Genomic DNA, 57,671 nt, shown 5'->3' on the forward strand with positions numbered 1-57,671 from the left:
CCGTGACTGGCTCGGAGAAAACCAGCTGGTAATCGAGACTGGTTTGATTCGTCGGGTCAACGTCCAGTTTTGCCGATGACACCAAGGTAGGTGCCAACCGGTCGACGTCGATCGTGTCGAAAACGGTCGAGCCGTCACCGCCCAGCGGCGTACCTTCGTTGTCGACAATGCCGCCGCTGAAACTGACTCGCGGTGACAACGTGCCTTGCGATCCGTCGGCTAAGTTGACGGTCAGCGTGTAAGTGTCACCGCTTCCGTTGACCGAGGCCACCGTTGCTCCTGAATACGATCCCAAGAACAGGAAGTCCGACGCATCGACGCCGGAGACCGGTTCGCTGAACAAGATGTCAAAATCGACCGTGCTGCCGGTGACGATTCCGGTTCCCGAATACGCGATCGAGTCGACCATCGGGACCAGATTGGAGATACCAAAAGCACCCAAAGTCGTCGTTTCGCCGACGCTGACTGATGTGGAAATTGCAGTCGGGACCCAATCGCCCATATCGCGGCTAAAGGCGTACACCGCGTCGTCGTAGGCCGCCACGACATACAGCGACTCACCATCATTGGAAAATTCGACGTCCCAAGCACCAAAGAGGTGATCGAATCCGCCGACGTTGTTTTTAAATGATTCCACCAGCGTCAGCGCGCCAGTGGTTTGATCTCGAGCGTAGATCGCCAAACCGCCAGCCGTTTGATAGGTCACCGCGACATGATGCCCATCGGGGCTGACCAAAACCGAAACCGGGTCAGGGTTGCTGGTCGTGTAGGGATCGGGGACGAACTGGTTGTACGAAACGTGACCAGTTGCGCTGTCTCGGTCCAGCACAATCACACCTTGGCTCAATCTAGTCGCCACATAGATATTCTGCCCGTCTGGACTGACCGAAACGCCCCAAGGTTGGTTCAGCGATGCATAGCCGGGTGTCGACTGCGTGACCGTTTGCGACAGAGTCAATAAACCCGTCGTCAGGTCACGGTCGTAGACGTGGAATGCGTTGGAGTTACCCGAGGTCAGGTAGACATGCCTTTGATCGGGGCTGAGGTCGACCGAGAACGAACCGCCGGTGGAGCCGGTCAATTTCTGAGCGAATGTGACTAGGCCAGTCGCTGGATCGCGATCAAACACTGCAAGCGACCCACTAGTAACTGCGGCAACATACAAATGCTTGCCGTCGGCACTTTCGCGAATCGCCGTTGCTTCATTCAGGCCGTCGACGCCACCGACACCTTGTTTCAGATGCCCCAGATACGTCAACAATCCAGTGGCCTGGTCACGCGAGAACATTACCAGCGCGTCGTCGAGAGCCGAAGCGACGTACAAGTGGGCTCCGTCGGGCGAGATCGCGATCGATTGAGCACCGATAAGCCCATCGACTCCGCCGCTACCATCCAGGACGGTTTGAATGCGAGTCAGTTGCCCGGTGGTCGAATTGCGAGCGTAAGCGGTGATCGCGTTGTCGGTGTATGCCGCGATGTAAACGAATTCCCCATCGGGACTTTCGGTCACGCCCGCGACTTCTTCAAGTGCGTTGTTGCCATCGATGTTATCGCGTAGCAACTGCACCTCAGTAAGCAGGCCGGTGCCGGCGGCGCGAGTCGCTGGATTAGTCGCCAGCCAACCAACCGGCGGGATCACTCGAACGGCGTGGTCCGATCCCGGGTCCACGTCCAAGATCAGGTAATTGCCTGATTCATCGACTCCGACCGTGCCCGTGTCATCGGCGATCGTAACCGCCGAAGGCTCTCCGATGTCCCACACCGCGTTATCGTTCGCGTCGACATAGACGGTGACGCCGACGACTCCGGTTTCGCCTGCGTCCGCAAATCCGTCGCGGTCCAAGTCGTCGATCACGCGTCCAGCGATTCGGCCCGTCGTTCCGACGCCATATGTCGGCGAATCAAAATCGCCGTTGTTGTTGCCGGTTCCACCGAGCGGGTTCAACAGAGCGTCCTGGATCGAGTCATCGTCGATCAGTGACAATTGCACTGCGCCCGTGTCACCGGTATTGGTCACGGTCACTGTGTAGGTATCTCCGTCGCCAGTGACCGAATCGATCTGTGGGACGACTGCGCCGCTGGCACTAAGCGCAAATGCACTGGACGTCACGCCCGTTACTGGTTCGCTAAAGACGACATCAAAACTGAATGTTGCCGTTGTGATCGGATCGGCATCTGCAAGCGTGATCGACTGAACTTGCGGAGCCACGTTGTCAATCGAGTAATCGGGGTGGTTGCCCGAATCAACCGCAATGTACTGGTTCGCTAAGTCGCGAATGGTTTGGTTGGCCAAGATGACGATCGACAGCGTCCCCTGTCCCGGACCAGTGTAGACGTTGACGCGGCGTTGGGTGCTGTTGACATAGTCGACCGACGACACGGTGGCACTGGGGAAACCGACTTGATCGATCTCAACGTCCGACGGATGGTATCCGTTGACAAGCTCGCTGAAGGTCACCAGGAACGATACGTTCGTCAGCGAATTCGTGACCGATTGCTCCAGCAGCACGCTGGAAACCGTCGGCGGCGTGCGGTCAACATAGAACTGCTGCGACGACACGACTTGACTCGCCATCGAGTTGCCCGCTGCGTCGGTCAGGTCATTGCTGGATGCGTACATATAGACCCCACCCTCGTAGCTGCTGACGTCAACGGTGATTGTGGCCATATTGCCCGTCACAACGAGGGAACTGATTGGCGGCGGCGGTGACGAGGCGGGAGAGGTGAAGACAGTAAAATCACTGGCGTCAATGTTCAGCACCGGCTCGCTGTAAGTGACTTGATATTGAATCGAGTCGCCGGTCGTTACCGTCGGATGAACGCGATCAACCGAAACAATGGTCGGCGCTGTCTTGTCGATCAGGTAAATCTCTGCGTTTGCAGCAGACGTATTGAGCGAGTTGCCAGCCAAGTCATCAATCGATGCCGTTGGCGAAACCTCCAATTGCAAGGTTCCGTCACCCGTTCCCGTCGCCACATCAATCGTGTAGTCGGTTGATGTTCCCGAGATACCAGTGATCGAATGCCCCGATAATCCACCGGTCGCCAACAGTTCAAAATCGGCGCTGTCGACGTTCATCACAGGTTCATCGAACGTGACGGCATACTGCACGGTCGCCAGGTTGCTTTGTGTTGGATCCAGGCGTGACATAGAAACGATCGAAGGCATCTCTCGATCGATCGTGACTGCTGGATTGCCGGTCAGTCCACTAGCCAAAAGATTGCCCGCCGCGTCTTGCACCCCTTGGCCTGAATTGACGTCAATCGAAACGGTTCCTGATCCCGTTCCTGTATTGACCGCAACACGCCGCACGTTGGTGGATTGGTAGGCGACCCAGGCAATCGACGTGCCAGTCAATCCGCTGGAAACAATGGAGAAGTCAGCAGACGTGTAGCTATTGGTGGACTCGGAAAAGAGCACATCAAAGTAAACGGTCGATGAATTCACAGGGTCTGAATCGACGGGCGTAACGCTGGTCACGGTCGGAGCAGTCTTGTCGACGGTCAACGGCCCAAATCCGGCTCCGGTGACTCGTTCGTTTCCAGCGAGATCAAAGATACCCTGATCCGATTCGATGGTCATGCCGATCGTGCCATCGCCTGTTCCCGTGCTAATTTCGACCTGGTAGGACGCTCCGGCGCCGGTCACTTGAGTGATCAAGACGTCGGATAGGCCAGCGGTGGAAAGCGTTAGGTCGCCCGCATCAAATCCAACCACAGCTTCAGTAAACAGCACATCAAAAACGGCCGTCGCGGCATTGGTAATGCTAGGAGTAACCGTGATCGAACTGACCGTTGGCCGCGTCCTATCGATGACAGTGACGCCGGAGGTTGCGCTGGAGGCCGCCATGGGATTCCCGGCCGTATCATCAATTGTGGCGGTCGGTGATACCGCAAGCTCAACACTGCCATCGCCTGTCCCCGTGTTGACGCTCAGCACATAGGACATCCCAGAGCCCGAGATGTTGGAAAGCATGGCACCAGTAACGCCCGAGGCTGTCAGCGCGAAATCGCTCAAGCCAACATTGACCACGGGTTCGTCAAACGTGACTGTGTAGTCAACCAGCGACGCATTCGTTGGACTTGTTGGATCCCCCACAAAGGACACAATCGTCGGGGCAACATGATCGACGCTGTGCGATTGTCCCGTAATTGTCTGATTGCCGACTCCGTCAATGGCATTGCCCGCAACGTCAACGATCGTATCGTCGTCGATAAAGTCGACTCGCAAATCTCCTTGGCCACTGCCAGTGTTGACGCTGATCACATAAGACGAATTCGATCCGCTGACGCTTTGAATCGATGCGGTCGCCGAGGCAGTACCGGCAAGGACGAAGTCGGACGCATCAATCGTTCCGACGGATTCGCTGAAGGTGATATTGAAATCCACCACAGCGTCCAGCGCCGACGGAGTCCCCACCAGCGTCGCGCCGGATGTCGTCGGAACGGTTTTGTCGATCGTGTAGGACTCGCCCGTCGTGAACGATCCATCCTGGTTTCCCGTCGTCCCGTTTCCACCGAGCGACTTGTTTTGACCATTCACGATCGAATCGTTGTCGATCAGATCCAACCGTACCGAACCATCGCCGGAGCCAGTGCTGACGACAATTTGATAAGTCGAACCGCTCCCCGAAACACCGCTAACGGTTGCTCCGGTAGGTCCGCTGGCGGCGATTGCAAAATCCGTCGCATCGACACCGGAGACACTCTCATCAAATGTCACATCAAAGGCCACTTGGGCATCGTTGGTGGGATTCGCGTCAGCGCGAACGATCGACAATGCATCGGGTCCAGGCCCCGCCAACACGCGACGCGATTCCAATAGCTCGCAACGCAGATTCCGCCGGCGCGTTTGAGCGTTCTGATCTCTACGTCTGCGTTCAGAATGCTTTGGACGCAAGTTTTCTCGCCGCGACACTTTAGAAGATTGGTCCCCTTGGTTTAGAGGGACCCCGAAGTGTCGATTACCATTAGCCATCAGATCATCTCATGGGCAGGGAGCTTGGGCATGATCACCAGTCCAGGCGAGGGACCACTATAACAACCCGAATGGGCCGCTGCCCGCCCTTGAGTTGATCCAATCCAAGTTTCCTATCCCGATTTGCATCCAGAACGCACTATCCGGCTCTGAGCTTTGGTCCGGGCAGTACTGGCATCATTCATTAGCCTCCCCTCCGTAGAACTAGTGTCTGCTTTGGTTCGAAACTAAAGAATCCTGTTTACGTCTTCTTCGGGCAGGTCGGGCGCACAAACGGCCGGTTGAGAAAACAGCATGGAGGCGATTGGGAAGAGCCTGATAGATGCAATGTCGAGTTGCGACTGGCGCGAGGCCCGGGTGTCAGAAAGCGATCTAGGAAAAGCTGAATGCATCAACGAACAACTTCACTAGGCGCACTAATTGGACGCACTTCAATTGTAGCCAACATACTTCAAACATCGTTTCCGCAGTTGTGACGCTGCAAGATGCCGAGTTGATCACAACGACCAATGACGCGGCTTATTTATAGCCATGAAGTTGACGTGGATGCTAATGCGACTTCCGAAGTGGTGACTTTTAGTTAAGACGCATATGGCTCGAATTCGCGAAGTGTCGAGTCAACAAGCGGGACAAAAACTGTCGTGCAGGCTGTTCAAGCCAAACTTCAGTTTGGACGGAAGCAAAACAACGTTCGTCCGGCGTTATGCGGCCGACGGACCGTGCTGTGGAAGCTGGCTATCTTCTGTCTGTGTGATGAATGCCGACGGCAGCCGTTTGTATGAAATCATCACTGGCGAGGACAGCTTGAACACTGAACCTGCTTGGTCGCGAGACGGATGGAATCGGATCAGCTTCAACCGCATGAACGGGAAGGATCATAGGCCTCACTGTAATGACGCAAATGGGCAGCCTGGTGTGGAACAAAGGATCGGCCAGCGGGGTTGGATTAATCCACACTTGGTGGACGATCGCGTTTTTATTCAACAACATGGCGGCAAAAGTTTTCTGCTGTTCGCAAAAGGCGGAGCGACCATGCAGTACGACGTGTGGACTTGCCCACGAAAAGTTGACGGTGGTTCGGTCTTAACGGGAAGAAAAAAGGCGAGTTCTGACGATCAGGATTCGCCGACGAGTAAGGCTTCTTTTATGGATTGCTCAAAGTCGTTTGGACTTCGGTAGCCCAGTGACGAGTGTAATCGGCGGGATAGGCGGGCCTGTAGGATCACTGAATTTAGATCGATGCGACAACAGTATCGTGTTCGTGTGTGTCATAGATCTGCTGGGCTTCTGCGGCATTGTAGCTCTTAGAGAACGGCTCCATGGGTGCTCATAGCAGCTGCCACGACGACTCATGCTCCAAATTGCCTCATTTTTCTTGAGCCGATTTCGGAAGCCCCAGTGCCGCATATACAGTCCAACGTGGAGCGGCCCGCAATAATTTGCCGCTTTACTTCGACGCGTGGGTGACGCACACCTCACGCAGTTTGGGCAATTCGCATGCAGGCTCGTAGTATCGGCTGTGGAGACTTTACTCGACCGAGTTCTCGCAGCGGTCGCCTCCGGCTTGACGCTCCGGTGGCCGACGCCGGATGTTACGGTTTCATTGACCGGAGCGGCGAATCGAAAATCAAATACACCGAAGTTGGACGAGCCGACCTCAATCGCACATCTCGGCAACCTACAGAGATGCAACAGACCGAGGCCCTTTCGGAGACCTGGCTGCGATGCGTTGGAGTGCAACAGGCTAACGCGACCGAGCAATTCTAAGGTTCGCAGCGATCAGCCGCAAAGTTAGATTGGTAGTCGTCTTGATCGTCAGCAATAGCAACACGTAAGAAACCCCTCTTGTTCTCGCGATGACTCACTCTCATTCTTCGCGCCAATTTCGATGGACATGCCGAGAGCCGAGTTGCGGTCACGCATCGCTGATATCGACGCCCAGTTCTTCTTCGCTTGGCGGCGGAAGAAATGGCGCGGTGGGAAGGGCTGTCGGATGACTTTGCGGGTTAGCTAAATTCGAGAGGTCCGAACTATTGAAGATGGTTCGTTTGGTTCTGTTGTGTGGTCTCTTGGGTCGTTAGAATGCCGTCACAGGAGGACGAGGCTATGAAAGACATATTGTTGAAGAGTGTTCACGAGTCGCCGGAGAGCGGCTTGTGTGCGTTGGTGAGTGGAGAGCTGGCGACGCTCGTTGTTTCCAGATGCGTTGTATCGACGCTTGGGACTGGCTAGCGATTGGTCCCACTGAGACAAACCGTGGCGTATTCAAGTTCCGGCTGCTTCGTCACGAGAAGCTGGTTGAGCGCTATTCCAGTGGTCGACCGAAAGGCGACACGGAAGTCGTGGCCGACGACTTGTTTGTTTTTGACGGCGTTGCCGCAAAGTGACGCCGTGGTCAGTCATGTGAGCCAGAGTTGTCCGCTTGGGCAAGAGTCTCAAGCAAGTCGAGAAAGGCGGCGAATGCTTCGCTTTCTGCTTTGCCTAGTTGCAGATTTGACGCAAAAGCCCGTAAATCTGACAAACCAAGCACCCCCGGCAGGACTCGAACCTGCAACCTGCGCATTAGAAGTGCGCTGCTCTATCCAGTTGAGCTACAAGGGCGTGGTGCGGGGGCGATCGAAGGCAACTGGCGATCTTGCTGGTGACGCTTGCCAGGCTTGGATTCGACGCCTTTGCTAGATGACATGGTATCGATGCGGTTTCAGATCGTAAACGATGGCAATTTGTTCGCGCCGCGGAACTGTTCATTCCGGACCATTCATTCTCAAGTCCGAGCGTGAACTTGAATTTCAGCCGGCTCTGGGCGGAGAGTTTGGACTCGCTGCCTGGCGGCGCCTCAGCGCCCCATTCGTGTCTCCAAGGTTTCGCTGTAGGTAAGCGACGTCACACGTGATCTTGCCAGCCGATCGGGCTTTCTGAGGGCACATGAATGCCGGATGTTGGAATGATCCTGAGAATTGATTGGGAAACGCAGGGGTTGTGAAACTGACATCGAATTGCGAAACCGCTGTGTTTTACGGGGCCGGCATCGGTGGCGAACTTTAACGGTTAGGCAGAGTTTGCTGATTTTAAGGATTTTTAGGATTTAGGTTTCATCCTGTGAGGTTTCCTGGACGATATCGCTGGTGAACAGATCTTTCTGGGCCGACGGACGTTGGTTTTGCGAAAGATTGATCCCGGGGGGGATTACCAGTTTTTGAGAGAGTCAACGACAAAGGTTACGGTCGCAAAGGATGCGGTCAAACGATGTCAGTGACGATCCACTCCAGCCACACATTGGTGAATCCAGTGCCTAATTTGAAAACCTCCCTATGTCTCGCGATGACCATCGCGACGTTGGTTGCCTCGCAAGCTCCGGCTCAACAAAACACACGCAGCACGTCGGTTCGCAATACCGAACAAGCTGCCCGAGCCAGCTGGACACCGACACGCGGTCGTTCGACGGCTCCTGTCAATTCATCCGATCAACGTGTGGTTGCCAACACAGCCGCCAACCAGCAAGCCGCTGGCTTGGTACCGGCTCCGGTTCGCCGCGTTGCAACCAACCAACGTGTCGTCAAAACACAAACAGGTGTTCGCCAAGCTTCGCATCACAGCCGGACCGCGAACCACAATGGTGCGGTTCGTCAGACCAGCCACGCAGTTCGTGGTCGCTTACCAGCATCAGCGATGCCGGTTGGCACGGTGATCAGCCACGGACCTGTGATGGACGCCCCACTAGTTGACGGCGGTGTTTACGAAACGGACGCTTATCCCCTGGACGGCCAAATCAGCATGGCTCCGGTTCACGGCGGCGGCATTGCTTGTGACTGCGGTGCTCCATCATGCGGGCTGGAAGCAGCTTGTGGTGTCGAAGCGATCGGTTGCGGATGCGGTGCAGGTGGCTGCGACGGCGGATGCGATTCGATGGGCTGCGGCAGCGGCGGATGCACGACTGGTTGCGGTGGAAACTGTTCGATGTGTGGTGAACTGACCAGCGACCGAGCTTGGCGACCCGCTATCACGTTGCGGCTTCCACAAGACGGCTGGGCTTCGTTTGAAGCACTTCACTGGTACCAAGACGGCATGCGATTGCCGGCTTTGGTCACGACCAGCGGTGAAAACACAGCTCGTGCCGATGCGGGCGTCCTGGGTCAATCGGGAACACGCACTCTGTTTGGTGGCGAAGACGTTTTGGATCACCGATTCGACGGCTTCCGCACTCGATTCGGATTCTGGTTTGATCGTTGTCACACTTGGGGTCTGGGAGCCGAGTACTTCAACATCGGTCAAGAATCAGAGACTTTCTCGCACACGAGTTCAGGCACGCCGATCTTGGCTCGTCCGTTCTTCAACACGACCACTGGCTTAGAAGATTCCGAATTGGTTGCTTTCCCGGGAATCGTATCGGGTAACGTTACCGCACGAGCTTCAAGTGAACTGTTCGGTGGTGGCTTTCACTTGCGACACCTGCGTTGCTGCCAAGAAGGCTGCAAGAGCTGGTTGTTCTGTGGATGCAAATCTCACTACTGCAGTCGCAGCGAAACGATGATCGGCTACCGTTACTTGCAACTGGACGAAGACGTTTCGATCACCGAGAACCTGGTAGGAATCAACCCGACCGGCAACTTCGCGATTCGCGATAGCTTTGACACTCGCAATCAATTCAACGGCGTTGATCTGGGTTGGAAGTACCGTGTCACTCGCGGCTACTGGACTTACGACGCCATGCTACGACTGGCTGTGGGTAACACTCGCCAGACCGTTCGCATCGACGGACAGACCACGATTACCGATCCTAACAACCCACCTGCGACAACATCCGAAGGCGGCTTGCTGGCTCAGTCATCGAACATCGGCTTGCACAAACAAGATGAGTTCTCGGTGGTTCCCGAATTCAATGCCAACATTGGCTATCAACTGACGGACCACTTGCGAGCAACCTTCGGTTACACGTTCATCTACTGGTCCAACGTGGTTCGCCCCGGCGATCACATCTCGACGGATTTGAACACCGGGTTGTTGCCACCCGCAGTGACTCCGCTAACAGGTGTCTCACGACCGGCATTCGCCTTTGACACCACGGACTACTGGGCTCAAGGCCTGAGCTACGGATTTGAATATCGCTGGTAGAGAATTTGGCACCCTCGCTGAATTTTCAGACGTAAACATCCGATAATAACGATCGTGCAGAGTCCGAACGAACACTCGGACGATCGCTTCTGTGCCGGCTACACCGGTTGAATCGAACATCCCAAGTGACCGCTAAGTCGCTTGCTGCAAAGACGTTAGACGGACGCCCGCGATAAAAACATACCGCCTCAGACGATTGGGGCGCGACCTATACAAGCTGGATTCTTGCCCTGGCCCACCGGCGGCAGGATTCAACAACTACACAGGAATGTGATCATGGTTTGGCAACGATTGACTCGCCGCTGGAAAAATGACGACCAACCAAACGCCAGCAAGAAGAAGCGTCGTCGCCGGCTATCGATGGAGTCGTTGGCCAAACGCGAATTGCTGGCATCTGACTTTGGTGCGATCACAGGAACCGCTTACAACGACGCCAACGACAATGGAATCTTTGATGCCGGTGAAGTCGCTCTGGCCAATGTAAACATTTCCATCACCGGTCCGGTCGCTGCTTCGACGACGACCAACGCATCGGGTGAATACCGCTTTGACGATCTGACGGCTGGCAACTACCAAGTCACCCAAGACCCGCCCGCACCAACTGGATTCAATCCTGCTCCTGGCGAAAGCCCTCGTGCCATCACCGTGACCGTCGGTGACGCAGCGGGCCAGAGCCTGATCACGATCGACGATTTTGATGGCACGACCCAAACCGTCGACGCCGTGTCGACCGGAACAAACCCCAACTCCAGCAGTGTCGGTGACGCCGCAGTCATCGGGGGCACACGCGACCTGTTCGTCACCGTGACCAGTGCAACGGGTTCGGCAACGGTTTCATCCAATCCGGGATCCAATCCGGGATTCTTGGAAATCAATCCTTCGTCAACCGCCGCTGCCACCTACCTGTTCACGTATGACGGCGACAACGACGCCACGACGTTGACCGCCAATGGTCTGAGCACTGACTTGACCCAAGGCGGCAACGCGACGGCTGTCCAAGCGGTCCTGGGTTTTGACATCGACCCGGCTTCGACGGCCAACGGCACGTTCGGTTTGACTTTCCACACCGACGCTGCCAATTCGACGACGTACACATTTGCACTGCCTGACACGGCCGGAGCCCCCACGGCGGAACTGTTGATCCGCTACAACGGAGCCGCCGAACTGATCAATGGTGCATCGACGATCAATGCAGCCATTTCCCAGACCGGCGCCGGTGCTGACTTTACCAACATTGGTGCGATTCAACTGGCCTTGGACAGCGATGGCGAAGCTGCCGTGGACGGAATCATCGATTTCCTGCGTGCGATTGGCCCCACGGAAATCGTAGCGAACTTTGCCAACGATGAGATCACGCCCCTGGTCAACATCGAAAAATCAACCAACACAATCGACGCCGATACAGGCACCGGACCGCTACTAGGCGTCGGCACGACCGCGACGTTCCAGTACGTGGTGACCAACCCTGGCAACACCGCGTTGGGAACCGTGACGGTGACGGACGACCAAGGTGTCACACCGGTATTGATCAGCGGCGACACCAACAGCAACAACATTCTGGAAACCACCGAAACGTGGATCTACGAAGCCACGGCCACGGTGACCGAAGGCCAGTACACTAACATTGGTACGGTCACCGGTAACCCAGTCGATGCCAACGGCGATGACATCGCTGGACTTCAGGATCCGACTGACACGGACCCCAGCAATCACTTTGGTGCTCGTGCTGAGATCGACATCGAAAAATCAACCAACACCGTCGATGCTGACACTGGCACAGGGCCACAACTGGGCGTTGGAACCACTGCAACCTTCCAGTACGTCGTTACCAACACGGGTAATGTTTCGCTGGCAACGGTGACGGTCACAGACGATCAAGGCGTGACACCGGTTCTGATCAGCGGTGACACGAACAGCAATAACATTCTGGAAACCACCGAGACCTGGATCTTCGAGGCCACTGCGACCGTTACCGCCGGCCAGTACACCAACATCGGTACCACCAGCGGCAACCCGGTCGACGACACCGGAGCGGACATCGCTAACTTGGCGGACCCAACGGCTACCGACCCCAGCAATCACTTTGGCGTCGCAGCTGGGATTCAGATTGAAAAAGACACCAATGGCGTCCAAGCCGACACCGGCACGGGCCCGCAATTGATCGTCGGCAGCACAGCGACGTTTACTTATGTCGTGACCAACACAGGATCGACTTCGCTCGGTTCGGTCGCGGTAACCGATGACCAAGGTGTCGCAGTCACATTCGTCGATGGTGACACGAACAGCAACGGGATCCTGGAAACCACCGAAACCTGGAACTACACCGGCACATCGGTTGTCACTGCTGGCCAGTACAACAACGTAGGTACCGTCGTCGGTACTCCCGTCGACGGGACGGGAACAGCGATTCCGGGTTTGACGGAGATTAACGACACTGACCCCAGTGCTCACTTCGGCGTGACCGCCAGTATTCAGATTGAAAAAGACACCAACGGTTCACAGGCTGACACCGGCACCGGGCCTCAATTGGCCGTCGGCAGCACGGCGACGTTTACTTACGTCGTGACCAACACAGGCACTGCATCGCTGGGATCGGTCAACGTCAGTGACGACCAGGGCGTCACCGTAACGTTTGTCAGCGGTGACACCAACAGCAACGGCATTTTGGAAACCACCGAAACGTGGACTTACACCGGCACCCGGACTGTCACAGCCGGTCAGTACAACAACATCGGTACGGTCACCGGCAACCCAGTTGACGGCAACGGCACCGACATCGCCGGAGCGACGGATGTCACCGACACCGACCCAAGTGCTCACATCGGCATCACTCCATCGATTCAAATCGAAAAAGACACCAACGGCGAACAAGCCGACACTGGCACGGGACCTCAATTGGCCGTTGGCAGCACCGCCACGTTCACCTATGTCGTGACCAACCCCGGCACGACGCCCATCGGGTCGGTTGCCGTGACGGATGACCAAGGCGTCACGATCACGTTTGTGGGTGGTGACACCAATAGCAACAATGTTCTGGAGTCGACCGAAACGTGGACTTACACCGGAACTCGTACAGTGACCGCCGGTCAATACAACAACATCGGTACGGTCACCGGTACACCCGTCGACGCCAACGGAACGGCTTTGCCAGGTGTTGCCAACGTCTCGGACACGGACCCGAGTGCTCACATCGGTATCGCACCGGAGATCAGTCTTGAAAAAGCCACCAACGGCCAAGACGCTGACACAGCAACCGGGCCTCAGTTGGCAGTCGGCAGCACCGCGACATTCACCTACGTCGTGACCAACCCCGGTGCCACTGCACTTGGCAGCGTCACGTTGACCGACGATCAGGGAGTTACCACCACGTTGGTCAGTGGTGACACCAACAACAATAACATCCTGGAAACCACCGAGACTTGGACCTTCCAAGGCACCACGACCGTCACAGTGGGTCAGTACACCAACATTGGTACGGTATCGGGCAACCCGGTCGACGCCAACGGCAATGACTTGACCGGATTCGCCAACGTGACCGACACGGACCCAAGCAACCACATCGGTGTGGCATCAACGATCAATATCGAAAAGGCTACCAACGGCCAAGATTCAGATGCTCCGACGGGCCAGCGATTGGAAGTTGGTTCGACCGCGACATTCTCGTACGTGGTGACCAATACAGGCCTGTCGCTCAGCAACGTCGTCGTGGTTGACGACGGGGGGACCAGCGGCGTGACCACGGACGATTTCACTCCCACCTTCAACGGCGGTGACACCAACAACAATGGACAGTTGGATCAAGGCGAATCGTGGCTGTACTCCGCAACACGAATCGTAACGCTCGGTCAGTACACCAACGTGGCGACCGTCACGGCCGATAACCCCGGTGGTGGCAACGATTTGACCGATTCGGACGCCAGTAACCACCTGGGCATCACGCCGGGTGGACAGCTCTCCAAACGTGACTTCTTGGCCAGCACGACGTAGAGTTGACCAACTAGCTGCTTGAGAAAAGCCATTTGTGATTGAAACGGCCGCGCTCTGTTGGGAGCCGGTGTTGATGACCGAGCGTCGCCGAATCAATCACATCTCAAAGCGAAAGTGCTCGATCATTCCGGGGGGAAACGGTCGAGTGGCTTTCGCTTTTTTTATGCGCACACCGTCGCCACTGCCAACCCTTTCTTAACACTTCTTGCGCGACTTCTTCGCGCCCCCAGCCACTTCAGCGCCGTTTTTGAAGAACCGATGAAGGCCTGATGTGTTCTTTGCGAGCAAACATTGCATTCGCACAAACGCTTGCAATAACTCTGCGTGTCGCATTTGCGAAACGCTTTTCCTGCACGCGAAACCCGTCATGGATTGGCGTCACCCACAAAGTGATGCGATGACACAACGCCATGACCGTCGCCCTATTTCGCGACGGTAAAGACTGCCGAGCAACTTTAACCAGATGCTAACAGACTTCCTGTCTCAGCTTCGCAATCAGTTGCTTTAATCACAATCATCACAGCAAGGCTCCACCGGCGACTGAGTTCACAACCTTACGTTGACGACAAGACGGAACGGCTCGCGGATCCTTGCTGATGGATTTCCCAAACTAAGAGAAAACCAACGGATGTCTCTTCAAAAACGCGCAGTCGGCAACCGATTTCAGCGTGCATTCACGTTGGTCGAAATGCTGGTGGTGATTTCCATCATCGGTCTGCTGGCTTCACTGCTGCTACCAGCGATCACCAAAGCTCGCGGGGCTGCACGAGCCATTCAGTGCAGCAGTAATCTGAAGGATTTTGGCATCAGCATGCTGCGACGTGCGACCCGGATGCCTGACAAACAGTTTTGCACGGGCAACTTTGACTTTCTACGTGACGGCGTCCCCACGGAGACCGGTTGGGTCGCGGACTTGGTCAACGATGGTGTGCTGCCTAGCGAAATGATGTGCCCCAGCAGCGAATGCCGTACTAGCGCGGCGGTCGAACAAGTCCTGGCTGCTCCGGTTTCCAGTTTTGACCTATTCAAATCCAGCAACGTCGTCTGCATCGATCGACTTGGTGACCAGCCGTATCAAAGTGCGACGGGTCGAACCATCAAGAACATCGCCTGGACCGTTCATGACGAAGCGCTGGCGACCGGATCGCCCGAACGCGTGGCCTTGATTGATTCCAAAATGTTGCAAGAAGGCTACAACACCAATTTCGCAGCGACCTGGTTCTTGGTTCGCGGCGGCTTGGATCTGAACCAAAGCGGCAACCCCAATCCCAAAACCAGCTGTCCGAATCTGGATCCACTCGGTCGCAATGTCACCAAAGGTCCACTAACGCTAAAAGCACTTGGCACCGCCAAAGCACCTGCCAGCACGATTCCGTTGCTGTGTGATTCGTGGCCAGCCGGTTTCGTGTCCGCCACGATGGGCGACATCGCCGGCGGATCCATGTACGCCCGTTCGATGGTTGGCGGACCAATCGGCAGCCGACACAAAATCGACACCGATGCTGACGGAACCGTCGATGCCCCGAGCACTTACTACTTGAAATCGCCTTCGTTTGCGTCGGGTCACTCACAAACCGGCGCCAACGGCTGGACCAAAGTGTGGAACTACGACACTCGCCAAGACTACCGCGGCATCGCACCGCTCCATGATGGCGTCGCCAATGTGCTGATGGCCGATGGAAGCGTGCAACGGCTGTCCGACGACAATCGCGATGGCTACATCAACAACGGGTTTGATCCGTCGTCGGCATCCACGACGGGGCTGTACTGGACTTCGCCGGACATTGAAGCCGGCCGCATGAAATTGGCCAGTTTCTATTCGCTGTACTCCAAGGGCGAAGGCGGCTAACCACGTAAAACATCGACCAGAACATCGACCAATCTTTTCTTTTCCCAGACTCATCCAAGGAACTTGTCTTCAAACACCCGCTGCCCACCGGGGCAACCGTTGAAAGCGGTCCGAACCCGCTTCGACAACTTTGTTCAATCCACTGTCGGGTCAGATGACCCAACGCAAAAGCAATCGTTTTTTTATGAGCGGAGCGTGTGGCGAAAATCGAACGCTGCTTTTCGGTGCAACGAAAAGCACGTTCTAGCGAATCTCGCTAGCAGATCATCACCACACAGCTCCACCTGTTACTTCCCATCTTGACGGAAAACGAAAACTCCGTCGAGGCAAAATTGAGAGAATCTGACCATGTCGCGCATGCGAAAACAAGGTTTCACACTGATCGAATTGGTAGTGGTCATCGCCATTATCGCCCTGCTGGCCGCACTGTTGTTGCCCGCTATCACCAAAGCACGCGAAGCTGCCAGAACAGCCCAGTGCCAAGCCAACCTGAAAAACATCGGGGTGGCTCTGTTCAAATACAGCAGCCGTACGCCCAGCAGTGCCTACTGTTCGGGTGCCAGCGATTTTCGTCGCGATGGATGCATGGATACTTACGGCTGGGTAGCTGACGTGGTCAACGTTGGCGACGGCAACATGAACGAATCGCTTGACCCCAGTAACCCACTGCGTGGTAGCGAAAAATTGAATGACTTGCTCGGGAAAGACACCACCGACGCAAAAGACGCCGCCCCCCTGACTCGTCTGAACGCGGGACTGTGTGGCAAAGACAATTGGAAAGGCGTTACCGGCACCGGAACGGGTACCACGTTTGCATCGACGGACATCGACACGATCGAACGTGCCGAATTGGTTTCGCGTTACTTTCTGACCGGTGGCTACAACACCAACTATGCCGCTAGCTGGCACATGGTCCGCGGAATGGTCAAAACCGACGTCAACGCAACAACCACCCCAGTCAGCTTGATTACTGCCGCAGGCGGTGGTTTCAAGGGTCTCGGCGGATCAACGGGCCCTCTAACCGCCAACATGCTAGAACGATCACGAATCAGTTCCAGCAACGTGGGCATGATTGGTTGTGCATCGCCCGGCGACATCGACGAAGCGATTTTGTCGCAAACGATCAGCCACGACGGAGCAGGCGTGTTTGCTCAAGGCAAAGCTGACAAAGCCGAATACATCGGTGCCGGTGCTCTGTTGACCGAAGCGTTCAACGATGGACCAGCTTACTGGGACGACACCAGCAAGACCCTGAACCTGATTGGAGCTGGCGTTTCCTTGCAAGCCCAGTTGGCATGCGAACGAGGCGAGCCAACGACATCGGGATGTCCCACACCAACCGGAACCGCCACAAGCGGCAACGGCGTGTACGCCCAAGACACGCGTGACTGGTTCGCCGTTCACGCAGGTGCTTGCAACATCCTGATGGCTGACGGCCACGTTCAAGTCTTCAACGATGCCAACCGAGACGGATTCTTGAATCCTGGTTTCGGCGTCAACGGGTTGACCGACGACGAAATCTCGGCCGTTGGTTATGCCGACGACACGCTGGAAATGCCACGCGACAAGTTCTTCGCCGGTGTTGTCCTGAACGACATGTACTTCAAAGGCAAGTTCGAGTAATCGACGTCTCCTTTTAGAAGTACCTTCGACGCACCCTTGCAGTCGCTACCACTGCGAGGGTGCATTTCCCATTGGCATGCAACCAAAACACCTCTTTGATTTAGATTTATGAAACGATTGTCCAGAGTACTGTTGGGAAGTCTCGCGGGAGCCGCCTGCTTTGCAGCCGCTTCGCTGGGCATCACGTCGGCAGTTACCTACAAACCTTTTGGTGTGCCCGATCATCTCCGAGAAAAATACGACCGCAAGGTCGAACACCTCGTCCAACAGGAGCAAGCCGCACGTGCCCCCGGTGCCAAACCTGTCGCCCGAGTATCAGCATCGACTCACGACTTTGGACTCCTTGATCCACACTCCACCGCCAGCCATTCGTTCACCGTCTACAACGATGGCGATTCCCCGTTGGAGCTGGACGTCTACGATTCAACTTGCAAGTGCACCGTGGGCAAATTGCGACAAAAGTTTGTCGATCCAGGCGACAACACCCAGGTCACTTTGACTTGGAACACGGGCTACAAAGACGACGACTACAAGCAATCGGTCACGTTGATGACGAATGACCCACGCAAAAAGATGCTTTCGCTAAGCGTGCTTGGAACGGTCAAAGCGGAGCTGGTCTTACCTGCAAAACTACCCATGTCACGCTGTAATCTGGGGGAATACTCCAAAGCCGACTTCCTGATCTACAGCCAACTCTGGCCCGATTTTTCAGTCGAAAACATCACGAGCGATCTGAACGCATTCACTTGGTCGGTCGAACCATTTTCCGTGGACGACGCCAACTTGGGCGACGCACAAGCCCGCGCCGCGTGGAAAGTCACCGTCAAAAGCCAGCGCATTTCCTATGGTTCATTCGACGAAGAATTGCAGGTCACGATCGACCCCCGCAACGGCGACGACACCGTGATTCGCACGATTCCGGCGTCCGGAAAAGTGCGCCCGCCAATCGGCTTTGTTAGCCCGTTGCTGCACAACCAAGAAGGCCTCGTTCTGGGCACGATGCCAAAAGGAACCGAGCGTAGCTTTCACGTCAACGTTCAAGCTCGCAGTCTGAGCAACCACACCGTCGAAGTGCTGGACTGGGAACCCAAAGAACTGAAAGTGTCGATCGCTCCCGAGCAACGCCAAGGTTCCTACCGACTGACCATCACGATTCCCAAAGATTGCCCACGAGTGGTTTTCCATTCCGATGATCAGCATGGATACGTCCAAGTGGGTGATCCAAACTCCGACCAATACTCGAACTGGTTTCCGCTTCGTGGTGTCGTCTGCGACTTGTAAACGTCGAAATCTGGCGACGGTTTCCAGCCGGCAAACCAATCGTTCGTGTAATTCGCACGAAGCGGTTTGCAAAGATTCGTTAACCGACGTGTCCAAATAGAAAAGCAAACATTCTGAACCATGTCTACCGACCAAACGCTTCCGGACCGTGGCACCGCAGCATCCAGCGCAGCAGCCAACACCAATCAATGTGGATCGTGTCAGACGACCAACACCAAGGAATCCAAATTCTGTGCTGGCTGTGGTCAATCGCTCTACGAGCCGTGCGTATCGTGCAACGCAACCGTCATGCTGACTCAGCGATTCTGCGGATCATGCGGTGCCGATTTGGACGAATCGCTGAATGCAAAACGCGAGAACAACAATTCACAAATCGCAAAATCGGTGGCATTGGTCAAGGAAAATGATCACGACCAAGCCATTCAGATACTGCGTAGCGTGATCAAAACCGACGACTATCGCTTGTCCGAATCGATCGAAAAGGCCGAGCAAGTCCTGCAACGAGTGATCCATCTGCGAGAGCGAACCGCTGCGGACGTCGCGCAACTCCAAGATCAAGCGAAAGCCGCCGCCGAAGCAAGTGATCACGAACGCGTCATCGCTTGTCTTGAGAAACTTCCCAAGCAGTTACTTTCCGATGATTCCGCCAAGCTTCTGCAGCACAGCCGGTCCACGATCGAGCAACTGATGTCGCTCAATGCTGAACTGCAAGCAGCGATGAAGGCAAGTAATTGGAAACTACTAGGCCATTTGGTAAACCGCCTGCTTTCACTGGCACCGGAGAATCCCAATTATCAAAAAATCGCCCCCAAGGTCGCAAAGCGATTGTTCGCGTCGGCGGAGAAGCGGTTTGCCCTGCATGATTTTGATTCAGCGGCGGACTGCTTGGACGCCATTCCTGACTGCCAACGCGACGAAGAATTTGACACACTGGTCGAACGAATCACCGATCTTCGTTGGATCGTTTCAGAAGTCGACCGCGAACCGTTCGCAACCGTCGGACTTGGCCGCTTGGCTGTCCGATTGGCCAAGCAAACCGACACTGATGAAAGCAAGAAACGCGTCAAAGACCTCGCCGCCACGATCCGAAAAACACCCCAACTACCGCACGCACTGAATCGGTGGAAAGGCAACGCGAGCAGCTGGATGGGTGGCGAAATTGGCATGCTGGGACAAGTCACGCGTATCAACGTGTCAGATGAACTCCGACTGCAAATGCTGAAAAACCCTTCGGGGTTTTGCATTGCAATTGGCTTGGCCATCCAAGGCATGGGCAAATCGCGAATAAGCGATAGTTTTCTGCCCAGCAAGAAAGGACTGCTCAGTTCGCTGACGCGCAAGAAATCAAAATCAGCCTGGGGCATTGATTTGGGCACGACGGGTTTGCGAGCCGTGCAGTTAGTCGACACTCCCGACGGACTGTCCATCCAAAACATCTACACCGATGTTTTCGACGCTCCGACGGACGACCAAACCGGATCTGCCAAGCAGGACCAAGCAACGCCAGACAAGAGCGTACAAGGCCTGCAGAAATTTGCGCAGCTGCACGCGGACATGCTTGCCGATTCGCCGATCTGGACCAATCTATCAGCACCAGAAATCGTCAACCGTCTGGTCAAGCTGCCGCCCTTGAAAGACAAGGTAGCGGCAGAAGCGTTGGACCAAGAGGTATCGCGAATGATTCCAGTGGACGCCTCAGAGCTGGGAATTGTGCGCTGGTTATCACCAATGCCGGACGATGAAACCAAAGGACGGCCGGCAACCATTGCCGTGGCCCGAAACGCTTCGATCCAAAAACAAGTCAATCGATTCGATACCGCAAATCTTCAAGTTGCCGGAGTTCAATCCGATCCAATCGCGTTGGCCAACTTTGTCGCGTACGAATTTGCCGATCAACTGAAATCGAAGGACGATGAACACGACGACGCAATTGCCATCGTGGACAGCGGAGCGACTAGCACGTCCGCCATCATTGTCTCCGCCCGAAGTTGTGCCGTTTGGACGTTTGAGCACGCCGGCGATGAGTTGACCAAAACCATCGCTCGGGAAACCAAGAAAACGCTGACTGACGCCGAAATCCTCAAGCTAAATCCGGCATCGATCCAGCATCCCGCGGCGGTTTTTTCCGAGATCGAAATCAAGTACGAAAGTCTCCGTCAACGACTGGAGCGGTCAGTCTCCAAAGCTCAGGACGACCGCGACGCTCCCACTGTTATTCAAACCTGGATCGTCGGTGGCACGACTCGATGCCACGGTTGGGTCCGCCACGTGTTGACCAGCTAGCACCGCACCTTGCCATGATCTCCCCATTGAGCCCTCACAATTTTCGCACGACTTTGGCTCGTTCGGTTCGAAAGGAGCTGACGCTGGCAAGCAGTTCCTTCTCTTCCCACGCTTTCGCTTTTGCATCAAGGATTCTGTTGACGATGACTCGAAAATACTCGGCCATTGGGTTGCTATTCTTATCGACGGTGATCGGTTGCGGTGGCCCCAGCACCGAAGACTTGATGATGCGGGCTGCAATGCGTAGCCGTGGCCGCGATGATGAAAAGGCTGCCGACAAAATGCCGGTCGACAACAAACCATCGGATGGTGATTCACAATCCGAATCGATCAATCCTCCGGCGACGACTGCCCCCGCAAGGCAAATCGCATCGAAGCTGATCGACCAAACCATCGCCTTGGTTCCGCAAAAAGAAAAACCAGTCGACGTGCTCGATACGCTGAGCGAACTTGCCATCGAACCGATCAGCGAACGCAAACCCAAAGGCGAATCAGACAAGGACAGCCGGCGAAAACAGTCGGCCGAAAATTTGCGAAAGATTGCTGACGCACTGCAAAAATTCCATTCCGACAAGGGCTACTTTCCGGCTTCGGCAGTCAAAACGAAAAGCGGCGTTTCAACACTTTCTTGGCGAGTCGAATTGCTACCGTATTTGGGCTACGCCGATCTGTACAAGAAGTTTGACCCAACGCGACCTTGGAACTACGAACCGAATCAAACGCTACTGCAATACATCCCCGACGAATTCATTTCGCCAGAACGATACGATGTAAAGACAAACTATCAACTGCCAGTCGCATCGACCTTTATGTTTGAAAAAGGCAAGGCCCGCAAACGCCATGACGTGGACCAGGAAGACGGTTCGGAAAACACGATTATGTTGCTGGAAGTCAACGACAATCTGGCAGTCGAATGGACCAAACCAGCCGACTACACGCCTAGCAACGGGATCAACGTCAAGAACGATCTGGGAGCGCTGCGTGGTGATGGCACCTTTGCTGTCTGGGCCAATGGTTGGACCGTCTTATTAGCCAACGGATTATCGAACCAGCAGATTTTCAATGCTTTGACATTCGATGCCGGCGACGGGCAACGCGCAGGCGAAGTCCACCGTGACATCCCATTGGCCGAACCGACGGTGGCTTCGGCGGCAGATAATTCAGCTGAGGGTTCAGCCGAAAACAGGGACGACGCTCAAGCTTCGATGCTTTCGAGTATTTCCGACGTGCCAGGCCGCCCTATTCCGACTGCCGAATTGAGGGCACGCGAAAAACTGCCGATCGCCGGCGACTTGGCTAAAGCTCAAAGCCGACTGCGCGAGATCTTTCGGGACAAGATTGTCCAAGCAAAGAAGGACGATGAGAAAAGCCAACTTGCCGACGAAATGTTAGACATATCAATCGACATGACCAAAGACGCTTCAGGCGCGTATGCGTTACAGCAAGCCGCCATCCATCTGAGCAGCGAAGCTGGCGAACTGCAACCTATCCTACGAGCGATTGATCAGCGTGTGTCACGTTTTGAGATCGACGCTTACGAAGAAAACATGTCCGCACTGCTTCGGTTTGCCGAATCAACGACTCGCCGTGAGCCGGAGGACGTCGACGGAGATGAATTTGTCCGTCGTTCGGTGGCGGTAATTTTTGCCGCGATCAGCGACGATGATTATGTTCGCGCGTCCGCACTGGCACGGCACTCGTATCGCTTGCTTGACCAAGAGCCAGACGACGAGATGATGAAATCGCTGAATCGATTGCGTGTTCTCTTGTCGTCCGCCCAACGCGAATACGACAAAGCGTCCGTTGGGTTGGCAAACTATCGCGACGATCCCGATCGAGTCGATGACGCCGCCACGTTTGGTCGCTTTTTGTGTTTTATCAAAGGCGACTGGGACACAGGACTACCGTTGGTCGCCATAGGTGGTCCAAAGTCGCTTCAAGAACTTGCCACGCGTGACCTGGCCGGTGCTCAAACGTTCTACGACCAAGTCGCGATCGGTGATGCGTGGTGGCGATTGTCCGAAGGCATTCGCAACGGAGTGTATCGCCAAGCACTCCTGAATCGCGCGGCAAGTTGGTACCAAAAAGCGTGGCCGGTGATGCCAGAATCACTGGATCGCATTCACGTCAAGAATCGGTTGGACGAACTGGACGACATCCAAGCCAACAGCCCGTTGACGTTGATCCAACAACTCGCCGATGACCTTGGCGTCGATCTGCAAACCAGCCTAGCGGCAGTCAATGTTCGCCGCGTCCGTCGCCGAGGTAGCAACGACCAGGACGACGATTGATCCCACATTCGGCCGCGCCGAGTGACGGAACTCGGCAACTGGTCTTACGCGAGACAAAACACCTCCGACGAACAGAAACTCAAATCGGTCTGAACTCAATTCAGGACGCGACCGTGCCGAGCTGTTCTTGAAAACGTTGGAACAAGTAGTGGCTGTCATGAGGTCCCGAGGCTGCTTCGGGGTGATACTGCACACCAAACGCATTTTCGGTTTTGTGACGCACGCCCGCGACGGTGTCGTCGTTTAAGTTTCGGTGCGTCACTTCCAGACAATCCGGCAACGATTTTTCGTCGACCGCGAATCCGTGATTTTGCGTCGTGATTTCGACTTTGCCCGTTTGATAGTCCATCACTGGTTGGTTTACCCCGCGGTGACCGAATTTCAATTTGAACGTGGTCGCTCCGCAGGCCAGAGCTAGCAGCTGGTGGCCCAGGCAGATACCAAAGATGGGTTTCTGACCGATCAATTCGGCAATCGTTTTGTGCGCGTAGTCCAGCGGCTCGGGGTCACCCGGTCCGTTGGACAAAAACACGCCGTCGGGATTCAGCTTCAGAATCTCTTCTGCTGACGTATCACCCGGCACGATGGTTACCTGATTCCCACGCGATGCAAAATGTCGCGGGATGTTCCACTTCATGCCAAAATCCATGCAAACCACATGGTTGCCCGAATCGGGCGTGTCGACTTGGCCGATATGGATCTCGGTCCAATCGTCCAACCGAGTATTCCACTGCACGGGTGCTTTTGGCATGACTTCCCGAACGATATCCCGTCCGACCAAACTGGGCGCGGCTTTGGCTTTGGCGATCAAACTTTCGTCCGACAGGTCCGTCGTCGACAGCACGCCTCGCATCGCGCCTTCGGTGCGAATCCGACGCACCAGAGCTCGCGTGTCGATACCGGCGATGCCGATCAAGTTGTTTTTCTTGAGATAAGAACCCAAGTCGTCTTCCGCGCGATAGTTGCTGTACAGGCGGCTGACTTGGCGAACCACAAATCCGGCCAACGAAGGTGATTCGTGTTCGACGTCGATGGAATTGACGCCGTAGTTTCCGATTTCGGGATACGTCATCGTGACAATTTGGCCGCGATAGCTCGGGTCCGTCAAGATTTCTTGGTAACCGGTCATGGCCGTGTTAAACACGACTTCGCCGGTCACTTCGCCCTCGGCGCCAAAGGACTCACCGGTATAGACGGTTCCGTCTTCCAAAGCCAGTTTTGCAGGAGGCAATTTGGCAGACTTGGGGGTGGCGGAATCAGACATTATTTCTCTGTGGTTCGAAGTTCGACAAACGACAGATTTAGATGATAGCCGAGCCAAAATTGTTCGCGAAGGGGGTCGCTTTTCTGAGCCCTCCGTTCGCATCACGCTGGCGATGAAACCCCAGTCACTGTGTTTTTACCAATTCAACTGTTCCACGACGCTTTCGCCCGACGCACGAGTTCCCAGTGCTCCCCACAATCCGAACGGACTTTTCGATTTCGCCGCCTGCTCTCGCTGGCCTCCGAGATACACCATCCCGTGACCGCTGTCTTGGCTGTGCTCGATCGATTGCGTCATAAACACAACCGCGCCATCGCACATCAAAACGTGAGCCCCCCCCTGGTGATTGCTGTGAGCGGTGAACACGCCCGTTTCGCCCACCGCTTGTCCCATGCAGCTCCCACCACCGGGCGGCAGAATCGTGTGAAATCCAGTCGCCGCAGCATGAAAATCAGCCCAACAGTAACCGCGGCGTGGCGACGGCCCCACAATGGAACTGACCAACCCTTGTGCCCCAACACCGGTAAACGCCATCGATGAACACGATGTCGGATCGTCTCGCAAACTGAACGGTGGTTTGGCCAAATTGGGTTTGTTGGTCAAAGACGCGCCGGAATCGCGCGTGATGATTTCGCCTCCCATGATCGTGTTGGAAAGCCCGTCGGTGACATCGTCGAAACGTTGCCGGTGGTGAGTCACAAAAACACCGCGCTGAGCCGCTCGCGATTGGCTGGCCCAACTTGCCAAGTTGGGTGTTCCATCGCTGCCGTTGGGAGGTCCATTCACGGCGTCGCCCGCGGGAGTCTGATCGTCACCGGGCATCCACATGATGTGGTGACCTCGCATGGTCCAGACCGATGAATCGCCCAAACACGCGGCGTAGTTGGTCAGCCCCAAAGTGGAACTGACTTCCGGATCACTGGGACACCGAAGCGTGGGAATTTCGGTCGCCCAAGGTCCAAAGTAAGCCTGATCCGGCGTCGGTCCCATGACTGGCCACTTGTAATCCGCCGCTTTGCCGGGGAAACCGGCGGCAGGACTACCGGCGGCAAACGACGGCGTGCCTGACTGATGGATCTTTTCCCACAATCCTTGCTGTTCCATGAACGGTGTCAGCCCTACCAAATAACTCAGCCGCCAACCGTTTGAATCCGTGTGAGCACTCCACCAGTTCGTCGCCGCTCCCTTGCTGCCATCGCCATAGTTGGGCAACTGGTCATGCGCGCTGTGGTAGTTGTGGATCGCCAGCCCGACTTGCGCCAACTGCTGGCTACAGTTGCAACGCCTTGCTGCTTCACGGGCCGCCTGCACGGCGGGCAGCAACAGCCCCACCAAGATTCCAACGACGCCCATCACCACGATCACTTCGACCAAAGTAAAACCGAGACAAACGCAGCGGCGAGGCGCAGTGAAACGATGACCGATATTCATATTCGATGTCGCTGGGGGAAAACGGCGAATCCTAATCAAACGCAAGACGGTCTTTTTTACCACAAACAAAGGTCCATCGCGTTGCTGGGTCACACCCAGTGACTTACACGATCGCGACTCCATCACCGCGACTCATCACAGTACGCCCCCCCTTCAATCAACTGACTGGAGAATGTCGCCGGGGCAAATCACTTTTTTCCAACGACGCCGGCCAGCCCCGTATTGCTGAAAAACCCGAGCCAGCCCTCTACGGATCGTGGCCTCACTAGGACGAGCCAACAGCCCTGGGGGAACTTCGCATCCCGCGGTGATGCACGGATCAACGCCAGATGCAAAAGACATGAGCACCCTGCAACGTAGATGAGCAAGATTTGCCTCGGCGTCTTGCGCGTGGTCACCAGTCGGACCGTGCTGACTCTCAGCGGGCGCGAATCCTCCCTTGCGTCCTTGGTACGAAACATGCATCTGGCTCGGAAACTCAAGCTTGGCAAATCCCTGCCAAACAAGTTTTCAACACACGAACCTCTCGCAGTAAACTTATGAAAACGGGCTTCTTGATCGACATGGATGGCGTCATTTACCGCGGCAGCGAACTGATCCCTGGTGCGGACCAGTTCATTGACGTGCTTCTCCGCCAAGGCATCCCCTTCCTCTTCTTGACCAACAACAGTCAGCGAACGCGCCGGGATGTTCAGACAAAACTTCAACGGATGGGTATCCATGTCGAAGAATCACACATCTTCACATGCGCAATGGCAACGGCCCGGTTTCTTGCCAAATTGAAACCCAACGGAACCGCCTACGTGATAGGCGAAGGCGGCCTGCTTCAAGCGATGCACCAAAATGGTTTTTCGATCGTCGATCACTCGCCTGATTTTGTCGTCGTCGGCGAAGGTCGCACCATCACGCTCAACGCGTTGGAATCGGCAGTGGATATGATCCTGGGTGGCGCCAAGCTGATTGCCACGAACTTGGACCCTAGTTGTCCGACCAAGAATGGAACGCGACCAGGATGCGGCGCAACCGTTGCCTACCTGGAAGCCGTGACGGGCCGCAAAGCGTTTAGCGTGGGAAAACCCAGTCCCATCATGATGCGGGCGGCTCGCAAAGAACTGGGGCTGGCGACGTCGCAAACCGTCATGGTCGGCGACACCATGGACACGGATATTCTGGGCGGCGTTCAGATGGGTTACCGCACCGTGCTGACGCTTTCGGGAGGGACGCGCAAAGAAGACTTGAATCAGTTTGCATTCGGCCCCGACGTGATCGTCGATTCAATTGCCGACCTGCGCGATGTCGGCGAATTCGTCCAAACCAGTTTGCCACTGGGCAACCGCGACGACGATACGGTCACCAATTTCGCCGCCTGGGCCGCTGCCAACGCTTGATGCGATCCCACAGCACAACCCACCAACAGCACAACCCACCAGCCGAACGATCAGATCCCTGGTCGCCCGCGAGCCGTTTCGCAAACGCGAAACGGCTTTCTGCTTCAACTAGGGGCTGAAAAAGGGTTAAACGGTGGGGATCGATTATAGCGACGTGTTCATTTGCTCCGGCGATGCAAAGTCGTCTGCGAGCGGCCTTTCGTGGCTGAGTTGACCTAGGGTTCGATTGAGGAAAGTTGTCAATCAATCGAACGAAAGAACTCGCATGCGTCCACTGATTATCGTCGTCTGTGTCCTTACCACATCGTCGCTGGCGTACTACACGACCGCGTATCGCTCGAACAGTAATGCGGGCTTTGGCGCATCGCAGAACCCAATGTTTTCGACCAACACCGACGTAGTGGCCACACGCGACCCATCGCTGCTGGCCGAATTCAAAGCCACTTTGAATCGCGATATCATCTTGAAGTGTGTGGCTCAGCATGAAGCCGGTCGTGAAATGGATTTGGATTATCTCGCCACTTGCGGTGACTTTGATGTTTACGCCCGCTATCTCCGCATTTCCAAGTTCGAAGCGGTCAAGAAGTTCCAACATGTGATCATCTATTCGTCATCGATGCTCGAATTTGAAGAACGACTCGCCCGCTAAGCGGCGCCGCAAACAATGCCCGCCGTTGCTCTTCAACGACGCCGTGTTTCTCTTTCACCGGCAACACTCCCGGTAGGGACGAAGTCACTTCAATCGCGTATGGCGTACCGTTCCCTTCGCATTCAATCTGCTTATCAAACGCGCAGTTTGCGCAACCGCCGGGCAACCTTCAGCTTCCGATGCTGACTCTGACCATCGTTCAGAGTGCGGTTGAGAAACACTTGAATCAAAAAATAGAAATTTGCTTAAGTTTTCTCGCTTTGTTTACTTAGTGCAAATGTACATGGGAACGTTCCAAGGGAAACGATTCCGTCCCAACAGCTGCGCCCAAGCCACGCGCGATGTTAAGCAAACGTGCTTCGATGCGAATTGGCTTTCGGCTTGCTACTGACTTGTCAGGAACGATCTTATCGGCGACGGGGGACTCCGCCGCCACTCTCTTCCTCACATTCAGCACAGAGTCAAATGAAGTTCACGACGAAAAACCAGGTCCGCCCCCGCAGTGCGTTCACACTGGTCGAACTACTTGTAGTCATCGCCATCATCGGCATTCTCGTGGGGCTGCTTTTGCCTGCGGTTCAAGCAGCACGCGAAGCAGCTAGACGAATGAGTTGCAGCAACAATTTCAAGCAAATTGGACTGGCGATTCACAACTACCATTCCGCGTACAAACAGCTTCCTATCCACGGCGGCGGCACCAAAGGGACTCACCAAGGTCGTCACGAAAGTGGACAGCGAGGCAACGACCGGTTGGAACTCTCGGCATTGGTTCCGCTGACTCCCTTCTTTGAACAGCAAGGTTTGTGGTCGCAGATTAGCAATCCGTTTCAAACTGAAGACAGCTCGGGCGGAGTTCGGGTCTACAACCCCATGGGCCCTTGGCCTGGCATGCCGTTGTCAGCCCACCTGACCTGGGGCAACTACGATCCGTGGTTAACAAACATCCCCACGTTGCGGTGCCCCAGTGACCCCGGCATCGGCTTGCCCGCACCTGGCCGTACAAACTATGCCCTTTGCACTGGTGATTCTTGCGACGCCGGGTTTGGCGGTGCACTCAATCGCTTGACCGGTGCGACACAAAGCGGTGGGAATCCGCCGATGTACTCCCGAGTGCAAGCGTCCCAGCGGGGCGCGTTTGCGGTTCAGTTAAGGTCCAAGTTCCGCGATGTGCTGGACGGTTTGTCCAACACGATCTTTGCGGGCGAAATCATCACGGACTTAGGTGACCGCGATCGACGGACTCACCTCGCCGACAACATGGCTCAAAACATCATCAGCGCCGGTGGCAACATGGACTGCCGACTCAGCCTGGATCCCGAGCGCCCCATGTTTTGGGCTCAAGATCCCTCACCGAATCGCTTGACCGGCAGCGCCGAAGAACGCCGTGGAATGAAGTGGGCATCGCTGCTTCCCATCTACACGCAAATGATGACGATCCTGCCTCCCAACTCGGAGCTTTGCGGCAACAACTTCTATTACTCGATTGTCGTTGCCCCACCAAGCAGTCGCCACCAAGGCGGCGTCCATGTCTTGATGGGCGACGGTGCTGTCAAGTTCGTCTCCGATTCGATCGAAGCAGGTGATCCGCATCGCGGGCAAGTCGGCATTCACGCAGCTCACAATGACCCTCAGTCAACCGCGGGAAGCCGTAGCCCCTACGGTCTGTGGGGAGCCTTGGGAACTCGTGCTGCTAGCGAAGTCATCCAAGACTTTGAGTGATCCGTTATCGGTCCCTCACTCGACTGCCCCTTAGCTTTTCAACTTTCTAAACAAAGACTGACCGACATGCAAAATTTCATTCCACTTGCCATCGCCATGGCATTCTCCATCACCGGTTGCGGCCCCGATGTGGCATCGGTTCCCACTGATAGCAGCGCGATGCAATCCTACATTGACCAACACCCCGAAATGAATATCACGGACGAACAGCTGAACTCCCAGCCAGAACCTGGGTCGGCCAAAATGGAAGGGTAGCCCACCGGCGTTCGCCTTCCGGAAAATGCCAGCCGACCCGTCATCGCGGGTCGGCGGATGCCAATTTCACACACCCAACAACGCGATAGCGTTTTCGTATCAAATTTCCGCGTTGGCAAAACATCTGGGCCTAGCACCGTACAAATCACTGGCCTGATGTTTCGATCACCAGCTTCCACTGTCGTTGATCAAAAGAAAGGTTGACCGGCTTGGGGGACAGGAAGCAATCCGTCGTGTAGTGCTGGACCACGCGGTCCAGCGACAAAAACTCACACGCAGGATAAGACCATGTTACGAATCATCATGCTGCCAGCAATCGTCTGCTTGGTCGGTGCCAGCGGATGGACGCAAGAGTACGGGCGCTCCTCCACCTACAAAATCCGACGAATCATTGGCCAGGTTCCTCCTCGCCCTCCGATCCTCGGGCCAAGCAAGATTGAAGACGTCCAGACCATGGTCGGCGGAACATTTATCGAATTGCAGTTCAAAACCACTCATGCTGTGCGTGGATTGGTGCTGTGGACGAACAGATCGACCGGTGTCGCTGGCAGCCGGATGACGGCCAATGGCAAGAAACACAAACTGCTGGTAGAGAATCTGTCGCCCGACAGCGACTATCGTTTTCAGATTTACCAGTTGCCGATCGATCCCCTTCCTGTCGACCTGCACACGCATGAATTCCAAAGAACGACGCTTCAAAAGAACGTGACGTGCTTTGTCGAAAACATCTACATGCTGGACGACTCCGATGAACTTTCCGCTGGGGAGTTCTTCTTCAACTTCATCCTGGGTTCCAAGGACGCCAATTTCAACGAATCCGGAAATGCTTGGGATGCTTTTGGCACACCGCTTGTCAGCATCCACAGCGGAACGAACTTGGCCCTGATGCCCGCGGGAATTACAAACGTATTGTCGGCAGACAACGTGCATTCACCCGATCTGAAATTTGCGGTCAGTGCCTTTGAAGACGACGGGTTGGACGGCTTCCTAGGCTTGCCGCCGCGTGCCCCCAAACCCGACTTGTACGTCGGATCCTACGACCACGGCGTGACCGAAACAAACAGCGGGTTCCTTTTGACAAACATTTCCGGTTCGGCTCTGACCCCCAATGCAAACACCCCACAAAAGCGAGAATCGCTAAACAAATCGTTCGATCTGTATGTTCCCCCAAGCTCTGAGTCAGATTTAAGCTACGCGATCTCGGGCTGGATTGTGGTGTCATACGCTGCCCCAAACCAATGATCACGCGTCAATCAGGCGGCATGGATGGAACTCGCCAACGAGCGAGATGCTGCGAGCCTTGTCGGTCTGGAGAGGCCCAGCTTGTGTTTCTCAGTGGGTAGAATGGTGCAAACGTCTTTAGCGTCTTTCATCTCTGCGATGCCAAAGCCAGACGCTTGATGCACCTATCGAAAACCGGAATCTGATGATGTCGATTGCACCTGATCGATCGCACTTCTCTGTTGTGTTCGGTATGCCCGCCCGATTCGGATGGGTGATCGCGATGCTGCTGGTGCCCGATGTGCTGCTCCTATCGGGTACGGCGGAATCGCAAGACAATGATACATCTCGAACAGAATTTCGGTTGGCTGCGGGGTTCCCTTCTGAGAATGCAACGAACGTGTCGACGGGCGTTGCGATCAGTCTGCGTTTCAACCAGCCAGTGAACCCGGATACGCTGAAATCTCTGAAACTGATTGCAGCGGATGGCACCGAGGTACCGTGTCGAAGATCGACGGACCTGACCAATGCGTCGATCACGCTTGTGCCGCGAAACGACTTGAAACCATTGACGAAGTACACGTGCCAAGGATCAAACGGCACGATGTCACAGGACGGTCAAGCGTTGACGGTGTTTTCGCGGCAATTCACAACGGGCCTGAATTCTGCTACCGAGTCCGCTCAGCCGACATTCAATCTGCAAACGTTCGATGAAACGCGCTCGATGACCACGATTCTGTTTGGGCCGGACCGTCGCTTGTATGCGGCGGATGCTTTTGGCCATCTGGTTCGCTGGGACATTGACGACCAAGGGTTCCCGCAGAACCGAACCGTCTTGTTGAGTGACCCAAACGAAAGTCGGCAGTACATCGATTTGGAATGGGATCCAGATGCGACAGCCGACAATTTGATTTTGTGGGCCAGCTTCTCCCATCGCAAAGCGCAGCGTGACGATCGCTTTTATTTCACCGGCACGATTGTCCGCATGCAATTGGGCGACACGATCCACGAGACGACCATCGTGTCGGGTTTGCCACACGGCCGAGAACGCCAGGGCGGTTTTGATACGCTGCCGCATCAACCCAACGGGCTCGTGTTTCGCGACGGAAAACTCTACCAGACAGTCGGGTCGACCAGCAGCTCGGGCGGACCGCCCAATTGGGGCAACCCTGAACAACCGCTATCGGCCTGCATCCTTGAATACAACTACCGTGCTATCGATGCTCCGCTGGACGTCCATCCAAGTTCAGGGATCGATCCTTCGGCAAAGGATTCTCCGGTAAAGATATATGCAACCGGAGTGCGAAATGCGTTGGAAATCACTTCGCACTCCAATGGGCACCTCTACACGGCGACTAACATCAACGATCGAACAGGCCCGCAAGACGGAGTTCCCAACGCACCGCATCTTCCCGGCAACCAAAATTTGTTGATCAAGGGAACCACGCCCGACCACGAAAGTCTGTTTCTTCTCAAACGCGGCCGCCACTACGGATTTCCCAATCCGTCGCGCGGCCAGTACGTTTTGCACGGTGGAAATCCAACTGCGCAAAAGGACCGTTACGAAATCCCTGACTACCCTGTCGGCACACAGCCGGACGAAGGATTCGCGGCCGAGCTGATGTACGAAATCTGGCAACACGGAGGCACCAGTGCAAACGGAATGATCGAATATCAACCGGCAACAAAGCATCCACTTTCGGGTTGCCTGCTGAGCTGTTTTTTTTCGGCCAAAAAGATATCCGCGATCCGACTCGGCGACGACGGCCTTCCGATCAGTATCACCAGCTTGCGTTCCGGCCAGGGCAAACTGACATTCGACGGTCCCCTGGATATCACCCAGGACAAACAGACCGGCATTCTCTACATCGCCGACTTTGGCACCCAGTCAAAATTCGGGGCCGACGGATCATTGAAAGTTCTCCGGCCATCACGCTGACGATCACGCGGAGTGAGGGGCCAACTACTCCACCGCGAGCACGTTGTCGGACGGAGCAAATGGCCAACCAGGAAGCCGACAGCAGCTCTGCAGCGCCAGGATCGCGTAGGCGCTGCCCGTGTTGGAGATCAGATTGCCCGCATCGTTGACCGGCGAACGCGTAAACCATTTGCCACTTTGGCGTTGATTGGCAAGCAACCACTCGATGCCCTTTTGCAAACGCTGGTCGCTGGCGGGGACCCCCAATTCGCGGCTGATGACGATGACCAATCCCGTGCCGTAGGCGTCACTCGTCTGCGTGTCCAATGGCTCACCATCGCCTCGCTCCAACCCCTTCCAATCAGACAGAAATCCCGCGGTCGACCAACCGCCATCGGGGAGCTGTAACGCTAAAAGTTCGTGCAGTGTTTTTGCCCGATCGCCATCGCTTGCAATGTCAGCGATACGCTTGGAACACCACGCGATCATCGCTCGGTGGTGAAGTGACTGAGGCGGATGATTTTTCAGATACCTGCGTAAATTCACCAAGCCTGCTTTGGCAGACTCCGTTTCGGCGTACCCGTCCGGAGCGATCCCGACGGCAAGTGCAGCCAGCGTTACTCCAAAGTGGTCGTCGATTTCCATGGGGGCATAATCACAATGCGGCCACTTCCATCCGCCATCGTCTCGCTGCACGGTCCACAACAAATCCAAAACGTCGCGAGCAACCGGGCTCAGTTTGCCTGTCGTCTGAGCATCATTAAACGCCAGCCCTGCCCCGACCACGATCGGCCAGAACCCTTGCTTTTCCGAGGGCCCTTTGGTTTTCCAGCGAACGGTCGAGTACTGCTGAAAAAATTTGCGTACTTCCCCGGAATCCTTTAGCACCGACGCGAGCGCCGGACGCGCAAACATGTAGGGCATGTTCGTATGACACGTCACGCACTTCTTCTCTTTCTGCCACGTCAGCGACGATCGATCCAAATAGATCGCCGCCTGCTTTGCCGAAAATTCGATCGCCAACGGTTCATCGCTGCTGATCGTTTCGCGCTGGTCCGGCACCGATTCAAACGTAACAACTTCGTCTTGAGCGATCGCGTTTGCCGACCACCCCAACGCAAACATCACGAGGACCAGAAGGGAGGCAAATACAAAACCGGTCTGCCGTCTGAGTTTATGATCCATCGGGTCGCAATCACTAATCGTGTTGAGGAATAAATAGCGGGATCGACTTTCAGCTTGACAAATCACCGATGACAAGCTGTCACCCGTTCGCAATTACAAATGGTAGACGCTCGGCGTCGCTAGTTGGCTTTCGGTTTGATGAACAACACTTCGCCGCGTTCGATCCAGCCCTTTCTCAGGTCGACGCGAAACCATTCGTCTGAATTCTTCTTGTGAAACCGGATGCCACTGCGGTTGCCGAACTCTTTCAAGTCATATTGCGCCCAGGTCTTGCCCCTGTCAGGCGAGTAGATGATGCCCGTCGCATAGGGCGATGCGGGCGCGTAGTGTGCCGACAGAATCACATCGTCTTGGATGATCATGTTGGCCGATTCGTACTGCGGATTGAACAGTTGTTCGTGTTTCGTCGTGTCCGCCAAATCGGCCGGAGCGCAGCGAAAGATGCCGCGATCATGAGGCATCGTGCCATTCTTTCCGTTCGCATCGGCCGCCCAGTAAAGCTGTCCGTCGACAAAGTTGATGCCGCCGGATTTGAATCGTGAATTGGAATTGACCGAAACCAGCACCTTCCAATCCCAAGCATCATTGGCGCCGTCATACGTGCCTCGCAACCAATGACATTCTTGCTGGTTGCTGCCATCGGGAGCCGTACGATCGTGGTCGCCCGTGCAAGCGTAGAACGCATTTTCAGCAGCATTGAATGCAACACTGTGAACGTGCCGGCAAATAACGGGATTGTCCGGGTTGCCCAGCAGATCGCTCGGCTTGCCACCGGGTTGTTGAAAATTGGCGTTCTGCCCGAAAGAGTACGCGATCTTGACGGTCTGACCTTGATCCGTCGAATAGTAAATGTTGACCGGAACGGCACCGCCCAAAACGTTGCAGTAGTTGCCCCAAACCAGCATTTCGGATCCGTCCACGTCCCAGGTGTGAACGCCATCGAGCGAATGAAAGTACCAACCAGGATTCTCAGAATCGATGGGACGGTGGGGAACGTAGTCGCTGCCGTCGGTGTCTTTGACAACGATCTGCTTCAAAGTACTTAGATTGTCGGTACTGAGAAACAGACGCGTCCGCGTTGCGAACAGAATGTTTCCGTCCTTTAGGATACAACTCCACGTGATGTTGTCTGCGTCGCGAAAGATCGCGTCATGCGTCCAGCTCTGCCCGTTGTCTTCCGACAGAAAGACTTTGCCCATCCCAAAGGCAAACGCTTTGTTGTCTCGCTGCGAATCAATGTAGGGGCCATCGGGTGCCATTCGATACCAGAAATGATCGGTCGACTTGACCTCATTCGTAGCTGCCCAAGACCGGTCGATCCCTGGCAACAACATTCCACCAGCGGCCGCCGAAGCAACTAGCAATCGCCGACGATTCAAGGGAACAGGTGAGTGATTCGTTGGCTGCTGTCTCATCGCGAATTCGTGTGCCTTGGCTTGTAACTGCAAAATGATTCAGGGAGATCACGCGAACGGCATGACGTCACAACAGTATGATCCAAACCGTCGAACGAATGTTTGCTTCAAAGAAAGCCGATTGAGCACGTGTACATGTAGTCAGAAGAGGCAGTCACAAGGAACGAGCGTCGAGAGCACACCCGTGGTATCAAACCTCTAAGCTTCGGTCCGTGGCCAATGGCATTCCGTTATTTCGTAAGAGCCCTTTCGCGCTGGCATATTTACATCGTTGCGAGCGGTTGCTTTGGCGGACATGATGCGCCTGCGATTGGTCGGGAAAACGTTTGCTTCTTGGTGGCCGACTTTGCGTTGGCTTTTGTTGGGGCCGCTCGTTTTTCGTGCGTCAATCGTCGGTTACTTGCGACGCCCATATTTGACAGCATTTTGGTTTCGGGAGTCGGCATTGCTCTGGATTGGGTTTCACGCTAAATGTGGTGAATGGGCCTGGAGCACTGTCGCTGGCTTTTGAAATCTACGCACTTTCCAAGGATGGAATCGTCGTGCACGCCGTCGCCAAGAGTTTTGCCAAACGGATCAGCCACCGCATCAAAAACACGACCGGCTATCGCTTGCTGCGTACCAAACGACTTGGCGTCGATTGGCTGGACGATGCGACCCGAATCGCTAGCGAAGGCTGGAATCCGCAATTCACTTCGCTGGACACTGTCTTTGATGTGGGCGCCAACATTGGCCAGACCGCTCGTAAACTTTCCGAACGCACTGACGCGACCAAGATTTTTTCGTTCGAGCCCGTTCCGTCGACGTTTGCAGAATTGAAGAAGAACACGTGTCATCTTCCCAACGTGCAGTGCTTTGTTTACGGCTTGAGCGACGTCAACGGCGAAGCCAAAATCAATGTCTACGGTGCCAGTGTGCTGGCGTCGACGTGTGACCACACACCGATCATGTCACCGGAGTGCAGTTCGTTTCAGCACACCGAAACCATTCAATTGCGCACGCTTGATTCGGTTTGCGAAGAACACGACATCAACCGAGTCGACGTTTTGAAAACCGACACAGAGGGTGCCGACCTGCGAACCATCCGCGGAGCCGAAAAGATGCTGGCTCAAAAGCGGATCGGTTTTGTGCTCTTTGAATTCTACTGCCCCGAATCCGACAACACTCAAAACGGCACACTCTTTCCGGTCAATGCGGCGCTGGCCAAACACGGATATCGACTGGTCAGTTTTTACACGGACTACGTCAACGACAAACAATCGATCGGCGTCTACAACGCCCTTTACATGGCGACTGCCTAACCCTTGACGACTGCCTGACGGGGCGATTTGTTTTTGGCAAGACGCTCGATACCGAGCGAATCGCTTGACGAATCCGATGCATTTTTGATAAGTGTGCAGGTCTCTTCAAACCTCTTTTCAGCGTATTTTTTGCGGGATCAAACAATGGAATTGATTGGAAAAGATTCGCGGTGCATTGCTGTCACACCGCCCATCAACGTTAACGCTCGCGATCGGCACATTTTCCCTCCGTCGATCAAAACCAAACTGGCCGAACAGCGCGTGCTCCGCCTGAGCGACGTCACCGCTGTCGGACGTGGTCCCCTGCGACAGCATGACGACTACCTGGCCGAATCGTTCGTGGCTCCCAACCACATGGACATCTGGAAACAGAAAGGCGGCCACTACCGCGCGGCTCTGGAACGACAAATTGGCCGCAGTCGCACGATTGATTCGCCAGTTGTTTGGATCACCGACAATTGGAGTTGCGGCTACTTTCACTGGATTTGCGACGCGCTGCCGCGATTGGAATTAGCGCTGCAGCACTATCCAGCAAACGAACTGACATTGGTCCTGCCGTACAAGTTTCGACGTCACGGATACTTTCTGGAAAGCCTGAAAGCGTTTGGACTGAAGGAAACACGGATCCTGAATCGATTCGAAAAACTGACGTGCCGCGACTTCATTTTGCCGTGCCATTTGGCTGGAACTGGTAGCCATGACCCTGAGATGATTGGTCGGTTGCGAGATCGATTTGGGCGTTTCTTTGGCGCACTTGCCGGTCGACCATCGGGGCACCTCGCAAGGCGATCATCGAGCCGCGTTTACGTGAGCCGCGCGATCGCAACACGACGCCGAATCGCCAACGAACAAGACATTTTGCCGATCCTGAAGCGTCATGGCTTTCACCGTGTGGTGGCCGAGAACATGACCTGGGAAGAACAGATTGCCACGATGCTGTCGACGGAGTTTTTGATCTCCAACCACGGCTCGGGACTGGCCAACATGTTTGCCATGCGACCGGGATCGTCGGTCCTTGAAATTCGCGAACGCTACGAAACCGGCCAAGGTTGTTTCTGGGGGTTAGCGTCCGCCGCGCAGCTTGACTACTACTACATGTTGGCGGACAAAGACGACGCCAGCAAATCAGCTCATTGGTCCGACGTCCGCGTCGACCCCAGCGAACTAAAACGGACCATCGAGATGATGGTGTCATCGAAACAAAAAGTCGCCGCGTAAACGCCGACGCGAATGGCTAAATCCAATCGCAGATCAAAACCATCGCCCAACGAGTAGCCGAAGTCATCCGACTTCGGCTACGCTGCGTTTGGTACTACGGGGCGAATCTTTTTCTGGAGAGAGCAGTATTGTTTTAGCGGTATAGCACAAGCCATACGATTGCTTCCGCACCGGACGGCTCGCGCCGTTCCGCTAAAAATTAGATCAGCTTCATAAAGTGACTGGCCCTGTTCGGGCCCCCACTTTGCTTGTCTAAAACAAGCAAGCGATCTTAGACCGCTGGGTTCACTTCCCATCCAGCACGGTATTCTTTGCTGATGTACTGAGCCGCTTCCGGGCAATTTGGCGATGTCAGCGTCTTGGCGTCCCACTGGATCTTTTTGCCAACGCGATACGCGACATTGCCCAGCAGAACCGTCTCGGTCAGTGCTCCCGAGTAATCGAAGTTGCAAGTCGTCGGCGAACCGTCTTTGCACGCTTTGATCCACTCCGCGTGGTGTCCGATCGAATTAGGGATCGACTGCTCCGGTGCTTGGAAGTTGGAGAACTTGTCTCGCGGGAACAACTTGTAACTTCCGTACGTCGAAAACAGGTGTCCCTTGCTGCCGACAAACATCACGCCGCTGTTAGGAACTTTTTCGCCAGCGACTTCGCGCGGCACCTTCTTGCCGTCGTACCAAGTCAACGACACGGGCGGCAACTGGCCGACGTGTCCCTGACGCTGCGGGAATTGGTACTTCACAATCAAACCTTCGGGACACGTTTCGGGATGAACCTCGGGGCCCTCGGCTTCGCATGAAGTTGGATGACGCAAATCCAATGCCCAGAACGGCAAGTCCATGTAGTGGCAACCCATGTCGCCCAGCGTGCCTTGCCCAAAAGCCCACCAACGACGCCAAGATGCAGGGTGGTATCGGCCTGCCGCGTACGGACGCACCGGAGCGGGGCCCAACCAGAGATCCCAGTTCAAATTAGCAGGTGGCGTTTCGCCTTTTTCGGGAAGTTCGCCACCGCCCCAAACTTTGCCAACCCAGACGTGGACATCGGTCACATCGCCGATCGCGCCCGAGCGGATGATCTCGACCACACGACGGTAGTTGTCGCCGGCGTGAATTTGCGTCCCCATCTGAGTCACGACGCCTTTCTTTTTGGCCGCCTCGGCAATCATCCGCGCTTCTTGCACCGTGTGGGTCAACGGTTTTTCGCAGTAACAGTGCAGTCCTGCGTTGATGGCTCGCATCGTTGCCGGTGCGTGGTTGTGGTCAGCTGTCGCGACCACGATCCCATCAGCTTTACTGGATTCGGTGTCGATCATTTCGCGGTAGTCCGCATAGCCGCGTGCGTCTTTGTGCTTGCTGAGTGCGACGTCCAGATAGCGACTGTCGACGTCACAAAACGCAATGATGTTTTGTGATTTGACACCGTCGACGTCGGCCGCAGCGCGGTTGGCGGTGCCAACGCAGATCAAGTTGATTTTTTCGTTGGGTGAATTGGATTCTTGAGCAGGCAATTCGCTCCAAACGCCGGCCGTCGCCGCGACGGTGGTGGCTGAAGCTACGAATTTGCGTCGTGTCAGTTGGGAAGGCTGCGGGAGTTTCATGATCGGTATTGTCGCTAACTGGAGAGGGCGGGACGTCTGAATCAAAGCTGCAAACGTTAAGCACCGCCAGTGTAGTAGATTGGCCCGGCAACATGTGTGGTGTCGCCCTAGCCGTGTTCATCGGGCGACACATTGCCGCTGCGGTCAAGACGAACGTAGACGGCCGCCAGATACGCGAAAAAGTGCGTTTTGGCTGGCGAACTGGTGGGGCACCTAGCGGGAGGGTTTAGCGGAATTTGCATCCTTGATCATTTTTTGCAATGCCAAGCTCCCGTCATCGTCTGCCGCGGCTGTCTGCTGGCGGAGCTTCCAATACCGACTGCGCGCGGCCTTCGCTGCGACCGTGTCCGGATAACCCTTGACCAGGATGCTGTACCGTTTCATCGCGCCCACAGCGTCCCCCATCCGTTCCACTCGCTGTGCCGTTCGCAGCATCGATCGGGCTCGCATTTCGCCCTGAAGTGATTCGCGCTGCACTTCTTTGATCAATTGAGGATTGCCGATTTCGTGGGCAATCTGCTGTGCCAGTTTTCGCCGCGCCTCCTTTGCTTTTTCGTCCAGCCCGACCCGCGATCCCCTGACCATGCTGCCAGCTAGCTTGGCCAACAAAGGCACGATGCGTTTTTGCAGCGAAGTCTGTTTTGTAGCACGCGACAAATTGGTCAAGTGCGTCAGATAGGCTTCGTCACCTTGGGACTGCTGAATCAAACGGGCGCGTTCAATCAAACGATCAGCGATGTTCCGATGCAGCGTCTTGATGTCTTCATCGTGCCGGACGAATGGCATCTGCGTCACGCAACGATCGATTTTAACGAACGCTTCGATCGGTTTGTTATTTGCCAACAACGCTCGCGTCTCGGTCAGCGTCTTGTTGACAAGCACTTTGTCCATGTCCTGACGAAACTGCGATTGGGGAAAACGCTTCAACAGCGAACCAAGTACGACGCTAGCTGCCTGCGATTGCTGAGAGCCTGGATCGTCGTTGGTAAGTTTGATGAGCTGATTGACTAGCGGAACTTGATAGGACTCGGTGACGATCGCGTTTGGATCGATTTCGATCAACTGCTCGATCGACTTTCCCGCAGCGGTGATGTCGTCTTTCTTCAGAGAGTCGTGAGATCGTTCAAAGAGCATGCGTGCCAGTTTTTCGCGTGCTTGCCAAGCCGGTTCGGTGTTGCCGTATGCTTTGATCAATCGAGTCATCAGGTACTCCGCGGACTCCAGCTGTCCGGTTTTCATCGCATCACTTGCGTCATCGAGCATCTCTTGGGCCTGATCGCTGTCTTGGTTGCCGACAAATCGATACTTGCCGCCCGTCAGCAACGATAGCTTTTTCATGTTTTCGCACGCGACGGCTTCCTCAAACGCGATCGCTTGAATCGGCGTGCGGCCTCCCGCTGCCTGAGCTAGCTGGAATACATCCAAATTGTCGCTCAGAAAAGTTCGAGACGATTTCGAGTTCACGGACGGCTTTCGGAACTTGCCATCGGACAACATAAAGATCGCACTAGGCCGCATTTGCAAGGCCAACTTGACCGCGCCGCGCGGATCCGTCCCGCCACCTTGAAACGCACTGACGACCCATTCCGCCAGCCGCTGCTTATTGTCCGGCGTTGCCGCGATCGCCCTGGGTGCTTTCGTGTTCTGGTTGAACATCTGGATGAACGAATTGCTGAACAGGATCACGTAAAATTTTTGGCCGTCGCCAAGTTGGTTGACCGAGCGGATCAGTTCGTCCGATGCCCGTCGATAGCGACTGCCTCGCATGCTGCCCGACATGTCCAAGATGTAGACGAATTCGTGCCCGGTCGTTTCAATACCAAAGAACGATCCGCTCAAACCTTTTTGCCCACCTTTGTCGCTTCCTTTTCCGGCCTTCTTTCCACCTTGTTTTGCACTCCTGTCGACGGCCGGTTTCGCCGATTCGCTGAACGTCGGCTTCACCTCCGGGATCGATTCGGTGACCGTGTCATCGGGCACCGTGTCCGTAGCGAAATCCGCCCCGACGGCCGCCTCCCGATCATCGCCAAGCGTCACGATCAACTGGTGCATGCCGTCGCCACCAAAATCCGCGGGAACCAGAAACAGCCCGATGATCGCCAAAATGATCAGGTGGATCGCGACGGAACTAAACCAACTGGTCGATTCTCGGCGTCCGTGGTTTTCTTGTTCACCAACGTCCAGCCGAAAGAGACTCGGCGATGCATCGGTTGCCGAGAGGCCGCGCTTTGAAACATGCGTTGAAGCGGATGTTTTCTTCGCCGCCCGTTGAGTGCGTCGACGTTGGGCGCGCTGCGTGCGAACCACGGGCGGTGGTTCACGATGAAAGATTTCGTCGCCGGTCGTCTGCGCGCTCTCTGGAAGAGGAGGTGGCAGCGGAGCGGAAGGAACCGGCAAAGATTCAACGGGCGGTGAAGACTCACGCGGCGGCGTAGATTTACGTGGTGGCGAAGATTTACGTGGTGGCCGAACTGGCGAGCCAGACGCAGGCTCTTTGTCGCTGTCGTTCCTCCATCGCGAACCTTCGTTGCTCATGCCCGATGTCTCAATGAAAAGTCCCTTGCCGATGAGACGGTCGTCCACTGCGGACGAGATCACCGCCTCGCTTCAGCTTCAAGCGTCGATTCGACGTTAGCAATTTGCAGCTGACGGATTTGCAGCGGGATAGACAAGGAGAATGACAACGCAGCCGACAGCTGGATTTACAAAATTCCCACAACGACACCGTGGTGTCAACTATTTTGTGGCACTATCGCCGTCGCAAGAGACAGCCGCAAATCAGGAACGATCCGGCTTGATCTCGCGGATGTCGAAATCGCGCGGATGCAGAAATGGTGCGGACAACCGAACAGGCTCGCCGGCCGGACTTCAGCGGATAGCGTTCACGCGTATCGACGATCGTCTATTCGGATTGGTTTTCCCAGCCACTGGAAACAGCGTCGCCGATCGCGCGGCTGGAAAACGGAACAAGCCACCAGTCCACCTAGTATTCCCAACATGAACACCGGGCCGACACTGCGGTCAACTTTGCGGGCTAACATTGCGCGCCAAAACAGCGGGCTAGAATTTCATCAGCAGTAGCAGCGAGTAGTAGACATCGTTGGCTTTATTGCCGCCTTGTGGCGTGCTGTCGTAGCGGTCGGTCGCGGCCAATTTCAGGCTTAGGCTTTCGTCGTCGCGAAGCAGGATTTCCCACGACGCATCACTGACGATTCGGTAGTTGCCAAAGTCTTCCCAGCTGGGGAAATAGTCTAGTTTGGCTTTGAATTTGTTGCGTTTGTTAATCTGGTGCTCTGCATCAAATCCAAACACGGCTTCTGGCACCCAATCGTCATCGGGAGCGCCAATTTCGCGTGAAGCACCCGCACCAAAGCGAGTTACAAACGTGGTGCGGTCATTGCGGATCCAATGGTAACCAACGCCCGAATTCAAATTCAAACGCAGATCAAAGGCTTTGAATTCATCCCACTCCAATCCAAACTTGCCGAACAGCGACCAAGGACTGTCGCCCAACAGGCGGTCGTAATCGACATTGAATCGCCCGTTGTCTTCGGTCACGACGTCACGGTTGTTGACCAATCGGTAATCGAAATCAAGCGCCAACGTGTAGGCGTCGGTTTTGCGTTTCAGCTCTGCACCGGTTTGGATCGCCAAGGTTTCCGCATTTCCCTGGCTACCGTCCAGCCCCAGTTCAATGCTGTTGGTCCAGCCTTGTGTCATCCATCGCCATGGGTACTGGTACCAGCGAATGGATTCTTCGATTAGCGGCGGACGATCCCGATTGATTCCAGCACCAATCTGCTGTCCCATCGAAGGGGTGCCCGGCGGATTAGCAAGCGGTCCAGAACCGACAATTGGCCCAACGATGGGGCCCGCGAGCGGTTGGCTGTGAGCAACCTGCGCAAGTACGCTGGAGCTGTCTTGGGAATCGGTCTCGGGAGTTTTGGCACCAGCTTGCGCGACGGCCCCAATGGCCTGCGAAAACTTGGAATCAATTTTCGATGCCGCTCCGGTAAGTGGCGTCTTCAATTCGCTGGCAACAGCTGCCGCCTTTTTCGCTTGAGGGTCAACCGGAGTCGTATACGGTTTTGTCGCTCCTGTCGCGTACGGATTCAGAATGGGACCGCTGGCGGGATCGATATTGTTTGGCAACAAAGTCGCCTTGGGCGTGGTCTCGACTTCATAGCCGTCGCCGGTCCAAGTCGACGTGCCGCCCATCCACGCTGGCTGCGTTTCGCCGTTTTGTCCCATTGCCGGGGATGGTTGCCCCAGCAACGCGATGACGCATACTGCGAACGAACAGGCAGCGAACGAGCTGGCGGTGGACCAGCGTGACTTCGTTGTCAATGTAAGAAATTCGATCATCAGAATTCAACGAATGGATAAGTAAATGATTTAGAGATCTACCAGCAGCCAACGCGATCCAAATAGCGATCACATTGATCTGAGCGGAATTGAAAAGCCCATGGGTGGACCGGCAATTCCCTGCTGCTGCGACAACTAACAAATCAGGTGATCACTTGTCACCACGAATTTCGGAGCGAAACTAAAGCGAATCGCAATGAAACTGCAGTTTCACGAATTCCCTCACGCAGTTAGCCCCCCAAGGCCTGCCCGCGGTCATCGCGTGGCATCCTACAAGACAGCCAGCGAATTAACGGGCAATACAATGGCCCAAACAGGTGGCAAAACAACAAGCGGAGCAATGCTGGATTCCTCGTTGATGAATCTGCAAATAGGCTGCTTCAGCGGAAATGTGAAGAGAGGTTCCGCACATCGCTGCTCCAGACGGAGGCGCCGTACACCTTTTTGCTTTACGTGGTACATTGTTGGGCAGTATGCGACCCCTCGTTCTTGAAGGTCGCCGGGCAAAACTGGACCGAGTGATGAAGATAAATTTGATCATTGTCGACGATGACGAAATTGATCGCTACTTACTCGCTCGGTTAGCGAAGAAGTCTCGGTACGACCTAGTGATCCGCGAATTTGAGAGTGGCGGAAGCTTTTCAGAATCACTCCACAATCCTGACTCCGACTTGATCGGTTTTCTCGGTGAAGGAGCTCCGGCGATGGCGATGCTGGACATCAACATGCCAGGCATGAATGGCTTTGATGTCGTCAACGAAATTCGCAACGCGATGCAGCAACAGAAACTGGCCGCCGATTCACTAACAGTGCTCATCTGCTCGTCTTCGGATCACCCGCAAGATCAGGAAGCCGCCGATCGTGATGAGCTGATCCACGGCTACGTCGTCAAACCGCCCACAGTCGAGCAACTCGACAGCTTGATCCACCACCACTGTTGCTAAGACAGGCTGAGGCCCGACCTGCAGAATCCGGCTACGCAAACACAGCGTGGATCCGATCGACAGCGGTGCGAAGCGAACGAGCCGCCATTGCAAAATTGGTATGCCCGCTGACTTCCGGCTGGATCTCTTCGTACAACTCGGTGGCCTTGCGAAGTTTGGAAAGTTTCTTCTTGGCCATTTTTAGATAGACCGCCGGATCATTTACTTCGTCGACCGGACCGACGGCCAAGATAAAATCGTAGAGATCACGCACGATGTCGCGAAGGTCTTCGTCATCCTGTGATTCGTCCGCATGTTTCAAGAACGTGCGGATCATCCACACGTGCGTGATCTCGGTATCGATCGCACGCACGCGGCGCATGTCATCACTATCGTCGATAGACATTTGCAGGTCGCCTAACCCACGTCCGCAGTATCGGGTGCCGCTTCGCTGGGTCCCGCTTCGACCTGAACCGTGTCGTCGGCCTTTTTACTCGGTGCATGACCGTGCGGCGTGTACTTCGCTACGACCACAACTCCGATCAGCGTTAGCGCCATGCCCACCCACATCAACGGGTTCACGTCGGTGTTTCCGCGGAGTTTGATCAGGTTGACGATCGCGGTCACCGTGACGGCCCCACCAAAAACGATCGGCATGACCAAAGCCGAGTTGCCTTTGCTGAACATCATCGCCGATGTCAAACAAAGAGCTCCAGCAGCACCAAGCGTTCCAGCCAAAAACCCCCACTTCACCGTGTCAAAGCTTGAACGATCCGTTCCAGGAACGACGCCACTGAAGCTGAACGAGTCGCCTTTGACTTTCATCATCACCAGGCCACCGACCACAGCGATCACCAAGTACGCGACGCCAATGAACACATATGGTTTGAACGGCGACCATGCTGGACCAGCTCCAGGTAGTTTTGGCGCTTGAGCGTTTCCGATCGTAGGTCCGTAACATCCCCAAAACAGTGCAGTGCCGATGGCGAAGAGAATTGGAATCATAAGCTTGTGCATGCTTTCCTCAGTAGGAGTCAGATGGGGCGTGTTGAATCGTCGTGTGTTCTAAGGGTTGATCAGGAAATGGCAGATGTCGCCGTCCTGCATGATGTATCCCTTGCCTTCGACGCGAAGCTTGCCAGCCTGGCGAATGTCTTTTTCAGCTTTGTATTCTTCCAAGTCGTCAAGCGTGTAAATCTCGGCACGAATGAACTTGCTCTCGAAATCTGTGTGGATCACGCCAGCTGCCTGGGGCGCTGATGCGCCAATTGCAAAAGGCCACGCGCGGACTTCCTTTTCGCCAGCGGTGAAGAAGCTTTCCAGCCCCAGTGTTTTGTATGCCGCGCGAGCGATACTGTTAAGCGCGGGTTCTTCCAGCCCAACGTCGGACAACATCTCGTCGCGATCGGATTCGTCTAGCTCTGCAATTTCGGATTCCAGCTTTGCACTGACGCAGACCACGTCGGCACCGGAGTCTTTTGCGTGCTGACGAACTTTGTCGACCAGCGGATCTTTGCCTTCCAGATCGTCTTCGCCAACATTGGCGATGTATAGAATCGGTTTGGCAGTCATGAGCCCGTAGCTGGAAATCGCTGCCAATTCGGCTTCCGTCAACGACAAAGTTCGGAGCGGCTGTTCGGACTCCAAATGAGCGTTGCACTTTTCGATCACACTGACTCGCAACTTGGCTTCTTTGTCGCCACTCCGCGCGGTTCGCTGAGCTTTGCCGAGTGCGTTTTCCAACGTTTGCATGTCGGCCAGCACCAGTTCGGTTTCGATTGTGTCGATATCGGCGACCGGATCAACATTTCCCGAGACATGAATCACATCGGGATCTTCAAAACAACGCACGACTTGCAAAATCGCGTCGACCTGGCGAATGTGGCTCAGGAATTTGTTGCCCAGACCTTCGCCATCGCTGGCGCCTTTGACGATCCCCGCGATATCGACCAATTTCAGCGCCGACGGAATTACCTTTTGCGGCACGATGTACTGCGTGATCTTTGTCAGCCGATCATCGGGAACACTCACGATTCCCTCGTTCGGCTCGATCGTACAAAAAGGGTAGTTCTCGCTCTGTGCGGCCTGCGAAGCGGTCAACGCATTGAAAAGCGTGCTTTTGCCGACGTTCGGAAGGCCAACGATCCCAGCTTCCATGATGTATCTATTTTCGGGTCGAGTATGACAGTTGGAAAACGCCGATGTTATCAGTTTTACAGGGATGATCGTAGGTGACGTAACGTGTCGATTCAGCGTCCAGCCGGGGGCGAACGAGCAGAAACTTTTCCGAAAATACTTTCGCAGATTGACTCAAGAAGAGCGAAGTAGGCGACCGATCTAGATTTATTGCACGATGCACGACATTGTTCTTTTCATGGACGAAGCTGGCCGTCCTGTTGTCGACTCAACGACACCGGGATTTCTCGAACTTACCCAGCTCCGAGCCGTCCTTTGCGTAATCTTATTGTTTGCCTGTTGTTGGCTGCCGGTGGCATACTGGCTGCCCTGCCTTTTCGTCACCATTCGGATCATCCGATCGACGCCCCGCTGTCTGGCGAGGCGACCGGCCCGACCCAGGCTCAGTTGGGACAATCCAGCATGGATTTGTTCGTCGAGTCACAACAGCCCGTCAAGCTCGATGGGCTGATGCCTCAGGGATTGCCCCAGTGGCATGTGCCGGAAAATCCTCAATCGCTGCCGCCGATGCCAAGTTCGTTTGAAGAAGTGGCAGTGCCGCTGCGACTGGACGAACAGGATCAACAAAGGTTAAGCGTTTCAGCGACCAAGCAACGTCGACACCAAGTCGCTCGGCAACCGCTCGGCAACACAGCAGGGCAAAGTGCATTTGCAACCACTCAGCCTCGTCCACTGACCGGTTCGCAGCTTTCACACTCACCGGCAACCAATCGCACAACGCGATTTGGGTCCACCGCTTTGGATGCTTCGGGGCAACGATCGCAGCGTTCTGTTCTGGTTCCATCCAATTCACCAAGCACCGATCCATCCGACTTGGCCACTGAATCAAATCACAAACGAAGTGATGCAGCCAGTGCGAAGCTGGCAAGTAGCAGCCAAGCAATGAGTGGCACAGCGAGCGGCGGTATTGAAGGGGAATCGCTGTTGAAAAATAGCTTTCGTCGTGAACCGGTCACACGCCTGCCACAGCCGCAGAATACAAACCGGGTTCGACACTGGATTCGTCAACCGAATTAGTGAAACGGACGACGCCGAATCACTTTTGTTACTCGCATCCGAATTGGTTGCTCGTTACCGTTTCCGAACGAGTTTTTTTAAATCGATGCGTTGCTTTTTAATAAGCGGTTGAATCTCCAGCAAGAACCGATCGGCGTCGACCGGGTAACCAGCCGTTGGCTGGACGGCATGCCCAGGACCAGCGATTGATTGAAAATAGCGATTGAAAGACTGCATCAAACGTTCGCGAATGTACTTGGCATAGATTGACGACATCGCGACCGGTGTAAAGGAATCGCCTTTCACTGTGAAGTGAACGGTGGCATCGACGCCACGGTAGCGCAACTGATAGACGCTCTGCTGTTTGGATTCGGACACGACGGTAACTTCGGAATCTTCAAACACATGCTGCAGCACACTGGCATAGTACCGCCGGCCGCCATGCCGATCACAAAACACTTGCACGGGTTCGTCCGCCGCGATCGTTTGTCGTTGCAGGACGTCTCGTACTAAGCTGAGTGTCGTCTGGGAGAGCAGATCGGCTTTGTTCAGCCCGCTCTCGCAAGCTTGGTTAAATGCATTCGCAGTAATCACGCGGCAGCGGAATTCTTGCAGGGCTGCGCCGATCGCCGACCATGAATCGACCACGCCATCGACGCGGTCGTGATTTTCAAAAGCGACATCGGGCAAGTCGACGAGCCACGGAACCTGCGAAAACAGCTTGACGTCCTCGGCTGCGACTTCTGAGAGCCACTGATCAAAGGCGGGCGCAGTGCTGTGGCACCAACGATTCGCCGCGCTGACCGTCGCGTGCAGATTGGCGAGTGGGTCCACGTTTCCTTTGGCAACCGACTTTGATTTGAAAACAGACTTCGAGTCATCCACGACCACGGTGGCGGCTTGGCACTTCAACGGCTTCTTCAGCAAAGCAAACCGATCGGCAAGTTGGTCAGGCGAATCGGCCCGCCATTCATCGGCAACCCGCCAGGCGGTCGCGCCAACAACCAAAGGGCCTAGTTTCGGGCCATAACCCGCTTCATCCGTGGCGATGATTTTCATATTCGACGATCTTCACATTCGACTGGCAGCGACGCGTTTCGCCGAACAGACGACGCGGCAGGAGGTTGCTAGCTAACGACTAAGCGAATAGGGCGGATCTGATTGACGCTGATTTCTTTGCCAACCAGTGCCGACGATAGCAGCAAAGTTGCTTTGCGAAACCAGCGCGATTTACCTACTCGATAGCGGCCGCAAGCAATGCGCAACCACCTTTGCAGCTTTGCTAGACCCTCTGTGCAACCGCAAAGCTCGCCGTTTTGAATGACGCCAGAAGCGACACGCAATTGATTTTGGCGAGATGACGAACAATTAGCTAGTGGCGTAAAAACGCCACCGCCTAGCCCGTCATGTAGGTCAAACGACAGGCATATTAAGATTCGGCCTGAATGGCTGACGAGCACAGCGAAAACACAGCTGGAGCAAGTCGTCCACCCCATCAGTGGACGTTCGGAAACCCGCAGACGATTTCGAATCAGGCCTTTTTTTGCCTGTGGCGATCGACTTTTGATTCTCGCCGAAAGAATACATTGCTATATTTTTGTATTGCATTGACGCAGCTTTCTGACTGGGGGGGCAAATTCAATGCCGCAGTCCGTGTTGAATCGCCGTCCAATGATATCGCATCTTGCGAAGCGGCAAACCCGGATCCAGCCTGCAACAGCGAGCTGAACTTTGGGTGAAAACGATCCAACACTCGGCAGCGGTTTTGATATGCGAAATGCGAATAACAGTGAGACAGAGAATTCTTGGTGTTGGGCAGTTTTTGCTCGTTGGCATTTTGCCGGCGCGAAGAGGTACTTTTGTCAAGCAGCTGCTAGATGCACAACTTTTCAAATGATTTATGGCTTCTACGACCCACCATGAGTATACCGAATCGCTGGCGGAATCTTCCGGCCTAGCAACTTGGCTGTTTGACCAATCTTGCGACGCACTGTTCTTGATGGACTTGTCGACCGGGGTGATTCGGCAAGCCAACGGTGCGGCAGCACGGCTGACTGGTCGTCCGGTAAAGGAGCTCTGCAAACTTGACTGCAAAGACATCTTTGACGATGCGAACATCGATCGCCATCTGACTGGTTCGTTAGTGATTTGCAAAAAGGATGGCACCCGGGTTTCCGGCGAAGCATCCAGTGGTGTCGTTGAATTCGACGGCGAAGATTGCCACTTGCTAAAGTTCGTTTCCTCGCCAAGCGATCCACCAGTCGTTGCGTTTACCGAAACGCCGAAGCAGTCGATTCCGGCCAAGGAATACCAGACCGATTACTTTCGCAACCTGCTGGATGACATCGGCGCGATCATTTGGGAAGCCGACCTGCCGTTCCGGGGAATCAATTATATCAGCGGACAGCTGACAGCGATTCTGGGTTACTCGGTCGAGCAGTGGATGGCAGACCCGCAGTCTTGGGAGAAATCGATCTATTCCGAAGACCATGAGTTCACGATGAAATGCTGCAACGACAGCATTGCCGACGGACGGGACCACTGCCTGGAGTACCGTGCGGTTGCCGCCGACGGACGCATCGTTTGGATCGAGGATCGAATCAGCGTACTGCATGACGATCAAGGCGAACCGTACCGAGTGCGCGGCGTGATGATTGACGTCACCGAAGCCAAGCGATCCGAAGAACTGATTCGATTCCAACGCGAACAGCACCGTCTGCTGGTCGACCATGCTCCCATCTGTGTTCACAGCATCGATTCCGATGGCAAGCTCGCGTCACTCAATCCCAAGGGACTCGATTTGATCGGAGCAAGCAGCTTTGACGAAATGGCCGGACTACCTTATCTAGATTTCATCTCTGAAAAAGAACGTCCGCACGTCGATGAATTGCTTCAACAAGCGTACAACGGTATTTCTTCGCACTTTGAATTTGACTGTTCCACCAAGCATGGTGTTCGACGTTTCAAGTCAAACTTCATTCCGATCCAGGAATTAGACGGAGAAGTAAGAACCATCATGGGGACCAGTGAAGATGTCACTGAGTCGCACAAGGTGATGCACAAACTTCGTCTACAGGATCGCGCGATTGAATCCGCGGGACAAGGAATCCTGATTGCCGACGTCCTGAATGATGAATTCAAACTGATCTACTGCAATCCTGCCTTCGAACAGATCACTCGGCTCAGCCATCAAAAAGTAGTCGGCTCCGACGGGACCGATTTGGCGATCGATGACAGCGGCCTGACGATCGACCAGTTTCTCCGAGCGACGAAGTCGTCCGACCAATCGGCCAGTGTGGTACACCGCACCTGCGAGTCGCAAAACACCATTTGTAGCAGCGAAATCAACGTGTCGATGGTGTTTGACGACCACGGTGATGTCACGCACCTGGTTTGTTTTTGGAAAGACATCAGTGACCGGGTTCACATGGAATCACAGTTGCGTCGCAGCGAGCAACTTTTCCGGACGCTCAGCGAACATTCGCCCAGCGGCGTTCTGCTCTTTGACGTCGACGGAGATCTGACTTATCTGAACAGCGTCGGCGCGTCCATCTTACAAACCGTCGAAAGCCAATGCCTTGGCGACGGATGGAAACGACGGATCGAACGCAGAGATCGCACGAAGTTAGCGAAAGCATTTGACAAGCTACGCGAAAATGGCGAATCCTTTGCTCTTGAACTTCAGTTCATCGATTCACTTGGAAAAACCAACTGGGTTCAGCTTCGCACCAGCGCAAGAATCAGCGACGGCAAAAACGTTGTGGGCTACGTCGGTTCGCTAGTCGATATTTCGCAACAAAAATTGCACGTCGAACAGCTTGCACAGAACGAACGACGATACCGGGCAATGGTCGAGAACGCGCCCGAAGGGATCGCGATCTACGACCCTCAACAATGTCGTTTTATCGACTGGAACGACAGCGCTCTCGCGTTGTTTGGATATGGCGCCGAATCATTTGCAAGTCTGGATTTCCCTAGCCTGCTGCCTTTGGTTCAACCCGAAGGCACCGCTTCGTACGAATTGATGGCCCCGCAGATCCAAAGCGTGCTGGACGGCCAGACGACGTTATTCGAATGCCACTTTCAAAACTCAGCTGGGCACAGTTTTCCCTGCGAAGTTCAATTGGCCATGCATCCGGCCGTTGGCCGCCAGCTGATTCGAGCCAGCATCTCTGATCGCACCGAACAACATGCTTCACGCGAAAAAATGCGTCACATTCGTTTGGCTCTGGAACACACATCGGACGCGATGTATGTGATATCCCCGGATTCGCGAATCATCGACGTCAACCAAGCGACCTGTGATGCACTGGGCTACACACGCGAAGAACTGCTATCAATGGAAACCTCATCGATCAAAGAAGGATCCCAAACGGACGATTGGCACATCCTGTTTGAGCGACTCAAAGACATAGACAGCTGCACCATCGAATCGGTTCACGTTCGCAAAGACGGAACCAGCTTTCCGGTAGAAGTGTCCGCTGCGTATTCCAATGTCGGTCAAGAGTTCATTGTCGCGTTGGCACGCGACATCTCGGAACGGACAGAAGCCTACGACCGGATTCGCCAACGCGAAACTCAGCTCGCCCACGTTAGCCGCCAGTCGACAATGGGAGAGTTGGTCGCTGGAATCGCACACGAAGTCAACCAGCCGCTTTATTCGATCGTTAACTTTGCCAAAGCGACCAACATTCGCCTGGAAGCGTTGATCGAAGAGATTCCTGACAGCAAGAAATTGGGCGATTTACGTGATTGGAATGAACAGATCGCCATCGCGGCCGGCAACGCAGGCGACATCATTCACCGCATGGGCAGCTACGTAGCGAAACGATCTTTGCCAACGCTGCCCGCCGAGATCGATCCCGCGATTCTTGGCGCGATCGAGTTGCTGAACCACGAATTGAAGCGTGCCAATATTGCGTTGGACTTAGATTTGAATGCGAATCAAACAAAAGTGGTGCTAGACCACATACGCATCCAACAAATTATTGTTAACTTGGTAATCAATGCGATTGAAGCGATTGAGCAAAACATGTCGGCTTGTCGTGAAATTGTCGTGACAACGAAGGTTACTAAGGGCAGCGTAACGGTAACGGTTTCAGATTCTGGACCCGGTTTTTCGCAGGGATCGAATAATTTGTTCGAAGCCCTGACTTCCACAAAAGAGAATGCAATGGGTATGGGGCTAGCCGTCGTGAACACGATTCTCGACGAACATGCCGGGGACTTGTCCTTGGAAACAAGTGCGGCGGGCGGAGCGTCTCTTGTATTTTCGTTACCTATCTACAGTGAGATTGGTAATGTTTGATCAGTCAACTGTATTTGTCGTTGACGATGATTCTCAAGCAAGAGAATCCGTGTGTGCCCTCGTCCAATCGATGGGCATCCACACCAAGTCCTATGCGTCGGGCGAAGAATTGCTCAGCGACATCGACGAAAACGCACGCGGATGCGTAGTATCGGACCTACGCATGGTCGGCATGAGCGGGCTCGAGTTGCAGGATGCGCTTCGCGGCAGAGGAAACACGATTCCTCTAATTCTGATTACCGCGCACCCGCGAACCTCTCACACCGTTCGCGCCATCCGGCGTGGGGCCGTTTCGCTACTGGAAAAGCCCTACCAGGACGACGACTTGTGGGATGCAATCCGTGAAGCGCTGCAGCTTTGCGAAAACCTGATCGATCAGCAACGGCAGCAACGAGTTCTCAAGCGAAGGCTTCACGCGTTGTCGGAAAAAGAAACGCAAGTCATGCGGCTGATGATCGACGGTGCCGCGAACAAATCGATCGCGCATCACTTGAATGTAAGCGTCCGAACGGTGGAAAATCGCCGCCACGACGTCTTCGAGAAAATGAAAGCCAACTCGCTGGCCGAGCTTGTCAAAATGGTTGTGTCGATTGACGACCACAATGGCCAAGATGACCTGACGCCCTAGACAAGATCGCTGCCGCGACGTGCAATGCTGATGAACACATCGATTTGCACACAGTGAGCTTTCACGGCGGATCGTTTTTGCTAAGTGACTCAGCGGCTTAGTGGTGCAGACGGTTCTTCAGTGTGACGATCGACAAACTGGTCGATCGCCTTGCCGTCGATCTGTTTGTCTTGGGGAAAGGGTCGCTCCAACAGCCACCACTCTTCGGTAAAACTGGCTGATTCCCCCGCCGCCAAGTTTTCCGCGGGTCCAATCGGTTCCAGTTCGACCATCTCTCGGTCTTTGGGATACCAAACCGAAGCCGTCAATCCAGCGACTTCGTTGTAGCTGCGATCGGGAAACGTCGCGAATCGTTTCACAAACACTTGGTCTGTCGGAGCAAGATATGCCAACCATCCACGATGCGAATCAAAACCCAGCTTGGGAAACTGCGGAGCCCCTTTGATGATCACATGGTCTGTTGAAACAGTGATCTGGGAATCCTGCGGATTAATCGAAATCGTCTTTCCGTCCGGGTACATCACATAGCCACTGGGAAAACGGCCGCGCGGACTTCGCGGTATCACCGCAATCCCGTTGCCCACCGCAAACGTACGGCTCCAGTGGCATAAGCTGACCAGTTGCTCGGACACATTGTCGATGGTCTGCGTACAGATCAAACGCGACGAGTCGGCGGACAATGCAAACGAACGAACTAGACGCACTCCCGACAACGGATCAACTTGGCTAGTCAGCGTCGCCGCGCGAGGACCAACGATCACGCCTTGCCATTGCCCCATCCAGAGCAATGGCCCACGACGCACCACCTTTTCCGGACCGATGTCGAACCGGCCTGCGTTCATCGGACCTCGCTTCATGTCCTCGGAGTACCGCCACCCTTCGTCACCGGATGGCAAGTACATCATGTTCGTGCCATCGAGCGAATATTCCAGGACTCGCCCACCCGCTGCCGGACAGAGCGTCACCGTGACGCGGTCGTTGCTCAAACGAATGCAGTCGTCGTAACCATAAAACGATACCACTTGCGCGCCATCATGGTCGGTCGCCAGCGCATACGTGGCCGTCATCAGCAAACACAACAAACTGGCACAGCGAAATATCATGATGAAGGCTCGTCTGACGGTGGGAGATTCGAATCAGCGGACCGATCGGCATCGGGAGGCACAAGCGATGACCCGCGTAAACTGGGCGGGGCATATCTTAGCAGCAACGCTGGCAGGAAAATTAGATCGGCAAAGAGCGCAGAACCGATGGTCAAGATTCCCATCGCCGCGAAGATCCGAAAATCACGCGAATCGCTAAACAGAGCCGTGCTGAAACCAATCATCAGAATCATCGTCGTCATGATCAACGCGGTTCCAACACCGACAAACGCTTTGCGAATCACGGCGTCACGGTTCACGCCGCCACGGTCTTCTTCGCGAAACCGCGTCAAGAAATGGATGCTGTCATCCACTGCGATTCCCAAGCAGACAGTGAAGGCACAAACACTGACAATCTCCAGGTTCTGCCCCCAGACGTACAGCAAGAAACCCGTGAACGCCAAAGGAAATAGATTCGGCACCACCGATATCAATCCAATACGAACCGATCGGTAGACGAAAGCCAATACAATAAAAATGACGATAATGGCTGTTCCCAAACTGAGCGCTAAATCCACCACGATCTGGTACAGATCTTTCCAACGCCAAACGGCATTACCAGTTAGCTGAACTTGAAACAAAGGATGGTCCTTCATGACCTTATCCAGCTGCACTTCGATCCGATCAAAAACAGGACCGTACTGCGCGATCCCAATGTCCTGCAGGCGAAACGCGACTTTGGCTCGGTGATACTCCGGTGTGAAGTAAGCTCGTTTCAACTGAGGTGGAAGCAACTCCAACAACGCCATCCGATCCTCTGGCTCGCCTTCCCCCGGCAATCCGCTCAACAAACGGTGGATCGAAAGCGGATTTCCAATCAGCGGTTCGGTCCCCAGAATGCGTTCGACTTCACCGACTACCGTTAGTATTTCACCCGAATCGCTGGCGACGTCGGGAAAACTGATTTGCACGGCAGCCGATTCCATTCCTCCAAATGCCTTGTCGATGTGAGCCAATGCCTGCACGGGTTCGCTGGACTCTGCCAAGTTACTGGTCAGCCGTTCGTCGGGACGCAGCATCATCGTGAACAGCGAAAAGGCCACGGTCATAACAATCGCGAGCCAGCCGACCGGCACCGCATGTTTCAATACAAAATCGATCACCCCCGTGACACGTTCCAGATTCTGATCCACCAAGTTGCGACCGTAGCCAATGTGGACATTCCGTCCCCACCGACTGGCACAGGCAATCGGAATAACGGTGACAACCGCGACAAACATGGTCAACACACCGACCACGCAGCAATAGCCAAATTCATGCACTGTTTCATGCTTTGCCAACACCAGCGAACCAAATCCGATGGCCGTAGTCAGCGACGTCAGCCAGCATGCCAACCCGACTTCCCGAATCGAACGTCGCGTGGCATCGCGGGGCGACAAACCAGCGGCCCGGTGTTTGCGAATCTGCACCATCATGTGAACACCGTCAGTAAACCCAACCATGCACAACAACACGGGCACGACAACGGTGTTGAATGGATTGCTTGTCCAGCCAGCATAGTGAAAGATACCGATCGTCCAAAACGAACCGAGTATCGGCGCCAGCGAAACAATCAGGACAGGAGTCAGTCCGCGAAACAGAATCAGTGCCACTACCAATGCAATCGCATAGCCGATCATCTGAAACTTGCGTTCGTTTTCGCGACTGGACGAAACGCGGCTTAGCCGAATCGGAACATCGCCTGTCACTTGAAATGACATGTCGATGCTTGGATACTTCGCAACCGCTGCTGTAGCACCATCGCGAAGCGCGTCGGTGCAATCACTGTCTTGGGTGACAAAAATCCAGTCGATGTTGACCATCAACAGCATCGTCTTAGCGTCCTTGGACAGTAGTTGCCCGGCAATCAAAGGATGTTGCAGAGCACGTTCTTTGGCATCATCGAAACGAGCCTGCGTCGCATTTCGCCGCGGCAGAGAATTTTCGGCCAGTCCAAAAATATTCATCGGCGGTGCTTCGTCCATCCACAGCACACTGCGAACATGCTGCAGCGATTCGATCGCGCCGACCGCATCCCGAATCGCCTCACTGCCCTCGGGTGTGAAGAACGAATCGCTTCTGGCGACGACAATCACATCCCCCGATGCAACCTGTACGGGCGACACGTTTGGCGGCGGACGTTTGACATCCTCCGTTTTGCCGAAC

35 protein-coding genes, 1 tRNA gene and 1 pseudogene (2 of these 37 running past the window's edge) are annotated in these 57,671 nt (G+C 55.0%); 21 read left to right on the forward strand and 16 right to left on the reverse strand.

What is annotated here, in order from left to right; genetic code table 11:
* On the reverse strand, positions 1–4,822 hold the 5' end (the start) of the coding sequence (locus tag K239x_RS16210; protein WP_419189032.1) for an SdrD B-like domain-containing protein. The gene continues 12,809 nt to the left of window position 1, outside the view; 4,822 of the gene's 17,631 nt are visible here — the first part of the coding sequence; the start codon lies at positions 4,820–4,822; its stop codon lies off the left edge, out of view.
* Between the two features lie 909 nt (positions 4,823–5,731).
* Between K239x_RS16210 and K239x_RS16215 the strand changes: the two genes are divergently transcribed.
* Positions 5,732–6,157 carry a hypothetical protein gene (locus K239x_RS16215; protein WP_145419286.1) on the forward strand — a complete coding sequence of 142 codons (426 nt, stop codon included), beginning with the start codon at positions 5,732–5,734 and terminating at the stop codon, positions 6,155–6,157.
* Here K239x_RS16215 and K239x_RS28740 read toward each other — a convergent pair.
* Positions 6,094–6,370: pseudogene (locus tag K239x_RS28740) on the reverse strand (IS3 family transposase); the annotation flags it as partial. The gene K239x_RS16215 and the pseudogene K239x_RS28740 overlap by 64 nt on opposite strands.
* 809 nt (positions 6,371–7,179) lie before the next feature.
* Between K239x_RS28740 and K239x_RS16220 the strand changes: the two are divergent.
* On the forward strand, positions 7,180–7,365 hold the full coding sequence (locus K239x_RS16220; protein WP_145419287.1) for a hypothetical protein: 186 nt from the start codon (positions 7,180–7,182) through the stop codon (positions 7,363–7,365).
* A gap of 140 nt (positions 7,366–7,505) precedes the next feature.
* On the opposite strand, the gene K239x_RS16225 is transcribed toward K239x_RS16220, so the two are convergent.
* Positions 7,506–7,579: transfer RNA gene (locus tag K239x_RS16225), tRNA-Arg, on the reverse strand.
* A gap of 645 nt (positions 7,580–8,224) precedes the next feature.
* Between K239x_RS16225 and K239x_RS16230 the strand changes: the two genes are divergently transcribed.
* The 7 genes from K239x_RS16230 to K239x_RS16260 all read left to right on the forward strand — a co-directional run bounded on the left by K239x_RS16230 (position 8,225) and on the right by K239x_RS16260 (position 23,404).
* Positions 8,225–10,090, forward strand: coding sequence for a BBP7 family outer membrane beta-barrel protein (locus tag K239x_RS16230; protein ID WP_145419288.1), 1,866 nt, complete (start codon positions 8,225–8,227; stop codon positions 10,088–10,090).
* 276 nt (positions 10,091–10,366) lie between these two features.
* The gene (locus tag K239x_RS16235) at positions 10,367–14,077 is read left to right on the forward strand and encodes a beta strand repeat-containing protein (RefSeq protein ID WP_145419289.1); all 3,711 of its coding nucleotides are present in this window, start codon (positions 10,367–10,369) and stop codon (positions 14,075–14,077) included.
* A 628-nt stretch (positions 14,078–14,705) separates the two neighbouring features.
* Positions 14,706–15,926 carry a DUF1559 family PulG-like putative transporter gene (locus K239x_RS16240; protein ID WP_145419290.1) on the forward strand — a complete coding sequence of 407 codons (1,221 nt, stop codon included), beginning with the start codon at positions 14,706–14,708 and terminating at the stop codon, positions 15,924–15,926.
* A 348-nt stretch (positions 15,927–16,274) separates the two neighbouring features.
* The gene (locus tag K239x_RS16245) at positions 16,275–17,549 is read left to right on the forward strand and encodes a DUF1559 family PulG-like putative transporter (protein WP_419189033.1); all 1,275 of its coding nucleotides are present in this window, start codon (positions 16,275–16,277) and stop codon (positions 17,547–17,549) included.
* 108 nt (positions 17,550–17,657) lie between these two features.
* The gene (locus K239x_RS16250) at positions 17,658–18,830 is read left to right on the forward strand and encodes a DUF1573 domain-containing protein (protein ID WP_145419291.1); all 1,173 of its coding nucleotides are present in this window, start codon (positions 17,658–17,660) and stop codon (positions 18,828–18,830) included.
* Between the two features lie 120 nt (positions 18,831–18,950).
* Positions 18,951–21,113, forward strand: a complete 2,163-nt coding sequence (locus K239x_RS16255; protein ID WP_145419292.1) for a double zinc ribbon domain-containing protein — start codon at positions 18,951–18,953, stop codon at positions 21,111–21,113.
* A gap of 143 nt (positions 21,114–21,256) precedes the next feature.
* Positions 21,257–23,404 (forward strand): DUF1559 family PulG-like putative transporter, encoded by a 2,148-nt coding sequence (locus K239x_RS16260; protein WP_419189034.1) that lies wholly within the window; start codon positions 21,257–21,259, stop codon positions 23,402–23,404.
* 100 nt (positions 23,405–23,504) lie between these two features.
* On the opposite strand, the gene carA is transcribed toward K239x_RS16260, so the two are convergent.
* On the reverse strand, positions 23,505–24,668 hold the full coding sequence (carA, locus tag K239x_RS16265; RefSeq protein ID WP_145419294.1) for a glutamine-hydrolyzing carbamoyl-phosphate synthase small subunit: 1,164 nt from the start codon (positions 24,666–24,668) through the stop codon (positions 23,505–23,507).
* A 135-nt stretch (positions 24,669–24,803) separates the two neighbouring features.
* A complete protein-coding gene (locus tag K239x_RS16270; protein WP_145419295.1) occupies positions 24,804–26,099 on the reverse strand; it encodes a DUF1559 domain-containing protein in 1,296 nt (431 codons plus the stop codon).
* Positions 26,100–26,638: 539 nt separating this feature from the next.
* Here K239x_RS16270 and K239x_RS16275 point away from each other — a divergent pair.
* The 6 genes from K239x_RS16275 (at position 26,639) to K239x_RS16300 (ending at position 33,270) form a co-directional block, all read left to right on the forward strand.
* Positions 26,639–27,487, forward strand: coding sequence for an HAD-IIA family hydrolase (locus K239x_RS16275; protein ID WP_145419296.1), 849 nt, complete (start codon positions 26,639–26,641; stop codon positions 27,485–27,487).
* 265 nt (positions 27,488–27,752) lie between these two features.
* Positions 27,753–28,136 carry a hypothetical protein gene (locus K239x_RS16280; protein WP_145419297.1) on the forward strand — a complete coding sequence of 128 codons (384 nt, stop codon included), beginning with the start codon at positions 27,753–27,755 and terminating at the stop codon, positions 28,134–28,136.
* A 465-nt stretch (positions 28,137–28,601) separates the two neighbouring features.
* A complete protein-coding gene (locus K239x_RS16285) occupies positions 28,602–29,855 on the forward strand; it encodes a DUF1559 domain-containing protein (protein ID WP_145419298.1) in 1,254 nt (417 codons plus the stop codon).
* Between the two features lie 66 nt (positions 29,856–29,921).
* Positions 29,922–30,110: a hypothetical protein gene (locus K239x_RS16290; protein WP_145419299.1), complete on the forward strand. Its 189-nt coding sequence runs from the start codon at positions 29,922–29,924 to the stop codon at positions 30,108–30,110.
* Between the two features lie 288 nt (positions 30,111–30,398).
* Positions 30,399–31,352: a hypothetical protein gene (locus K239x_RS16295; RefSeq protein WP_145419300.1), complete on the forward strand. Its 954-nt coding sequence runs from the start codon at positions 30,399–30,401 to the stop codon at positions 31,350–31,352.
* A gap of 184 nt (positions 31,353–31,536) precedes the next feature.
* Positions 31,537–33,270: a PQQ-dependent sugar dehydrogenase gene (locus K239x_RS16300; RefSeq protein WP_145419301.1), complete on the forward strand. Its 1,734-nt coding sequence runs from the start codon at positions 31,537–31,539 to the stop codon at positions 33,268–33,270.
* Positions 33,271–33,294: 24 nt separating this feature from the next.
* Here K239x_RS16300 and K239x_RS16305 read toward each other — a convergent pair whose 3' ends face one another.
* Together K239x_RS16305 and K239x_RS16310 are read right to left on the reverse strand one after the other, a co-directional pair.
* On the reverse strand, positions 33,295–34,434 hold the full coding sequence (locus K239x_RS16305; RefSeq protein WP_419189035.1) for a prenyltransferase/squalene oxidase repeat-containing protein: 1,140 nt from the start codon (positions 34,432–34,434) through the stop codon (positions 33,295–33,297).
* Positions 34,435–34,553: 119 nt separating this feature from the next.
* On the reverse strand, positions 34,554–35,849 hold the full coding sequence (locus tag K239x_RS16310) for a hypothetical protein (RefSeq protein WP_145419302.1): 1,296 nt from the start codon (positions 35,847–35,849) through the stop codon (positions 34,554–34,556).
* Positions 35,850–36,325: 476 nt separating this feature from the next.
* Here K239x_RS16310 and K239x_RS16315 point away from each other — a divergent pair, with 476 nt between their 5' ends.
* Together K239x_RS16315 and K239x_RS16320 are read left to right on the forward strand one after the other, a co-directional pair.
* Positions 36,326–37,150, forward strand: a complete 825-nt coding sequence (locus tag K239x_RS16315; protein ID WP_419189036.1) for an FkbM family methyltransferase — start codon at positions 36,326–36,328, stop codon at positions 37,148–37,150.
* Between the two features lie 144 nt (positions 37,151–37,294).
* Complete coding sequence (locus K239x_RS16320; protein WP_145419304.1) at positions 37,295–38,368, forward strand: glycosyltransferase family 61 protein; 1,074 nt, start codon at positions 37,295–37,297, stop codon at positions 38,366–38,368.
* A 271-nt stretch (positions 38,369–38,639) separates the two neighbouring features.
* On the opposite strand, the gene K239x_RS16325 is transcribed toward K239x_RS16320, so the two are convergent.
* From K239x_RS16325 to K239x_RS16335, 3 genes are all read right to left on the reverse strand, one after another.
* Positions 38,640–39,968: a Gfo/Idh/MocA family protein gene (locus tag K239x_RS16325; RefSeq protein ID WP_145419305.1), complete on the reverse strand. Its 1,329-nt coding sequence runs from the start codon at positions 39,966–39,968 to the stop codon at positions 38,640–38,642.
* 213 nt (positions 39,969–40,181) lie between these two features.
* Positions 40,182–42,503 carry a vWA domain-containing protein gene (locus K239x_RS16330; protein WP_145419306.1) on the reverse strand — a complete coding sequence of 774 codons (2,322 nt, stop codon included), beginning with the start codon at positions 42,501–42,503 and terminating at the stop codon, positions 40,182–40,184.
* A 525-nt stretch (positions 42,504–43,028) separates the two neighbouring features.
* Positions 43,029–44,333: a DUF481 domain-containing protein gene (locus K239x_RS16335; RefSeq protein WP_419189037.1), complete on the reverse strand. Its 1,305-nt coding sequence runs from the start codon at positions 44,331–44,333 to the stop codon at positions 43,029–43,031.
* Positions 44,334–44,854: 521 nt separating this feature from the next.
* Between K239x_RS16335 and K239x_RS16340 the strand changes: the two genes are divergently transcribed.
* Positions 44,855–45,277, forward strand: coding sequence for a response regulator (locus K239x_RS16340; protein WP_419189038.1), 423 nt, complete (start codon positions 44,855–44,857; stop codon positions 45,275–45,277).
* Between the two features lie 31 nt (positions 45,278–45,308).
* Here K239x_RS16340 and K239x_RS16345 read toward each other — a convergent pair whose 3' ends face one another.
* The 3 genes from K239x_RS16345 to ychF are packed head-to-tail and all read right to left on the reverse strand — an operon-like array spanning position 45,309 to position 47,413.
* Positions 45,309–45,662, reverse strand: coding sequence for an amidohydrolase (locus tag K239x_RS16345; RefSeq protein WP_419189039.1), 354 nt, complete (start codon positions 45,660–45,662; stop codon positions 45,309–45,311).
* Positions 45,663–45,673: 11 nt separating this feature from the next.
* Positions 45,674–46,273: a hypothetical protein gene (locus K239x_RS16350; protein WP_419189040.1), complete on the reverse strand. Its 600-nt coding sequence runs from the start codon at positions 46,271–46,273 to the stop codon at positions 45,674–45,676.
* A gap of 48 nt (positions 46,274–46,321) precedes the next feature.
* Positions 46,322–47,413 carry a redox-regulated ATPase YchF gene (gene ychF, locus K239x_RS16355; protein ID WP_145419308.1) on the reverse strand — a complete coding sequence of 364 codons (1,092 nt, stop codon included), beginning with the start codon at positions 47,411–47,413 and terminating at the stop codon, positions 46,322–46,324.
* Positions 47,414–47,707: 294 nt separating this feature from the next.
* On the opposite strand from ychF, the gene K239x_RS16360 reads away from it, so the two are divergent.
* Positions 47,708–48,469, forward strand: a complete 762-nt coding sequence (locus tag K239x_RS16360; RefSeq protein WP_145419309.1) for a hypothetical protein — start codon at positions 47,708–47,710, stop codon at positions 48,467–48,469.
* 54 nt (positions 48,470–48,523) lie between these two features.
* Here the strand turns inward: K239x_RS16360 and K239x_RS16365 are convergent, their stop codons facing one another.
* Positions 48,524–49,507: a hypothetical protein gene (locus K239x_RS16365; protein WP_145419310.1), complete on the reverse strand. Its 984-nt coding sequence runs from the start codon at positions 49,505–49,507 to the stop codon at positions 48,524–48,526.
* Positions 49,508–50,348: 841 nt separating this feature from the next.
* Here K239x_RS16365 and K239x_RS16370 point away from each other — a divergent pair.
* Both K239x_RS16370 and K239x_RS16375 read left to right on the forward strand, forming a co-directional pair.
* Complete coding sequence (locus K239x_RS16370) at positions 50,349–53,756, forward strand: PAS domain-containing sensor histidine kinase (protein ID WP_145419311.1); 3,408 nt, start codon at positions 50,349–50,351, stop codon at positions 53,754–53,756.
* Positions 53,749–54,384, forward strand: coding sequence for a response regulator transcription factor (locus tag K239x_RS16375; protein WP_419189041.1), 636 nt, complete (start codon positions 53,749–53,751; stop codon positions 54,382–54,384). Before K239x_RS16370 ends, K239x_RS16375 begins: the two co-directional genes overlap by 8 nt.
* Before the next feature lie 89 nt (positions 54,385–54,473).
* On the opposite strand, the gene K239x_RS16380 is transcribed toward K239x_RS16375, so the two are convergent.
* Both K239x_RS16380 and K239x_RS16385 read right to left on the reverse strand, forming a co-directional pair.
* The gene (locus K239x_RS16380) at positions 54,474–55,487 is read right to left on the reverse strand and encodes a hypothetical protein (RefSeq protein WP_145419313.1); all 1,014 of its coding nucleotides are present in this window, start codon (positions 55,485–55,487) and stop codon (positions 54,474–54,476) included.
* Positions 55,484–57,671: the 3' portion of an efflux RND transporter permease subunit gene (locus tag K239x_RS16385; RefSeq protein ID WP_419189042.1), read on the reverse strand. Its footprint extends 161 nt past the window's final position; only the last 2,188 of its 2,349 coding nucleotides appear in the window; its start codon lies beyond the right edge, outside the window — the gene reads right to left on this strand; it ends in the stop codon at positions 55,484–55,486. Before K239x_RS16385 ends, K239x_RS16380 begins: the two co-directional genes overlap by 4 nt.

The organism is Stieleria marina, from assembly GCA_007741555.1.
In the GTDB taxonomy this organism is placed as follows: Bacteria; Planctomycetota; Planctomycetia; order Pirellulales; family Pirellulaceae; genus K23-9.

Coding starts and splice junctions, on each gene's coding strand:
- K239x_RS16215 (WP_145419286.1), top strand. CDS start 5,732: ATGAATGCCGACGGCAGCCGTTTGTATGAAATCATCACTGGCGAGGAC.
- K239x_RS16375 (WP_419189041.1), top strand. CDS start 53,749: ATGTTTGATCAGTCAACTGTATTTGTCGTTGACGATGATTCTCAAGCA.
- K239x_RS16380 (WP_145419313.1), bottom strand. CDS start 55,487: ATGATATTTCGCTGTGCCAGTTTGTTGTGTTTGCTGATGACGGCCACG.
- K239x_RS16250 (WP_145419291.1), top strand. CDS start 17,658: ATGAAACGATTGTCCAGAGTACTGTTGGGAAGTCTCGCGGGAGCCGCC.
- K239x_RS16270 (WP_145419295.1), bottom strand. CDS start 26,099: ATGAATATCGGTCATCGTTTCACTGCGCCTCGCCGCTGCGTTTGTCTC.
- K239x_RS16335 (WP_419189037.1), bottom strand. CDS start 44,333: ATGATCGAATTTCTTACATTGACAACGAAGTCACGCTGGTCCACCGCC.
- K239x_RS16255 (WP_145419292.1), top strand. CDS start 18,951: ATGTCTACCGACCAAACGCTTCCGGACCGTGGCACCGCAGCATCCAGC.
- K239x_RS16365 (WP_145419310.1), bottom strand. CDS start 49,507: ATGAAAATCATCGCCACGGATGAAGCGGGTTATGGCCCGAAACTAGGC.
- K239x_RS16330 (WP_145419306.1), bottom strand. CDS start 42,503: ATGAGCAACGAAGGTTCGCGATGGAGGAACGACAGCGACAAAGAGCCT.
- K239x_RS16310 (WP_145419302.1), bottom strand. CDS start 35,849: ATGAGACAGCAGCCAACGAATCACTCACCTGTTCCCTTGAATCGTCGG.
- K239x_RS16320 (WP_145419304.1), top strand. CDS start 37,295: ATGGAATTGATTGGAAAAGATTCGCGGTGCATTGCTGTCACACCGCCC.
- K239x_RS16245 (WP_419189033.1), top strand. CDS start 16,275: ATGTCGCGCATGCGAAAACAAGGTTTCACACTGATCGAATTGGTAGTG.
- ychF (WP_145419308.1), bottom strand. CDS start 47,413: ATGGAAGCTGGGATCGTTGGCCTTCCGAACGTCGGCAAAAGCACGCTT.
- K239x_RS16295 (WP_145419300.1), top strand. CDS start 30,399: ATGTTACGAATCATCATGCTGCCAGCAATCGTCTGCTTGGTCGGTGCC.
- carA (WP_145419294.1), bottom strand. CDS start 24,668: ATGTCTGATTCCGCCACCCCCAAGTCTGCCAAATTGCCTCCTGCAAAA.
- K239x_RS16220 (WP_145419287.1), top strand. CDS start 7,180: ATGCGTTGTATCGACGCTTGGGACTGGCTAGCGATTGGTCCCACTGAG.
- K239x_RS16345 (WP_419189039.1), bottom strand. CDS start 45,662: ATGTCTATCGACGATAGTGATGACATGCGCCGCGTGCGTGCGATCGAT.
- K239x_RS16235 (WP_145419289.1), top strand. CDS start 10,367: ATGGTTTGGCAACGATTGACTCGCCGCTGGAAAAATGACGACCAACCA.
- K239x_RS16370 (WP_145419311.1), top strand. CDS start 50,349: ATGGCTTCTACGACCCACCATGAGTATACCGAATCGCTGGCGGAATCT.
- K239x_RS16290 (WP_145419299.1), top strand. CDS start 29,922: ATGCAAAATTTCATTCCACTTGCCATCGCCATGGCATTCTCCATCACC.
- K239x_RS16325 (WP_145419305.1), bottom strand. CDS start 39,968: ATGAAACTCCCGCAGCCTTCCCAACTGACACGACGCAAATTCGTAGCT.
- K239x_RS16260 (WP_419189034.1), top strand. CDS start 21,257: ATGACTCGAAAATACTCGGCCATTGGGTTGCTATTCTTATCGACGGTG.
- K239x_RS16300 (WP_145419301.1), top strand. CDS start 31,537: ATGATGTCGATTGCACCTGATCGATCGCACTTCTCTGTTGTGTTCGGT.
- K239x_RS16275 (WP_145419296.1), top strand. CDS start 26,639: ATGAAAACGGGCTTCTTGATCGACATGGATGGCGTCATTTACCGCGGC.
- K239x_RS16230 (WP_145419288.1), top strand. CDS start 8,225: ATGTCAGTGACGATCCACTCCAGCCACACATTGGTGAATCCAGTGCCT.
- K239x_RS16280 (WP_145419297.1), top strand. CDS start 27,753: ATGCGTCCACTGATTATCGTCGTCTGTGTCCTTACCACATCGTCGCTG.
- K239x_RS16285 (WP_145419298.1), top strand. CDS start 28,602: ATGAAGTTCACGACGAAAAACCAGGTCCGCCCCCGCAGTGCGTTCACA.
- K239x_RS16350 (WP_419189040.1), bottom strand. CDS start 46,273: ATGCACAAGCTTATGATTCCAATTCTCTTCGCCATCGGCACTGCACTG.
- K239x_RS16305 (WP_419189035.1), bottom strand. CDS start 34,434: ATGGATCATAAACTCAGACGGCAGACCGGTTTTGTATTTGCCTCCCTT.
- K239x_RS16340 (WP_419189038.1), top strand. CDS start 44,855: ATGAAGATAAATTTGATCATTGTCGACGATGACGAAATTGATCGCTAC.
- K239x_RS16240 (WP_145419290.1), top strand. CDS start 14,706: ATGTCTCTTCAAAAACGCGCAGTCGGCAACCGATTTCAGCGTGCATTC.